The organism is Sphingomonas floccifaciens, assembly GCF_042681125.1.
Lineage (GTDB): Bacteria > Pseudomonadota > Alphaproteobacteria > Sphingomonadales > Sphingomonadaceae > Sphingomonas > Sphingomonas floccifaciens.
This window is the reverse complement of the sequence record NZ_JBHUFC010000038.1, coordinates 1-47,343: the sequence shown is the minus strand read 5'-3', so window position 1 is coordinate 47,343 and position 47,343 is coordinate 1. Positions and strand designations below refer to the sequence as shown.

General features: G+C 66.0%; 45 protein-coding genes and 1 pseudogene. 33 read left to right on the top strand and 13 right to left on the bottom strand.

Features of this window, described 5'->3' with window-relative positions; genetic code table 11:
* Positions 1–24: 24 nt before the first annotated feature.
* Positions 25–594, bottom strand: coding sequence for a COG4705 family protein (locus ACFSC3_RS20920; protein ID WP_380942290.1), 570 nt, complete (start codon positions 592–594; stop codon positions 25–27).
* A gap of 108 nt (positions 595–702) precedes the next feature.
* Here ACFSC3_RS20920 and ACFSC3_RS20915 point away from each other — a divergent pair, with 108 nt between their 5' ends.
* The 5 genes from ACFSC3_RS20915 to ACFSC3_RS20895 are packed head-to-tail and all read left to right on the top strand — an operon-like array spanning position 703 to position 8,171.
* Entirely contained in the window at positions 703–1,680 is a 978-nt protein-coding gene (locus ACFSC3_RS20915; RefSeq protein ID WP_093068224.1) for an efflux RND transporter periplasmic adaptor subunit, read from the top strand.
* Complete coding sequence (locus tag ACFSC3_RS20910; RefSeq protein ID WP_093068221.1) at positions 1,680–4,787, top strand: efflux RND transporter permease subunit; 3,108 nt, start codon at positions 1,680–1,682, stop codon at positions 4,785–4,787. The genes ACFSC3_RS20915 and ACFSC3_RS20910 overlap by 1 nt, the downstream gene beginning before the upstream one ends.
* On the top strand, positions 4,784–6,160 hold the full coding sequence (locus ACFSC3_RS20905; RefSeq protein ID WP_093068218.1) for an efflux transporter outer membrane subunit: 1,377 nt from the start codon (positions 4,784–4,786) through the stop codon (positions 6,158–6,160). The genes ACFSC3_RS20910 and ACFSC3_RS20905 overlap by 4 nt, the downstream gene beginning before the upstream one ends.
* Before the next feature lie 7 nt (positions 6,161–6,167).
* Complete coding sequence (locus tag ACFSC3_RS20900; protein WP_093068215.1) at positions 6,168–6,845, top strand: response regulator transcription factor; 678 nt, start codon at positions 6,168–6,170, stop codon at positions 6,843–6,845.
* The gene (locus tag ACFSC3_RS20895) at positions 6,846–8,171 is read left to right on the top strand and encodes a sensor histidine kinase (protein WP_093068212.1); all 1,326 of its coding nucleotides are present in this window, start codon (positions 6,846–6,848) and stop codon (positions 8,169–8,171) included.
* Positions 8,172–8,419: 248 nt separating this feature from the next.
* On the opposite strand, the gene ACFSC3_RS20890 is transcribed toward ACFSC3_RS20895, so the two are convergent.
* Together ACFSC3_RS20890 and ACFSC3_RS20885 are read right to left on the bottom strand one after the other, a co-directional pair.
* Complete coding sequence (locus tag ACFSC3_RS20890; RefSeq protein ID WP_093068209.1) at positions 8,420–9,850, bottom strand: IS1182 family transposase; 1,431 nt, start codon at positions 9,848–9,850, stop codon at positions 8,420–8,422.
* A gap of 172 nt (positions 9,851–10,022) precedes the next feature.
* Positions 10,023–10,376 carry a protealysin inhibitor emfourin gene (locus ACFSC3_RS20885; protein WP_093068206.1) on the bottom strand — a complete coding sequence of 118 codons (354 nt, stop codon included), beginning with the start codon at positions 10,374–10,376 and terminating at the stop codon, positions 10,023–10,025.
* Positions 10,377–10,548: 172 nt separating this feature from the next.
* On the opposite strand from ACFSC3_RS20885, the gene ACFSC3_RS20880 reads away from it, so the two are divergent.
* The 3 genes from ACFSC3_RS20880 to ACFSC3_RS20870 are packed head-to-tail and all read left to right on the top strand — an operon-like array spanning position 10,549 to position 12,492.
* Positions 10,549–11,196 carry a ParA family protein gene (locus ACFSC3_RS20880; protein ID WP_093068204.1) on the top strand — a complete coding sequence of 216 codons (648 nt, stop codon included), beginning with the start codon at positions 10,549–10,551 and terminating at the stop codon, positions 11,194–11,196.
* Positions 11,197–11,198: 2 nt separating this feature from the next.
* Complete coding sequence (locus ACFSC3_RS20875) at positions 11,199–11,492, top strand: ribbon-helix-helix domain-containing protein (protein ID WP_369523884.1); 294 nt, start codon at positions 11,199–11,201, stop codon at positions 11,490–11,492.
* A gap of 46 nt (positions 11,493–11,538) precedes the next feature.
* The gene (locus tag ACFSC3_RS20870; protein WP_093068201.1) at positions 11,539–12,492 is read left to right on the top strand and encodes a replication initiator protein A; all 954 of its coding nucleotides are present in this window, start codon (positions 11,539–11,541) and stop codon (positions 12,490–12,492) included.
* A gap of 650 nt (positions 12,493–13,142) precedes the next feature.
* Here ACFSC3_RS20870 and ACFSC3_RS20865 read toward each other — a convergent pair.
* Positions 13,143–13,391, bottom strand: a complete 249-nt coding sequence (locus ACFSC3_RS20865) for a helix-turn-helix domain-containing protein (RefSeq protein WP_218142216.1) — start codon at positions 13,389–13,391, stop codon at positions 13,143–13,145.
* Positions 13,392–13,466: 75 nt separating this feature from the next.
* Here ACFSC3_RS20865 and ACFSC3_RS20860 point away from each other — a divergent pair, with 75 nt between their 5' ends.
* Both ACFSC3_RS20860 and ACFSC3_RS20855 read left to right on the top strand, forming a co-directional pair.
* On the top strand, positions 13,467–13,748 hold the full coding sequence (locus tag ACFSC3_RS20860; RefSeq protein WP_093068199.1) for a hypothetical protein: 282 nt from the start codon (positions 13,467–13,469) through the stop codon (positions 13,746–13,748).
* A complete protein-coding gene (locus ACFSC3_RS20855; RefSeq protein WP_143058627.1) occupies positions 13,741–14,334 on the top strand; it encodes a hypothetical protein in 594 nt (197 codons plus the stop codon). The genes ACFSC3_RS20860 and ACFSC3_RS20855 overlap by 8 nt, the downstream gene beginning before the upstream one ends.
* A 441-nt stretch (positions 14,335–14,775) precedes the next feature.
* On the opposite strand, the gene ACFSC3_RS20850 is transcribed toward ACFSC3_RS20855, so the two are convergent.
* Together ACFSC3_RS20850 and ACFSC3_RS20845 are read right to left on the bottom strand one after the other, a co-directional pair.
* The gene (locus ACFSC3_RS20850) at positions 14,776–15,042 is read right to left on the bottom strand and encodes a hypothetical protein (protein ID WP_093068193.1); all 267 of its coding nucleotides are present in this window, start codon (positions 15,040–15,042) and stop codon (positions 14,776–14,778) included.
* 2 nt (positions 15,043–15,044) lie between these two features.
* Positions 15,045–15,470: a helix-turn-helix domain-containing protein gene (locus ACFSC3_RS20845; RefSeq protein ID WP_093068190.1), complete on the bottom strand. Its 426-nt coding sequence runs from the start codon at positions 15,468–15,470 to the stop codon at positions 15,045–15,047.
* A 65-nt stretch (positions 15,471–15,535) separates the two neighbouring features.
* Here ACFSC3_RS20845 and ACFSC3_RS20840 point away from each other — a divergent pair, with 65 nt between their 5' ends.
* Together ACFSC3_RS20840 and mobF are read left to right on the top strand one after the other, a co-directional pair.
* Positions 15,536–16,384: a hypothetical protein gene (locus tag ACFSC3_RS20840; protein WP_174195153.1), complete on the top strand. Its 849-nt coding sequence runs from the start codon at positions 15,536–15,538 to the stop codon at positions 16,382–16,384.
* Positions 16,381–19,743 (top strand): MobF family relaxase, encoded by a 3,363-nt coding sequence (gene mobF / locus ACFSC3_RS20835; RefSeq protein ID WP_221734556.1) that lies wholly within the window; start codon positions 16,381–16,383, stop codon positions 19,741–19,743. The genes ACFSC3_RS20840 and mobF overlap by 4 nt, the downstream gene beginning before the upstream one ends.
* Before the next feature lie 50 nt (positions 19,744–19,793).
* On the opposite strand, the gene ACFSC3_RS20830 is transcribed toward mobF, so the two are convergent.
* On the bottom strand, positions 19,794–19,967 hold the full coding sequence (locus ACFSC3_RS20830) for a hypothetical protein (protein ID WP_164523884.1): 174 nt from the start codon (positions 19,965–19,967) through the stop codon (positions 19,794–19,796).
* A gap of 250 nt (positions 19,968–20,217) precedes the next feature.
* Here ACFSC3_RS20830 and ACFSC3_RS20825 point away from each other — a divergent pair, with 250 nt between their 5' ends.
* The 6 genes from ACFSC3_RS20825 (at position 20,218) to ACFSC3_RS20800 (ending at position 25,673) form a co-directional block, all read left to right on the top strand.
* Positions 20,218–21,660 (top strand): SIR2 family protein, encoded by a 1,443-nt coding sequence (locus ACFSC3_RS20825; protein WP_246248801.1) that lies wholly within the window; start codon positions 20,218–20,220, stop codon positions 21,658–21,660.
* Between the two features lie 34 nt (positions 21,661–21,694).
* A complete protein-coding gene (locus ACFSC3_RS20820; RefSeq protein ID WP_042491036.1) occupies positions 21,695–22,177 on the top strand; it encodes a TIR domain-containing protein in 483 nt (160 codons plus the stop codon).
* Between the two features lie 14 nt (positions 22,178–22,191).
* Positions 22,192–22,752, top strand: a complete 561-nt coding sequence (locus ACFSC3_RS20815; protein WP_076711807.1) for a toll/interleukin-1 receptor domain-containing protein — start codon at positions 22,192–22,194, stop codon at positions 22,750–22,752.
* Between the two features lie 183 nt (positions 22,753–22,935).
* A complete protein-coding gene (locus tag ACFSC3_RS20810; RefSeq protein ID WP_093068247.1) occupies positions 22,936–23,520 on the top strand; it encodes a recombinase family protein in 585 nt (194 codons plus the stop codon).
* Positions 23,521–23,613: 93 nt separating this feature from the next.
* Complete coding sequence (locus tag ACFSC3_RS20805; RefSeq protein ID WP_093068244.1) at positions 23,614–24,618, top strand: DNA-methyltransferase; 1,005 nt, start codon at positions 23,614–23,616, stop codon at positions 24,616–24,618.
* Positions 24,615–25,673 (top strand): hypothetical protein, encoded by a 1,059-nt coding sequence (locus tag ACFSC3_RS20800; RefSeq protein WP_093068241.1) that lies wholly within the window; start codon positions 24,615–24,617, stop codon positions 25,671–25,673. The genes ACFSC3_RS20805 and ACFSC3_RS20800 overlap by 4 nt, the downstream gene beginning before the upstream one ends.
* A 93-nt stretch (positions 25,674–25,766) precedes the next feature.
* Here the strand turns inward: ACFSC3_RS20800 and ACFSC3_RS20795 are convergent, their stop codons facing one another.
* Positions 25,767–26,882: a Tn3 family transposase gene (locus tag ACFSC3_RS20795; RefSeq protein WP_380942292.1), complete on the bottom strand. Its 1,116-nt coding sequence runs from the start codon at positions 26,880–26,882 to the stop codon at positions 25,767–25,769.
* Positions 26,883–27,227: 345 nt separating this feature from the next.
* Here ACFSC3_RS20795 and ACFSC3_RS20790 point away from each other — a divergent pair, with 345 nt between their 5' ends.
* The 3 genes from ACFSC3_RS20790 to ACFSC3_RS20780 are packed head-to-tail and all read left to right on the top strand — an operon-like array spanning position 27,228 to position 30,049.
* Positions 27,228–27,848: a TetR/AcrR family transcriptional regulator gene (locus ACFSC3_RS20790; RefSeq protein WP_062623214.1), complete on the top strand. Its 621-nt coding sequence runs from the start codon at positions 27,228–27,230 to the stop codon at positions 27,846–27,848.
* A 54-nt stretch (positions 27,849–27,902) separates the two neighbouring features.
* The gene (locus ACFSC3_RS20785) at positions 27,903–29,525 is read left to right on the top strand and encodes an FAD-dependent monooxygenase (protein WP_203311542.1); all 1,623 of its coding nucleotides are present in this window, start codon (positions 27,903–27,905) and stop codon (positions 29,523–29,525) included.
* Between the two features lie 29 nt (positions 29,526–29,554).
* Positions 29,555–30,049 (top strand): hypothetical protein, encoded by a 495-nt coding sequence (locus ACFSC3_RS20780; protein ID WP_203311541.1) that lies wholly within the window; start codon positions 29,555–29,557, stop codon positions 30,047–30,049.
* Positions 30,050–30,152: 103 nt separating this feature from the next.
* Here the strand turns inward: ACFSC3_RS20780 and ACFSC3_RS20775 are convergent, their stop codons facing one another.
* Positions 30,153–31,271, bottom strand: coding sequence for a CaiB/BaiF CoA transferase family protein (locus tag ACFSC3_RS20775; protein ID WP_203311540.1), 1,119 nt, complete (start codon positions 31,269–31,271; stop codon positions 30,153–30,155).
* 237 nt (positions 31,272–31,508) lie between these two features.
* Here ACFSC3_RS20775 and ACFSC3_RS20770 point away from each other — a divergent pair, with 237 nt between their 5' ends.
* The 6 genes from ACFSC3_RS20770 to ACFSC3_RS20745 all read left to right on the top strand — a co-directional run bounded on the left by ACFSC3_RS20770 (position 31,509) and on the right by ACFSC3_RS20745 (position 39,568).
* Positions 31,509–33,056 (top strand): class I adenylate-forming enzyme family protein, encoded by a 1,548-nt coding sequence (locus tag ACFSC3_RS20770; protein ID WP_205492644.1) that lies wholly within the window; start codon positions 31,509–31,511, stop codon positions 33,054–33,056.
* A complete protein-coding gene (locus ACFSC3_RS20765; protein ID WP_238941211.1) occupies positions 33,053–33,892 on the top strand; it encodes an enoyl-CoA hydratase/isomerase family protein in 840 nt (279 codons plus the stop codon). Before ACFSC3_RS20770 ends, ACFSC3_RS20765 begins: the two co-directional genes overlap by 4 nt.
* On the top strand, positions 33,889–35,127 hold the full coding sequence (locus tag ACFSC3_RS20760) for a thiolase family protein (protein WP_203311539.1): 1,239 nt from the start codon (positions 33,889–33,891) through the stop codon (positions 35,125–35,127). Before ACFSC3_RS20765 ends, ACFSC3_RS20760 begins: the two co-directional genes overlap by 4 nt.
* Positions 35,128–35,139: 12 nt before the next feature.
* Positions 35,140–36,285: an acyl-CoA dehydrogenase family protein gene (locus ACFSC3_RS20755; RefSeq protein ID WP_203311538.1), complete on the top strand. Its 1,146-nt coding sequence runs from the start codon at positions 35,140–35,142 to the stop codon at positions 36,283–36,285.
* A gap of 13 nt (positions 36,286–36,298) precedes the next feature.
* Complete coding sequence (locus ACFSC3_RS20750; RefSeq protein WP_203311537.1) at positions 36,299–37,195, top strand: SDR family oxidoreductase; 897 nt, start codon at positions 36,299–36,301, stop codon at positions 37,193–37,195.
* Positions 37,196–37,309: 114 nt separating this feature from the next.
* Positions 37,310–39,568 (top strand): TonB-dependent receptor, encoded by a 2,259-nt coding sequence (locus ACFSC3_RS20745; protein ID WP_238941210.1) that lies wholly within the window; start codon positions 37,310–37,312, stop codon positions 39,566–39,568.
* On the opposite strand, the gene ACFSC3_RS20740 is transcribed toward ACFSC3_RS20745, so the two are convergent.
* The gene (locus ACFSC3_RS20740) at positions 39,565–40,494 is read right to left on the bottom strand and encodes a LysR substrate-binding domain-containing protein (protein ID WP_203311536.1); all 930 of its coding nucleotides are present in this window, start codon (positions 40,492–40,494) and stop codon (positions 39,565–39,567) included. The genes ACFSC3_RS20745 and ACFSC3_RS20740 overlap by 4 nt on opposite strands.
* A 154-nt stretch (positions 40,495–40,648) precedes the next feature.
* On the opposite strand from ACFSC3_RS20740, the gene ACFSC3_RS20735 reads away from it, so the two are divergent.
* From ACFSC3_RS20735 to ACFSC3_RS20720, 4 genes are all read left to right on the top strand, one after another.
* Positions 40,649–41,551, top strand: a complete 903-nt coding sequence (locus tag ACFSC3_RS20735) for a LysR family transcriptional regulator (RefSeq protein ID WP_203311535.1) — start codon at positions 40,649–40,651, stop codon at positions 41,549–41,551.
* A gap of 140 nt (positions 41,552–41,691) precedes the next feature.
* Positions 41,692–43,161 (top strand): aldehyde dehydrogenase family protein, encoded by a 1,470-nt coding sequence (locus ACFSC3_RS20730; RefSeq protein ID WP_203311534.1) that lies wholly within the window; start codon positions 41,692–41,694, stop codon positions 43,159–43,161.
* Positions 43,162–43,275: 114 nt separating this feature from the next.
* Complete coding sequence (locus ACFSC3_RS20725) at positions 43,276–43,464, top strand: hypothetical protein (protein WP_203311533.1); 189 nt, start codon at positions 43,276–43,278, stop codon at positions 43,462–43,464.
* Positions 43,465–43,489: 25 nt separating this feature from the next.
* On the top strand, positions 43,490–44,455 hold the full coding sequence (locus tag ACFSC3_RS20720; protein WP_203311532.1) for a Dyp-type peroxidase: 966 nt from the start codon (positions 43,490–43,492) through the stop codon (positions 44,453–44,455).
* Here the strand turns inward: ACFSC3_RS20720 and ACFSC3_RS20715 are convergent.
* Both ACFSC3_RS20715 and ACFSC3_RS20710 read right to left on the bottom strand, forming a co-directional pair.
* Positions 44,452–44,877 (bottom strand): hypothetical protein, encoded by a 426-nt coding sequence (locus tag ACFSC3_RS20715; RefSeq protein ID WP_203311531.1) that lies wholly within the window; start codon positions 44,875–44,877, stop codon positions 44,452–44,454. The genes ACFSC3_RS20720 and ACFSC3_RS20715 overlap by 4 nt on opposite strands.
* A 27-nt stretch (positions 44,878–44,904) precedes the next feature.
* Positions 44,905–45,402, bottom strand: coding sequence for a phospholipase D-like domain-containing protein (locus ACFSC3_RS20710; RefSeq protein WP_203311530.1), 498 nt, complete (start codon positions 45,400–45,402; stop codon positions 44,905–44,907).
* A gap of 80 nt (positions 45,403–45,482) precedes the next feature.
* Between ACFSC3_RS20710 and ACFSC3_RS20705 the strand changes: the two genes are divergently transcribed.
* On the top strand, positions 45,483–46,409 hold the full coding sequence (locus ACFSC3_RS20705) for an alpha/beta hydrolase family protein (RefSeq protein WP_465270264.1): 927 nt from the start codon (positions 45,483–45,485) through the stop codon (positions 46,407–46,409).
* Positions 46,410–46,450: 41 nt separating this feature from the next.
* Positions 46,451–46,864 (top strand): hypothetical protein, encoded by a 414-nt coding sequence (locus tag ACFSC3_RS20700; RefSeq protein ID WP_203311528.1) that lies wholly within the window; start codon positions 46,451–46,453, stop codon positions 46,862–46,864.
* Between the two features lie 121 nt (positions 46,865–46,985).
* Here ACFSC3_RS20700 and ACFSC3_RS20695 read toward each other — a convergent pair.
* Positions 46,986–47,343 (bottom strand): annotated as a pseudogene (locus ACFSC3_RS20695) (hypothetical protein); the annotation flags it as partial.

Sequence of the window (47,343 nt, the reverse complement as noted above, 5' to 3'; positions counted from 1 at the left end):
AAGGTCTTCGCAAAACCCGGTGAATCACAACTGACTGAAATCGCTCAACCTAATTTTCGGTCGGGTTCTGAGGCCGAAAACATAGACGAGTCCATCGCCGAACGCCGTGCCGAGGCTGTTCGAGAACAGAACGGCGCCCCAGAAAAACAACTCGCTCTCACGGTCGACCACCGCGCTCACGTCACAGGTGCCCCGCCTGAGATACCAAATACCGAGGGTCAGCAACATGCCGCCGAAAAGGATGGCCGACGTCACGTTATAGCCAAGGTTGAGGGTGTGGGTCGACAGGTCGGCTATTTCGGTTCCCGCCGTGGTCGTACCGACGATCGTCGCCCAGAACAGAAAAGGACGATAGCGATCGGCACGAACCTGCGCGACGAGGAACGCCGCTAGCAGGCCCAGCGTGATGGCAAGCCCGGCGACGTAGCCCAGGTTCAGCGTCTGGGCGATGGCGTCACCCGCAACCTCACCCAATGTCGTGGCGACGACCTTGGCCAGCCAAAAGCCGAGGGTGATTTCGGCGACTTTACGGGCGGGATGCTCTCTCGTCACGTCGACTCTCTCCATACGCGCACCCCCGGGGCCGACGATCATCAGGTCGAAGCATCAAATTCAAATCGAAACTCGTGAATGACCAGCTACATTGGGACTTTGTATAGTCGGCTCCAGCAGCGCCCATGCTTTCGTGACTAAGCCGTCACGATGCGCCAGACCTTCCTTCTGATCCCGATCCTGCTTGCCGGTTGCGACGAGAAGGCTGCCAAGCCGCCCGCACCGCCTGCCCATGCCGAGACGATCGCGCATGAGAGCGAGCTGTTGAAGCTGACCCTGACCCCGCAGGCGCAGCAGCGGTTGGGCATCGCGCTTGCGCGGGTGGATGGCGGATCGGCCACGGCGACGCGCGAAGTGGCAGGCGAGATTGTCGTGCCGCCGATCAGCGCCAACGGCGTGCCGGTCAATTCGACAACCAACCTCCAGCAGATCGGCAGCCAGCAGGCCGCGGCAGATGCCGAACTGGCGCGTGCCACGGCGCAGGCGCGGCTTGCGCGGATCGCTCTCGATCGCGCCGCGAGCCTGGTGCGTGAGGAAGCGGGCAGCGTGCGTGCGCGTGACGAGGCCGCGGCGGCTCTGACCGCGGCGCAGGCCGCATTGGACGCGGCGCGGCAGCAGCGCCGGCTGCTCGGGCCGGCGGTCGCCTCGCTTGGCGCGCAACCCGTGCTGTGGGTGCGCGCATCGGTGTTCGGCAGCGACATGGGCGAGGTGCGACGCGAAGCCTCCGCTACGGTCCGCCCTCTTGGCGATGGCGGTGCGCCCCGCTCGGCGCGCCCGGTGCAGGCACCGCCTTCGGCCAACACCGTCGCCGGCACCGTCGACCTCTATTACGCGGTCGACAATCGCGACCGGGCTTTCCAGGTCGGCCAGCGCGTGTCGGTCGACCTGCCGCTCGCCGGGCAGACCGAGGGCCTGTCGGTGCCGTCTGCCGCAATCCTGCGCGACATTCATGGCGGCGAGTGGGTCTATCAGAAGACCGCGCCCGACACCTTCGTCCGGCAGCGTGTCGAGGTGGTATCGGAGAGCGGCGGACGGGCGCTGTTGGCGCGCGGACTGTCCGCCGGCGCGCAGGTCGTGACCGATGGTACGGCGGAGTTGTTCGGCACCGAGTTCGGGGCGGCGCACTGATGCTCGGCCGGCTCGTCCATTTCGCGCTGGCGCAGCGCGTCCTCGTTCTCGCGCTCGCCGCGCTGCTGGTGGTGCTCGGGGTCCGTGCCGGGCGCGACGTGCCGCTCGACGTGTTCCCCGAGTTCGCACCGCCGATGGTGGAAATCCAGACCGAGGCACCGGGCCTGTCGACCGAGGAGGTCGAGAGCCTGGTGACGGTGCCGATCGAGACCGCGGTCAACGGTGTCCCCGGCCTGATGACGCTTCGCTCCAAATCGGTGCTGGGCCTGTCGTCGGTGCAGATCCTGTTCGAGCGCGGCTCCGACGTGATCCGCGCGCGCCAGATGGTCGGCGAGCGCATCGCCCAGGTGCAGCCACGCCTGCCGCTTGCGGCACGACAGCCCGTCCTCATGCCGCCACTGTCCTCGACCAGTCGCGCGATGAAGGTCGGACTGTCGTCGACGAAACTCGATCAGATGCAATTGTCCGAGCTGGTCCGCTGGACGATCCGGCCACGGCTGATGGCGGTCCCCGGCGTCGCCAACGTCGCGGTCTGGGGGCAGCGCGACCGGCAATTGCAGGTGCTGGTCGATCCCGATCGTCTGCGTGCGTCCGGCGTGACGCTGGCGGAGGTCCGCGCCGCGGCCGGCGACGCGGTTTTGGTCGGGGGCGGCGGCTTCGTCGACACACCCAACCAGCGGCTCGCGGTCCAGCAGACCGGCACCGTCCAGACCGCCGCCGACCTCGCCCGGGCGATCGTCAAGCAGGCGGGCGAGGCACCGGTTCGGATCGGCGACGTCGCGCGCGTGGTCGACGGCTTCAATGCACCGATCGGCAACGCCATCATCGACGACGGTCCCGGCATCATGCTGATCGTCGAGAAACAGCCGACCGCCAACACGCTGGAGCTGACCCGCGCGGTCGAGGCCGCGTTCGCCGAGCTGAAGCCGGGCTTGAAGGACGTGAAGGTCGACACGACCATCTTCCGGCCCGCGACCTTCATCGAACGCTCGATTGACAACCTGACACGCGCGCTGATGATCGGCTGCGCACTGGTCGCGGCGGTGCTGTTCCTGTTCACCCGCGACTGGCGGCAGGCGACGATCAGCCTCGTCGCGATCCCGCTGTCGCTGCTCGGCGCCGGGCTGATGCTGCTGTGGTCGGGCGCGACGATCAACGTGATGATCATCGCCGGCCTCGTCATCGCGCTGGGCGAGGTGGTCGACGACGCGATCATCGACGTGGAGAATATCGCGCGCCGCCTGCGGCTGAACCGCGAGTCCGCCGATCCGAAGCCGGCCTTCGCGGTGGTGCTGGCCGCGTCGCTGGAAGTGCGCTCGGCGGTGGTGTTCGCCTCGCTGATCGTGATGCTTGTGTTCGTGCCGATCTTCTTCCTCGGCGGGGTGGCCGGCACCTTCTTCCAGCCGCTCGCCATCGCCTATGTGCTGGCGATCGGCATGTCGCTGCTGGTCGCGCTGACCGTCACGCCGGCGATGTGCCTGCTGCTCCTGCCGAACGCGCCGCTTACCGAGGAGCGCGACACCCGCTTCGTCGCCGGATTCAAGCGTCGCTATGTCGGCTTCCTGCCGCGCGTGGTGGGAAGGCCGGCGCTGGCGGTCGGGATCGTTGCGGGCGGGCTGCTGCTGGCGGGGGTCGGCTATGCGACCTTCAAGGACCAGTTCCTTCCCGACTTCCGCGAAACCGACTTTCTGATGCACTTCGTCGAGAAGCCGGGCACGTCGATCGAGGCGATGGACCGGATTACGATCCGCGCGTCGAAGGAGCTGCGCAGCATCCCCGGCGTGCGCAACTTCGGCGCGCATATCGGTCGCGCCGAGCAGGCCGACGAGGTGGTCGGTCCCAACTTCACCGAACTCTGGATCAGCCTTGACGAGAATGCCGATTACGATGCGTCGGTGAAGCGGATCAAGGAGGTGGTCGAGGGCTATCCCGGCCTCTACCGCGATGTGCTGACCTATCTGCGCGAGCGGATCAAGGAGGTGCTGACTGGTGCCGGCGCGACCATCGTCGTCCGCATCTACGGCCCCGACCAGCCGGAGCTGCGCGCGGCCGGCGCGCGTGTTCGGGACGCGATCGGCGGTATTCAGGGCGTGTCCGACCTGAAGCTGGAGAGCCAGGTGCTGGTCCCGCAAATCCGCATCCGCCCGCGCGCCGGCGAACTGGCCCGGCTCGGGCTGACCGCGGGCGAGGTCCGCCGGCAGGCGCAGGTGCTGGTCGCGCAGGCCAAGGTCGGCGAAATCTACCGCGACCAGCGCGCGTTCGACGTGGCGGTGTGGGGTGAGCCAGCGGTGCGGAACAGCGTCCATGCGCTTCGCGACCTGATGATCCAGGCACCCGTCACCGGCGCGCCGGTGCGGCTCGGAGACATCGCCGGTATCGAGATCGCGCCCGCTCCCAACGAGGTGAAGCGCGAGAACGGCCAGCGCCGCCTCGACGTGACGATGAACGTCGCGGGCGCGGATCTCGGCACCGTCGCGCAGGCGGTCGACGCCGCGGTCGCGAAGGTGCCGTTCGCGACCGGCTATCACCCGCAGGTGCTGGGCGAATATGCTGCCCTCAGGGAATCGCGCAGCCGGCTGTGGGGTATCGGCGCGCTTTGCCTCGTCGGCATCCTGCTGCTGGTGTGGATGGAGTTCCGCTCGCGCCGCATCACCGCGCTGGTCGCCGTCAGCCTGCCGTTCGCGCTGGTCGGGGGCGTGGTCGCGGTCGCGCTGACCGGCGGGGTGCTGTCGCTCGGGTCGCTGGTCGGGTTCGTCACCGTCATCGGCATCGCCGCGCGCAACGGCATCATGCTCCTCTCCCACTATCAGCATCTCGAACGCCACGAGGGCATGACCTTCGGCCGCGAGCTGGTGCTGCGCGGTGCCGAGGAGCGCCTGGTGCCGATCCTAATGACCGCCGCCTGCGCCGGTCTCGCGCTGGTGCCGCTGATCGTCGCGGGCAATGCGCCGGGGCACGAGATCGAGCATCCGATGGCGATCGTGATCTTGGGCGGCCTCATCTCGTCCACTGCGCTCAACCTGCTGCTGCTGCCGGCGCTCTATGCCCGTTATGGCGAGGAGCGCGCCGTCCCGCCTGCTCCTGCATCTACGGAGGCGCTGGCATGATCCGCCGCCTAGCCCCCGCCGCAGCCCTGCTCGCATCCGCCTGCATGAGCGTGCCCAAGCCGCCGCCCACTGTGGCGCCAGACAGCGCCACCGGGGCATTCGCGTCGCTTCCGGTGGCCTCGATCGCGCCCGTGCCCGACGACTGGTGGCGGCTCTATGACGATCCTGTGCTCGACGGACTGGTACGCTCGGCCTTGACCGCCAACGCGGACCTGCGGGTCGCCTATGCCAATCTCGATGGGGCACGCGCGGCCTTACGACAGGCACGGGCGGCGCGGTTGCCGCAGACGACGATCGAGAGCGCGCTTGGCGTCGACAACCCCGCCGGACAGCCGAGTGCGTCGGGCAATGTGCCCACGACGGATTACGATATCGCCGCAACCGCGAGCTGGGACCTCGACCTGTTCGGCCGGCTTCGCTCGGCCGCGACCGCGGCGGGCGCTGATACCGAGGCGCAAGCGGCCGTCGTCGACGGACTGCGCGTTGCGGTCGTCGCCGATACCGTGCTGGCCTATGTCGACCTGTGCGGATCGACCCGCGCCATCGCCACCGCGCGCGAGGTCGCTGCGGCGCAGGACCGTTCGGTCGCTCTCGTGCGCGAGCAGTTGCGTGCCGGCGAGGTGTCGCCGCTGGAAGTCTCGCAGGTCGCGACGATCGCCGCTGCCACTCGTGCCGCCATCGCCCCGTTCGAGGCGCAGCGCGCCAATGCGCTGTACCGGCTCGCGACGCTGCAGGGGCGCCCGCCCGCCGAAGCGCGCGCCTACCGCTTCGCCTGCACCGCCGCGCCCCGTCTGCGCGGGGCGGCACCGGTCGGCGACGGCACCGCGCTGCTGCTACGCCGTCCCGACGTGCGCGAAGCGGAGCGCCGCCTTGCCGCCGCGGCCGCACGGATCGGCGTGGCACGCGCGGACCTCTATCCACGGGTCAATCTGGGCGGGGCTGTCGGGTTGCTGTCCGGCGGGATCAGTGCGGCGGTGACGCCGCTCGTCAGCTGGGCCTTTCCCAACCAGGCACCGGCACGCGCAAGGCTGGAACAAGCCCGCGCGACCGAGCGCGCGGCGCTGGCCGGGTGGGACGTAGCGGTGCTTCGGTCGCTGCGCGAGGTCGAGACGGCGCTCGCCGCCTATGACGCCGAAACCCGCCGCAACCGCGATCTGGCGACGGCTTCGCGCGAGGCACAGGCCTATGCGCGGCGGGCCGCTGCCCGGGTCCGCCTCGGCGACGCGCCCGGCCTGCTTCAGGTCGACGCGCAGCGCGCGGCTGCATCCGCGACCCTCCAACAGGTCCAATCCGACATAGCGGTTTCGCAGAACGAGGTTGCACTGTTCCGCGCGCTGGGCGGTGGTTGGCGCGTTGACGCCGCTGCGCGATAGGTAAGCGATGCGGATATTGATCGTCGAGGATGATGCCGACACCCGCGCCTTCGTGGCACAGGGCTTGGGTCAGGCCGGGCACCAGGTTGCGGTCAGCGAGGATGGTCGCGACGGGTTGTTCCAGGCGACCGGCGGTGGCTTCGACGCGATCGTGGTCGACCGGATGCTGCCCGGTCTCGACGGGCTGGCGCTGGTGAGGGCGTTGCGCGCGGCCGGCGATGCCACCCCGGTTCTGATGCTTACCGCAGTCGGTGGAATCGCCGATAGAGTGGAGGGGCTGGAGGGCGGAGCAGACGACTATCTGGTCAAGCCCTTCGCCTTCTCCGAGCTGGCCGCGCGCCTCAACGCGCTGGCGCGCCGGCCTTCCTCGCGCGGCGATGACGCGCATCTGCTGCGGGTCGGCGATATCGTCCTCGACCTGCATCGCCGCACTGTCGAGCGCGATGGTCGGCGCGTCACCCTGCAACCGCGTGAGTTTGCGTTGCTCGCGGAGCTGATGCGCAACCCGCGCCGAGTGATGACCCGCACGATGCTGCTGGAGCGGGTGTGGGATTTCGATTTCGATCCGAAGACCAACATCGTCGAGACGCATCTGAGCCGGCTGCGCTCCAAGCTCAACGCCGGCTTCGACGCCGATGCGATCGAGACGGTGCGCGGTGCCGGCTACATGATCCGGGGTGAATAGATGCTCACCCGCCTGTGGCGCTCTACCTTCGGCATCGTCGTGCTGGTCGCGCTGGCGTTCAGCATCGCGACGCTGGCGATCGGCGCCGTCGCCTATGAGGTGACGCACGAGGCGCTGGAGGAACAATTGGACCACCGCGTCGCGGTGGAGACACGCGCGCTGATGGCCGAGGTGCGCGAAGGCGGCCTGGCGGGGGTGGCGGACGCAATCCGCTTGCGCGAGGACGCCCGCAACGAAGCGAGCCTCGACTATCTGCTCGTCGACCGCGCCGGGCGGCCGGTCGCCGCGACGATCACGTCGCTGACGCCGGTCGAACCTGGCTATCAGGAGCATTTCGGCTTCCGACGCGGCAACAATACCGGCGTCGGTCAGGCGCTCGCGACGCCGCTGTCCGGCGGGATGCTCGTCGTCGTCGCTGATAGGCGCGACCTCACGGCGATCGACCGCACGCTGGCGGCGCTGTTCGCGACGGCGCTAGCGGCGATGCTGGCGCTGGGGATCGGCGCGGCCGTGCTGGTTGGATGGCTGACCCGGCGTCGCCTGTCGCGCATCGATGCCACCGCGCAGGCGATCATCGCCGGCGACCTGACGCAGCGGGTGCCGCGCGACGGGTCGGACAGCGAGTTCGATCGCCTCGCCGCCACGCTCAACCGGATGCTCGACCGCATCGCCGCGTTGATGGATAATCTGCGGCAGGTGTCGACCGACGTGGCGCACGACCTGCGCACCCCCCTTACCCGCCTGTGCAACCAGCTTGATCGCGCCGCGACCGGGGACAAAGACGCGATCAAGGCGGCACGGCGGCAGGCCGACGATCTGCTGGAGATATTCGCCGCGCTGCTGCGCATCGCCGAGGTCGAAGGGTTGGCTGAACGTCGAGCGTTGGGAGCGGTCGATCTGTCGGCGCTGCTGGAGGACATGGCCGAAACTTATCGTCCCGACTTCGAGGCTGCCGGCCATACGCTGACGATCGACGTCATGCCCGGACTGCATATCGAGGGCGACCGGCGCCTGCTCGCGCAGGCATTGTCGAACCTTCTGGAGAATACGTTGCGGCACACGCCGGCCGGCACCGCCGCGAAGCTCTCCGCCAAGGTGTCGCATGATGCGATTGAAGTGACGCTGGAGGACAATGGTCCGGGCGTTCCTCCTGCTGATGCCAAACGCCTGTTTCAGCGTTTCGCCCGCGCCGAAGCGTCACGCACCACCGATGGACATGGGCTGGGCCTTGCTCTGGTTCGCGCCATCGCCGTTGGTCATGGCGGCGATGCGCTTCTGTCCCGATCCGAGCGGGCCTTCGGTGTCACCATACGCCTTCCCAAATAGAGCGAGAGGCGCTGGCGATCGACTTCAGAGTTCTCAAAACTTGAGTGAATGAGGCTTCTGAGAAGCCGCAAGCTTTCCCGTTTCAGCATCCAGACCGTGCGAAAACTCGCGGTCATGAAGCCGCCCGTCGTTCTTTTGGTCAGAGTGGCAGATACTGCTGATATGTTCGGGTTTCCCGCTGCATCGGGGTCAGAACGGCTTCGTGGGGAAGATATCAGACGCTGCGCTGGCCCATATAGCAGCGAGGTTCAGGCTTGCACCGCCCGGATCAGCCCCTGTACGCCGACGAGGTTGATCGCCCGCCTGAGGTTGTAGGTGAGCGCCGTCAGGCTGAACTCGCCGCGGACCTTGTCGAGCCCACGCATCAGGAAGGCCCCCTGGTTCATCCACTGCTTGATAGAGCCGAAGGGGTGTTCGACCGTCTCGCGCCGGATGTTCAGGATCTCAGGCCGCACGGCAAGGCGTGTCGCCATGCGGTCGAGCACCGCCTCGCCTTCCCACCGCGTGATGCGGCGGAAGCTACCGCGGGCACACTGCGCCTTGAGTTCGCATCCGCCACAGGCGCGCGGGTTTGAATATTGCACGATGATGTGACCGCCCTGGAGCCAGCGGTACCGTGTATCGAGCCGCTGGTTGCCCGGGCAGTGATAGCAATCCGCCGCTTCATCGTAGCGGAACCGCTCTTTGGGAAAGCGGCCGTCGCCGACGGCCGTGCCGCGCTGGGGACGGGCGACATAGGGAGTGATGCCGGCCCGTTCGCACGCGGCGATGTCCTCACCCATGTAATATCCCATATCGGCGACCACATCGATCCGGTCCACGCCGAGCAGGTCCTTGGCCGCACCCGCGGTTTCGGCCAGAAAACCCAGATCGCTGCCCGCGTTGGTGACATGCTGTTCGACGATCAGCTTGTGCTTCGCATCGACCGCGACCTGGGCGTTGTAGCCGACGCCGACCTTGGGATGGGCCGCCATCGCACGCGCATCGGGGTCGGTGAGCGAGATCTGGCTCTCGCCGCTGGCCTTCAGCTGCTCAAGCATCGCCTCGCTGACCTGACGCTGCTCGCGTACCCTGGCGATCTTCGCCGCGAGCGCCTCGCTCCGTCTGGTCGTGCCTGCCTCCTCACCACGGTCGGCGTCATCCAGCTGTGCGAGGTACTTCTCGAGCCGCTCGTCAGCGGATTTTACGTACTTGTCGAGCCTGGCCTTCGTGAAGTTGCGCGTCCGGCTGTTCACCGCCTTCAGCCGCGTGCCGTCCACCGCGAGCAGCTCGCGCCCGAACAGGTCGAGCTTGCGACACAGCACCATGAACGCGCGGAACACCGCCTTGAACGCCGAGCGGTTGTCACGGCGGAAGTCGGCGATGGTCTTGAAGTCGGGCCGCAGCCCGCGCAGCAGCCAGATCAGTTCGAGATTGCGCGTCGCCTCGGTTTCCAGGCGACGGCTCGACCGCACCCGGTTGAGGTAGCCGTACAGGTACAGCTTCAGCATGTCGCGCGGGGAATAGCCCGGTCGGCCAGTGGCCTTGGGTCGCGTCCGCAGGAAGCCGGCTTCGCCCAGATCCAAGTCTTCAACGAAGGCGTCGATGAAGCGCACCGCATTGTCCGCCGACACGTAATCCTCAACCGATGCCGGCAGCAGCAGCGCCTGGTCGCGCGCGTGACCCTCGATATACGCCATGCCCGCAGCATACGCCGATCCGCGACCGGGCGGAATCACAGGCGCGGCTTTTCACACGGTCTGGATCCTTTGCGGGAATTTCGATCGTGACAACGCGCCGCCCGCCGGCCGGGTCGAAGACGGCGAAGCGTGATCGGCGCATGGCTTGTCGGTGATTTCACCGGTGAGTTGGCTAAGAGCTCTGGCTCGGGCGTTGCTTGCTCAAGCGACGTACAACCGACACAAGCTTCGCCAGCGTTGGGTCGCGGATCGGTTCGGTGACGCGGAGTTCGTGACTGCGGCCGGCGATGGTCAGCCCAACCGTATAGCTGCGCGCATCCGGCCCCGCGCTGTCGTTTGCAGGCGTGCAGTTGAAGAAGTCCGCCTGATCGACGAGACTGGCGATCTCCTGGCACTCCGGGGTGGCGAGATCATCAAACGAGACCGTCTGCTCCTTCGCCAGTCCGGGGAAATGGGCAAGACCGCCCTCTATGCACAAGCGGACCTCACCTTTTATCGTCTCGTCCAAGGCCTTGCCCTTCTGCATCAGATCACTCCAACTATGCTCCGGGCCTCGGTAGCAGCGGCGCATCGTACAGATTTATCCAGCGCATGCCCATGCGTTGCCATGCTTTAGGAGCAGAGCGCCTCACCATAGCACTTGTGCGACCTTGCCGTTCTGCATAACGTCATATCTGAATTATTGAAGGTGTGCACACGTGCATATTATCACTCTTGCAGCTCAAAAGGGTGGCGTTGGCAAAACGACGCTCGCGGTGAATTTGGCGGTCGCTGCTGAAGCGGTCGGGATCAAGACGGCTCTCTTTGATCTCGACCCGCAGGAGAGCGCGACCGCTTGGAGCGAGCGACGAACGGCCGAGCTGCCGCACGTCGAGCCAATCAGTGCGAGACGCCTCGATCAAGCGATTGATGCAGCTGAGGCCAACGGCTTTGCACTTACTATCATCGACACACCGCCAGCGGCGGGCGCGGAAGCCGCCGCAGCGGCGCAGCGTGCCGATCTGGTCGTTATCCCCTGCCGTCCGTCATTGATCGATCTCGATGCGATCAAGCGCACGGCACAGCTTATCACCAGCACGGGGCGAACGGGCGTGGTCGTGCTGAATGCCGCCCCTCCTACCGCAACCACATTGCTGGACGATGCCAGAACGCTTGCCGAGGCAACCGGCTTGCGGGTGGCGCGTGCCGTATTGCGGGAGCGCAGCGCCTACCGAGCGGCATGGCCTTACGGCTTGGGCGTCATCGAGCATGAGCCGAAAGGTAAAGCTGCCTTGGAAATTGCAGCCTTGCAGAAGCACATATTTGATGATGTGATCAATTGCACACCTGCAAATGTGAAAGCTTGATTATGGCGAAACGGACTTCCCTGTTGGGGCCGGCAGTAGCGGCACCCTCCCCTCGCGAACCCGAGCCGGAACGCCAGTCGGCTCCGACGACCTTGCCGTCGAGTGCCGCACGATCAGGTGGCAAACGACCGGGTAAGTATCACCTTGGGGCATATTTCGATCCTGCAGATCCCACGGCGGAGGCATTTCGCGTTTTGGCAGCGCGGACCCGGCGGAGTCACCAAGATCTCCTTGCTGAAGCGATCAGCGAACTGGTCGCCAAGTATGAAGCCGACAAGCAATTCGGTCGTGTGTGACGATGTGCACACCTGCAATTATGCAGGATGGCAGGATTGATGTTTCATGACCAAGCGCCAAAATCCCAACCCCGAATTTGATCTGTTCATCCCGTTGATGGGCGACCTCCCGCTGAAAGATCAGCGGGAGACGATGGAGCGGCCGTTCTTCTCGCTCCAGAAGCGCAAGCGGGTGAAGCCGATCGAATATAGCAGCCCGGACGGCGAGACGTGGGTCAAGATTGAGGCGATCCCCGCCTACGGCATGGCCACGATCTGGGACGCCGATATCTTGATATGGGCGGCGTCCACGCTCAATCGGATGCGGGAGCAGGGGGTCAACGACCTTCCCCGGACACTTAGAACTACGTCCTATGACCTGTTGCGGGCGATCAAGCGCGACACCAGCGGCCGAGCTTATCAGGAGTTGCAGGCTGCACTCCAGCGGCTTCAAACGACTTCCATATCGACCTCGATCCGCGCGCCCAAGCGGCGGACCAAGGCCGGTTTCAACTGGCTCGACAAATGGACGCTGGAGGTGGACCCGGACACCGACCAACCGCGCGGGATGACCATTACGCTGTCGGACTGGGTGTATGAGGGTATTATGGGGGAGCGGTCACTGCTCACCATGCACCAGGATTATTTCCTGCTGACCGGGGGGCTGGAACGCGCCCTGTATCGTATCGCGCGCAAGCACGCCGGCAACCAGAAGGGCGGGTGGACGTGTCGCGTCGAGGTGCTGCGCGACAAGACAGGCAGCGACAGCAAACCAAAAGAGTTCAACCGGATGCTGCGCAAAGTGGTGGAGGCCGACCAGCTCCCCGATTATGCGATGCACATGGCCGCAACAGTCGATGGCAGTCCTGCCGTGCTGTTTCGACTTCGGGGTGAAGCGGAGGCGCTGGCACTGACTGCCAAGTTGGAAGCCGAGCAAGAGCGGCGGAACCGATTCGATGCCGATCGCCGCCGCGCCGCCGAGGTGGACGACCTGATGGACAAGCTTGCCGGAGAACGCTGACTATCGTGGTATCACACACCGCAAGGCCCATCCGTATCAGAGGCGGAGGCGGGCAGCAGGCGTTGAGAGTGTGGATCGAGCAATAATCGACCCGCAAAGAGGCAAGCGATCATCGTGGGATCACACACCCGGGCGTCGTGGGATCACACACCGCACTATCGTGGGATCACACACCGAATCACGTGGGATCACACACCGGGAAGATTCTCAAGGTATTACGAAGACGCGGTTTTTTGGCCGCTTTTCGACACTTAACCTTCTTAACGATTCCTATTTAACAGAATCACTTAACCCCAAGACCCGGCTCAAAAGGAAGGAAAAGGAATTGCGGAATTGCCCCTTGGGCAATGGCCCTTCGTTGCGTGCCGGCTATCGCCGTCACAAGAGCGGCCTGACGGCCGCAGGCTTCCGGGAGAAGCCAAGCCGATCCGGCGGTGTGTACCTGTCAGCGTGACGCCCGTTGAAAGGGCAGGGTGGGGAGATACCCCGAACCGATCGTCGGGTTCGCCGGTGTGTGCGATCACGGCGGATCCTAGAGGCCATCGAACGCGCGTTCGGCATCGTAGCAGATGTCGCGCCGTTGATCGGGTGGGCGTTATCGTCGGCAGATGCGCCTGGGCATCGCCTCGATGGGCGGTCCTGAGCTGTGATTACGAGCAGTCTTGACAGAGAAGTTCGCCGAGCAAGGCCACCGGATCGACCCCGATCGCCACGGCGACCGCGACATATTCATCCACGCTCAACTGGCGCTCACCGGTTTCGTAGCGCGATACATAGGCCTGCTGCCATCCGAGCCGCTTCGCGAGGTCGACCTGACGAAGCCTGGCGTCCCGCCGTGCCACGGTCAGCGCAGCGACGATGCGGGCGTGCAGATCGGATGGGACAGGGGAGGCGGGCACACCGAAGCATCTAGACCGGCTTGAGCGATATGCGGAAAGCGTATATCATCCAGGCTTCCGATCGGGAGTGCTGACATGAGACTGTTCGAGCGCATCGCCACCTGGTTCGACGACTGGACGCTCCCAGGCCACTCGGGAATTGGCAGCGACGGAACGGATATCAATCCGACAACCGGATTGCCGACGATCGCGGGGGCGGGAACACCCGACGTCGCCGGCAATCCCTACGGTTCTACCCGTTCGCACGATTACGAGTCCGACTGGCAGCGCCACGATCGCTGGGACAGCGGCGCTCACGACCATTTCCAGCATCACGACAGCTGGTCGGCGAGCAGCCATGATCCCTGGCGTGACTAAACGCGTCCCGATAGTCGACCGGCTGATCGCGCGATGGGAAGTGAGCCAGCTGAACGTCGTCCCTTATGCGATCAGCGCCATATCCTTCCTGCCGATGCTGATCGTGACGATCGGTATCGCCAGGGCGATCGGCGCCAGACCGGTCGTCATGGGACGAGGCATGCTCGTCATCTGGGTAGCCCTGTTCGCAACCGAGATGGGGCGAGGGATCTGGACGCTGCGGCACCGTTACGCCTCGCCGCGCTGGCTGCGCGCGGTCCATGCCGCGGTCGGTGACGACTTGGCCGTTCACGCGCTCGCCGAGCTTATGCGCCAGCATCGGTACGAACCCGATTATGTCCTTCTGAGATCCGACATGACCAGCGCGGTCCAGCAGGAATACGCCCGGCGCAAGGACGCGGCCCGACGTGCCGAGGGTATCCGGGTGATGGAGGAACCGGATCCTGCCCCGGGTCCGGAGCCGGAAGGCAGCGACCCCCGGATCGGCGAAGATCAACGCGCCCGGGCACGTGAGCGTCGTGCCGCCAGGAAGATACTGGCGGCGGCAGCGCCAGTGACAGGCGATATATCCTGCGGCTCACCCTGAACCGGCTGCCGCACCGTCGAGAAGACGGTCCGGAGTTCGCTTGCTGGCCGGCTGACACGCCGGCCCGGGTGCCCCGCCGGAAGCCGCAATGAATGCCGGAGCACCACGGCATCGATACGGCAGCATCCGGATCGTGCAGGAAAGGAGCACACACCACGCTATGGATAGCGGCCATGTTCAGAGCATAAAATCGCAAATTATCAGTGATGTAGCAGGATATCGGCCGTGCTGCGGGTTCCGCGAAAGCTGCCTCCTGACGTGCTACAAGGGTGCTACGGCGCTACGGACGCCGTGATTTACCGGGCTGCGCAGCGACATGAGGGTCGCAAGCAAGCGACCCGTTCGGAGGCACGGCCCATCTCCCGAGGGGCGTCATGGACAAGACTGATGGGCCAGCACCGGCCGATGCGAACCCGGCTGCGCGCGCTTGTTTCCGTGTGGTCAGGACGTGCCGGACGGCCGTGCGCGGAAGCGGCGCGGGTCGAAGAACCAGATCAGCATGACCGCGCCGGTGACAACTGCGGCGATCCAGCAGGCAGCCGCAAGGGCAGGGGCATAGCCCAGCAGACGGATCGCCAGACCTGCCAGCAGCAGTCCTGTGCACAGCGCCGCCAGTCGGCGCACGACCGGCCAGTTGCGTCGCTTGAACCCAACGCGCCGGGTATCTGCCATCCAGGCGGCCAGTTGTTCCTTCGAAGATCCGCTCATCCTCAATCCCCCAGCGACAAGGCGAGCAGCGTACCGCGCAGCTGCTTGCGGTTGGCGGCGCCCGCGTCCGCGCCTCCGTCGTATATCACGCGCGCGAGCGCCTGGCTGCGTTCGTCAGGCAGCTCCAGCCCGACGTCCCTGCAGACGGCGTCCACGTCCGCGCGCAGGCGGTCGAGACGGTCCCAGTCGACCGGCCCGTAGTAGCTCCGGGGCACGGTGTCCTCGCCCAGGATCACCCATTCGGGATCGACATCGTAGTCGCGCCGGAGCTTCGCCATCAGGGCGACGGGCGGCTCGGCCCCGCCCAGTTCCCAGCTGACCAGCGCGCGCTTCGAATAGCCCAGCGCCTTCGCGAACGCGTCCTGTCCCAACCCGGTCCTGAGCCGTACCGCCTTGATCCGCTCACCGATGGTGGATGCACCGCTCACGTCGCCATAATCGCTTGCTTAATCCTGCTCATTGTGGCGCAATCGTGCCACTATGCAATCATGGCATGGGAGCGGTGCCGGCGACCAGCATTAGGCCGGACATGGGCAGGAACTTCATGGGCGGTCAGGTCAATGTACGGCTTGGGGACGACGACGATGCGGATCTCACCCGTTGCGCGGCCGAGCGTGGTGTCGAGCGTGCGACCTTGGCCAAGTCGTTCGTTCGGGAATGTCTCGATGCGTGGCGGGAGGGGCGGGCCGTATTCGATCGGCCCGAGCAACTGGGGCCCGGTGACGTCGTCGCCTTCGGCGCCAGGCTGGACAAGGCGGTCATGGAGATCGACCGCATCGCCCAAAGCTGGGCAGCGCACGAGAGCGACATGCACAGGCTGGAGCGCGAGGATCAGCTGGCGCTGACGCGAGCCCGGACCGAGTTCATCAAGGGCATGCCGGAGCGCATCACCGCCAGCTTCAATCCGATCAGGGCGGAGATGCGGTTGCTTGCCGAACGGATCGACAGGCAGCCCCGTCTGGATGCCATCGACGAACGGCAGCGCGACCACACCGAGGCGTTACGGGAGAACACCGCCGCTATCAGGAGCCTCGAGCAGCAGCCCCGGACAAAGGTCAGCTACACCGTCTGGGACAGGGACTGGTCGGGTCGCAAGGTGGGTGCGGCGCTGTCGGTCGTCTGGTTGCTCTGCGTCGGCAGCTATTTCTTCGCCGCGATGGCGCTGCCGCCGTCGTGGTTCGCCGTCCGCTCGGCCAACTATCTGTTGGGCGGCGGGGATCAGGCGGTCTGCGCGCTCGTGAATTACCGGCTCGCGACCGACAGCTGCCGGACGCAGTTCGAGGGCAAGGCAGGCAGGATCACCGTCCGGGCAAAGCCCGGCACCCCGCAGGGCAAACAATGATCTCGGTCGCTGCGGTCGGTTCGGCCTCCGACGCAGCCGCCTATTACGCCCGGGACAATTATTACACCGCCGATCAGGCAGAAGGGGCTAGTGTCTGGGCAGGCGAGGGGGCGGCCGAGCTGGGTCTGTCCGGACCCGTTGACGCCGAGCGGTTCAAACAGGTGCTCGCCGGCGAACTGCCCAACGGCACCGTTCTGGACGCCAAACGGGGTGAGCACCGAGCGGGCTGGGACGTCACCATGTCCGTGCCCAAGTCGGTGTCGATCCTGGCGCTGGTGGGCGGTGACGCGCGGTTGGTAGTCGCGGTGCGGGAAGCGGCTGCCGCGACCCTAGCCTGGACGGAGCGCAACGTCGCGGAAGCGCGGGTCTGGAACGGTAGGGGACAGGTGCCCGAGACGACCGGCCGCTTCGTGGCCGCGACCTTCCTCCACGACGTGAACCGCAGCGGCGAGCCTCAGCTCCACGTTCACAACGTCATCGCCAATGCGACCCGCACCGCCGACGGCAAGTGGCGGGCGCTGCACGCGGACCAGCTGTACGAGCGCCAGCATGTCATGGATGCGGTGTTCCTGTCCGCGTTGCGCAGCCGGGTCGAGACGCTCGGCTTCGCCACCATCCCCCGGCACGACGGCCGCAACGGCGCTTTCGAGATCGCCGGCGTGTCGCGTGCGGTGGTGGAAGCATTCTCCGGCCGCTCGGCCGAGATCGATGCGTACATCAAGGCGCGCGGATTGGAGAACACTCCGCAGACGCGCGAATATGCGGCGCTGGCGACCCGCGACTCCAAATCAACCGATCTCGTGCCGGAGCAGCGCGCGGAAGGGTGGCGGCGGCTGGCCGCGGAGAAGGGGCTGGATCCGGCAGCGTTGGTGAAAGGTGCGCTGGCGGAGGCGGGGCGGGGGCATGATGTGTGGACGCGCACGGTGCGGGGTGTGCGCGGGATAGGCGAGCGCGGTCTTGCTATCGCCGGCCGCATGGGGCTGACCCCGCGCGACGGCGATCCGCTGGTCCCTGAGCGACTGGGACGACTGGAGCCGCGCGCCTATGCCGCGGCGCAGGCGGTCGCATCGGCGGTGCGCGACTTGGGCGAGCAGGAGGCGGCGTTCGACCGGCTCGAGCTCATCCGCGAAGGCCTGTCGCGCGGCGGACCGGTGACGGTTGCCGATATCGAGGCCCGGCTGGCGCTGCTGCAGGCGAAAGGCCTGTTGCTCGGCGACGGCGATCGCATGGTGACGACGCAAGGTGCGGTACGGCTGGAGCAGGCGTACCTTGCCACTGTCGATGCGGGGAAGGGGCAGTCTGCCCCGATCGTTCCGCCGGTCGATGCCGCAATCCGGGTGCAGGAGGCGGCGCGCGAGTTGGGGCTTCATCGCCTCAACCCGGGTCAGGAAGCTGCGGCCGTGCTGATGCTGTCCTCGTCCGACCGGGTGGTGAACGTGCAGGGCGGGTCGGGACGCGGCAAGTCGACCGCGATGGCGCCGGTGACGGCAGTAGCGAGGGGAGAAGGACGGGCGGTAATCGGGCTCGCCATCGCCAGCGTGAAGGCGAGCGAGTTCGGGCGCGACACCGGCGCGGACGTGAGCACGGTCGCCAGCTTCCTGGCGCGCCATGCCCGCGTGATCGACGGCACCGCCCGACCGGAACAGGTCGCGCGCGTGAAGGCGGAGCTGTCGGGTGCGATCGTCATGGTCGAGGAGGCCGGACAGCTCGGTACGCGCGACATGGAGCGGATCGTGCGGCTTGCCAACATCACCGGCGTCGCGCGCGTCGTGCAAACCGGCGACACCCGCCAGCTGACCGCGATCGCGCCCGGCAAGCCGTTCGAGGCGAGCCAGAAGGCCGGCGTCGCCACGGCCCATATCACCGAGAATCTGCGTTCTCGGTCCGATCAGATGAAGGCGGTCACCGCCGCGCTCGACCGCGGCGACGTGTCGGGCACGTTCGAGATACTCAGGGCCGCCACGACCGAGGTGCCGGGGAACGCGGTGGCGATGACGGCCGCAGCGCACTGGGCAGCGCTGCCGCAAAACCAGCGGGACGCCACCCTTCTGCTGACCGCCGGCCGCGCGATGCGCAGCGAGGCCAACCAGGCGGTGCAGGCCGAGCTGAAGGCGAGCGGCGAGATCGCTGCCACAGGCACGTCGTTCACTGTGCTCGACCGGGTCAACGCCACCAGGGAAGGCGCGCGGCTGATGCGCGCCTATCGGCCCGGCCATGTGGTCGAGGTCCGCACCGACCTGCCGAGTCAGGGCCTTGTCCGCGGCGACCGTGGTGTCGTGACCCGCATCGACGGCGACCGGGTGCGGCTCGGCATGGCGGACGGGACCGAGAAGCTGTTTCAGCCCGACCGGTTGGCCAGAAACCTCGACCGCGATGCCGTGTCGATCTTCGCATTGAAGCAGGTCGAGCTGCACGTCGGCGACCGCATCCGCTGGAGCGACAACGACCGGACCCGCGGGCTCGATAACGGTGCGATGGCGCGGGTCGAGGAGGTAGGCCGCGGAAAGCTGGTCGTGTCCTCACTGATCGACGGGACCGTGCATGAGATCGCGTCCGGCGATCGCATGGCCGAACGGCTGGACCTTGCCTACGCGATCAACGTCCATGTCGCACAGGGGGTCACCACCGAGCACGGCATCGTGGCGATGCGCTCGTCGGAGCGGAAGCTGCTGACCGAACGGTCGTTCCTGGTCGCGCTCACCCGCGTGGCGGACAAGGTGGCGCTGGTGGTCGACGACGGGCAGAAGGTCGAACGGCACGTTACCCGTAACACCGGCGACAAGACCTCGGCGCTTGATGTGGTCGAGCGTGGCCAGGCAACCGACGCTATCCGGCTGCCGGATGCGGGCTCCCCGCTCGACCGGGCGCTGGAGCGTTACGCCCAGTTGTTCCTGGCGGCCGAGCGGATGCACGAGGACGGGCAGGAGCTGTCGCCGTCCAAGGTGCGCGAGCTGGACGCAGCCTCGGCCGCGCTCGACCAAGTCCGGCCCTATGCCGCCGAGGATCTGCGGATCGTGCTGGACCGCAGCGCCGACCCGGTACGCGGTCTGGAGCAGATTGCTCCGGGAGAGTTGCGGCAGGTCTGGGCGGAGGAGGGGCAGGCGCGCGCCGATCCTCGCGCCTATGCCGACCGGTTCGTGGCCGACTGGCGCTCGGCGTCAGGCGACCGGGGTGAGGCTGAAACGCCGCGGATCGAAGACCGGGCGGAGCGTCGCCTCGAGCGGCTCGAGGACCGTATGGCGCGGCAGCCCGCACTGGAGAAGGCGCTCGACGCCCGCATTCCCGAGCGGCAGCTGCGCCTCGACGGCCCCGGCATGGGTGGCGGTGGCCGCGAACGGGACTACGGTATGGAGATGTAAGCCGAGGTGGCAAGTTGTGTATCGCGCGTGTCCCGTTTGCCGGGTTTCACTCAGTCTTCCGCAGCTTCCGCCCTGTCGAGTGCGACAAGGCGCGCATACTCTTCGACCGGCACGATGGCGATCATGGGCGATCCGTCGCGTTCGACCGCAATCGCGCCTTCAGCTGCCAGTGCAAGGCATTCACGGACCTGGGCGGGTGTGCGGGGAAAGGGGACCGTGCGCATGGCCGTATCATATCACTCCGCGGGAATCGTAACTAGGGCTGCGATACGTCAAACACCCAATCAGGCGGTGCTGATGAAGGCAGCTATCTCGAATGACATAGCAGCGGTGAGGCCGGCGAGATCACCGATTGGATCGATACGCATTGCGCGCCGCGGCTGGTCATGGCTGATGGCAGACCGTACGACTTGAAACGTTCCTCAGAAGAACGTAATGTGAACGAATGATGCTGATAATCTTCGCCGGTGCCCTTTGAGCGATCGCGATGTATTTTTGAGAGAGTACACCTCAGCACTTGCTGAGGATGGTGCTTCGGTTCTTGTCGGTGCCGGCACTTCCATGGCCGCGGGGTATCCCTCGTGGAAGGGCTTGCTGCAGGAAATTGCGGGTGATCTCGGCCTCGAAATTGAGGACGTCGACGATCTTACGGCAGTTGCCCAATGGGCGATTGGTGCGGATCATTCGAACCGCACGACCGTGCTAAATGCCATACGGGAGCAGATCGAGCCGGATCATGCCATCCCCTCGGCGTTGCTGTCGCTGGCAAGGCTGCCGATCCGCGAGGTGTGGACGACGAATTACGACCGGCTGATCGAGCGTGCGTTCGGCGAGCTTGGGCGCCCGGTTGATGTTCGGGCCAACCAGGAGCAGTTGGCACTGCGCAAGCGCCGCGCGGGAGCGGTCCGCATTTACAAGATGCACGGGACCATCGATGCAGTTGATGATCTGGTAATTTCCACCGAGGATTACGAACTGTACCGGCAGCGGCGCGGTGCATTTTTGGGTCTGCTGCACGCTCATTTGACAGGAATGACCTTCCTGTTCGTGGGCATGAGCCTGACGGACCCGAACGTCCGCCACGTGCTTGCCTTGCTGCGTGAGCATTTTCCAACGACCCCGCCCCGACACTTCATGATCGCACGGCGGCCACAGCGGGCGGATTTTGGGTCTGATGATGCCCACGCCGCCCGGTTGAAGCGGCATGACTATTGGGTGCGCGACTTGCGACGCTATGGTCTTGTCGTCGTCGAGATCGATGCGTTCGCTGAAATTGATGAATTGATGGATGAACTCGAACGGCGTGTGGCACGTCGTCGGATATGGGTGTCGGGTAGCTGGCCGCTCGATGCCGGTGATTCTAGCGCGGGGTTCGTTCACGATGTAGCGCGCGCGATCGGGCGTAGGATCGGATCGACAGATCTTTTCATGCTATCCGGGGCCGGGCTGTTGGTCGGATCAGCTTCGCTGTCAGGGTTCCTCGAAACCATGCAGGGGCGCGGTGAGTGGGACTTTGATCGGCGGTTGGTTGTTCGTCCCTTTCCGCAACCGGTCGGTGACGCTGAGCCGGATCGTCAGCATTGGGCAGAGTTGCGTGGTGAGTTGGCGCGCTTGGCGGGTATCGTGGTTTTCGTTGGCGGTGCGAAGATCGAGTCCGGCGGACTGGTGTCTGCCACCGGTGTGTTCGAAGAGCGCGCCCTCGCCGATGGTAGAGGTGCATTTCTATTGCCCGTTGGAGCCACCGGAGGCGCTGCCTCGGTTATCGCCAATGAGTTGCTGACGTCAGCCCTTCCGTCGACTGGCAGTAATGCCCGGCGCCCCACGGACGATGAGTTGCGCATATTGTCAGACGCCTCGGCAACGCCAGATCAACTCGCTGATGCGGCTTTGAAAATCATTAAGCGGATCGCACGCTGAAAATCGTTTGTGATGAACATCTGGGAGAACGGCATTGGCGAGGCGGGTATTCTTCAGCTTTCACTTCGCGCGAGATGCATGGCGCGTGTCGCAGGTCCGCAATGCCTGGATGTTGCCGGGAAGCCGTGATTCCAACACTATTGTCGACCATGCGTCGTGGGAAGAAATCATGCGCAAGGGCCCGCAGGCGATTCAGAACTGGATCGATACGCAGATGAACGGCAGTAGCGTGGTAGCGGTACTGATCGGTCGCGATACGCATACGAGGCCGTGGGTGGAGTATGAGATCCGCAAGGCCCACCGCGAGGGACGCGGCATCCTTGGTGTGCACTTAGCTGGCATGAAGGATAGTAACGGCACCGTTGATCCGGCCGGGGCCGATCCGATCGCAAAGCTTGCGCTTACCGATCGGTTCGGGACCAGAGTGACTTACCCTACTTATTCCTGGTTGCAGGGTGACGGAAGAAAGAACTTTTCGTCGTGGGTTGAAGCCGCCGCCCAGCGCGCCGGTCGTTAAAGGCGAGATCGATCATGTCCTACGTTACCGAATCTGAGGTCCGGGCTGCCGCTGCTCGTGCGAAAGCAGCTACGTTCAAATCTGCGGGCATTTTGTTGCGCGAATCGCGTGACACATACCAATCTTCATTCGATGTATTCCTGTCTCATTCTTTCATGGATCAGGAACTTGTCCTTGGAGCGAAGCAACTGCTCGAGGAAAAGGGGTTGTCCGTCTATGTCGATTGGATCGACGATCCGCTGCTAGACCGTACCGCCGTAACGCGGGCGACCGCCGAGAAGATCAGAGGGCGGATGCGACAGTGCCGGACGCTGCTCTATTTGCATTCGGCGAATGCCACCAAGTCCAAGTGGTGTCCGTGGGAATTGGGCTATTTCGATGCCTTCACCCATCCGTCCCGGCGCGTTTTCATTTTCCCCGTCACCGCTGCGGATCGATCCTATACGAGCCAGGAATATCTCAATCTCTATGATACGGTCGACATGGCTTCGATCGGCGTGGCTACACGCAGGCGCGATGATATCAGGGTCAAGGGCGCGGATAGTAGCTTCAGAGCGTGGAGCGTTGCCGCCTGATCGATCATTCCTTGAGCTTTTCGGCGACCGCGAACGCGGCATCAGGAGGCGGGTAGAGTCAGCTATTTTCGCCATGGCGCACACGGGTTGCCATTATCGGAGGTAGAAAGGTCTACCTTTCTCTCGCCCGTTCAGCCACAAGCATAATCAGGCGCTTAGGAGAGAAGAAAGGTCAGGGTAGAAATGCGCTACGGCTACGCCCGCGTTTCGACCGACGAACAGAGCCTTGCCCGCCAGCGCTCCGCTCTCGCGCTCGTCGGGTGCGACCAGGTGGTCGAAGAAGTGGAGAGCGGTGTGAAGGCGCGGCGGCGCCTTGATGGTCTGCTAGAGCGGCTGCACGACGGTGACGAGCTGATCGTGTCCGAGCTGGACAGGCTTGGGCGCAGCACGGGCGAGGCGGTGCTGTTGATGGACGAGCTTATCAAGCGTGGCGTGCAGCTTCGGGTTCTCGCCCTTCCCTCCCTCGACATCGCGACGAACGACGGTCGGCTGATCGCCGACATTCTCGCCAGCCTGGCCGCACACGAGCGACGCCGACTGCGCGAGCGGCAGCGCCAGGGGATCGCCGCGGCGCGATCGTCGGGCCGACACCTTGGCCGCCCCCAGAAGATGAATGGTCAGCAGGTTAGCGAGGCACGCGCCAGGCTGGCAGCCGACGAGCCGATCCCTGTTGTGGCGCGGGCCTACGGTGTCACGCCGAAGACGCTTCGCGCGACGCTAGCAAGGCTTGATGAACGTGCCGCAGGTCCGGCGCGGCGCGGGCCGTGAGCATGCCTGCCGTCGCCGATGCTCTCCGATCACCTATTCCATTCGCGCTTATCAAATCGCGTGCATGTCAGGTCCTTTAAGGTAGAACAAAACATGGCCACTCGAATCATTCAGCCGCCCGCGGCCCGCGCTCCATCTCGCCAGCGCGTGCCGACGTGGCGACAGGCCCTGACCGAGCGCATCGACGATCAATGGGACCTAGTGCGCGAAGTCGGCGCCGATCGCCGCGAGCATCTGTCGTCCAACGCGACTTATGTGCTGGCGGATGCGGTGCAGTTCCTCGCCGAGCTGCCGCCCAACTCCATCCATGCCGTCGTGACCGATCCGCCCTACGGCGTGATTGAGTACGAGCAGAAGGACCATCAGAAGCTTCGCAGCGGCCGTGGCGGCGTATGGCGCATCCCCCCGTCGTTCGATGGCGCAAAACGTTCACCCCTCCCCCGTTTTACCGTGCTTTCAGAGGAGGAGTTGACCAAGCTCCACAGCTTCTTCTCGGCAATCGCCTACGGCATCCATCGGGCGCTTGTTCCGGGGGGACACGCCTTCGTCGCGGCCAACCCGCTGCTCTCCACCATGACGTTCCACGCCTTCCAAAGCGCGGGGCTGGAAAAGCGCGGCGAGGTGATCCGGCTGGTGACGACGCTGCGGGGTGGCGATCGACCCAAGGGTGCCGAGAAGGAGTTCAGCGACGTCTCCATGATGGCGCGGTCGGGCTGGGAACCGTGGGGCATTTTCCGCAAGCCGATGATCGGCACCGCCGCGGCCAACCTTAAGGCATGGGGCACCGGCGGGCTTCGTCGGATCAGCGCCGACGAACCGTTCCGCGACGTTATTCCATGCTCCCCTACCCGCGGGCGAGAGCGTGAGATCGCGCCCCATCCTTCTCTCAAGCCGCAGCGGTTCATGCGCCAGCTTGTCCGCGCCGCGCTGCCGCTGGGCGTAGGCATCATCTACGATCCGTTCGCCGGCAGCGGCTCTACCTTGGCGGCTGCCGAGGCGATCGGCTATCGTGCTATCGGCACCGACCGGGACGTCGAGTATTTCGGCATCGCGACACGCGCCTTCCCTGCCCTGTCGAGGCTCGCGATCGTACAATGACGCCGGACGAGCTATTCCACGAGTTTGAGGCAGGGTTTCGCCGGCGGAAATACACAGCCGGACTCCTTGTATCCTTCATCGACTTCGTTCAGGCGCTCGACGTTCCTGGCAGCGGTGTGACTACCTTTGCCGAGCTGACGGCCAAGTTTCCCCAAGTGACGACGACGAGCCGGGGCGATAGCGCCAACACGCTGATCGTGGAGAAGCCAGGAGGCGGCACCTTGTCTCTCCGCGGCTTCTACGACGCGATCGAAACCTACTACCGCGCTGAGGAGAAGCGGTTCGATTATCCGAGTGCCGCTCCATTTGCGACCGGGCGCTGGGCTGATTTCATTCCGTGGCTAGAGACGGTGCTGACAGCGACGGCCGAGGAGTTGGTGAAGCTCCGCGCCCGAGTGAACCAGTTCGTTCTCGACAATCTCAAAAGCCAGGCGTTCGACCCCAACTCCGTCGAGGTCGAGCCTCCTCTGTTCCGGCTATTGTTGGAACGTTTCGACCTGACGGCCGTGAGCCGGCGTGAACCGACCGGTGCATCCTTCCAGGGTATCACCTTTGGGTTCCTACGGGCCGATAACCCGCACCTCCAGATCGAGATCGATAAGGTTCGCACCGGATCGCGTCGCCTTCAACGCATCGGCGACGTCGACGGCTGGGAAGGCGGCCGGCTCGCGATCTCAGCCGAAGTAAAGCAGTACCACATCACGTCCGCGGGCGTGCAGCAGCTCGAAGGTTTCGCGAACGCGACGGGCATTCGCGGCGCGCTTGGGGTGGTCGCAGCGCTCGGCTTTGATGATGACGCTCGCCAAGCTGTCTCCGATATGGGTCTAATCCCTCTTGATCGTGCGACGATGTTGCAGATTGTAGAACTGTGGGACCCCATCAAGCAGCGTACGGCGGTGACGTCGTTTGTCTATTACGCTTCGCACGTTGAAAAGAACTCCAGCCTCAGTGATCGATTGTCGGCGTTTCTGACTCAAGCCGGTGCCGATTGGCAGGAGGCACGTGCGGCAGCGGTCGAGGTGGCTACCGAAGGGGAGCAGAACGAGAGTAGCTGAGACGTTGAGGGGGTGTGGGGGATGACGGAAGCAGGCGTCACCTCAAGGTTTGTGCGCCAGACAACGATTTGGCGGACATAATGAGAACACTGGCTATGCCACGAGTTTGAGGCGGGCCATGGGATCGTTGAGGGTGCGGAACTCGCCAGGGGAGAGCCGGTTTGCCCTTTGCCACAGATAGTCGCCGGTCAAACTGATATGCACCCAGCCCATCGGCGAGAGATGGGCAAGCAGCGCATCATCGAAGGTGCCGCCGGATGATTGGAGATGCTGGGCGGCCCTGTCCATATAGACGGTGTTCCAGTAAGAAATCGCCGCGATCAGCAGATTGAGGCCCGATGCCCGATATTCCTGATTCTCGATCGAGCGATCGGTGAACCGCCCCTGTCGGTTGGTGTAGATCGCGGCGGCAAGGGTATGACGTGCTTCGCCTTTATTGAGGCCGGCCTGGCAGGCGCGACGCAAGTCGGGCTGTTCAAGCCAGTCGAGCGCAAATAGCGTCCGCTCGATGCGGCCGAGTTCGGCCAGCGCAAAATCCAGCCTGTTCTGGCGCTTGTAGGCGGCCAGCTTGCGCAGGATCGCGGAGGGCGCAACGGCTCCTTCCTTAATGGAGGCGACGATCCTGACGATGTCATCCCAATCGGCTTCGATCGCCGCCGTCTTGATCGTGCGGCCCATGAGGCTTTCGATGCCTTTGTAGGTCGAAGGCGCGGCGATCGAGCCGAGTTTCCGGTCGGCGATGTCGCGCAGACGGGGCACGAACCGGAAGCCGAGAAGATGGCAAAGGGCAAAGACATGGTCCGTCGCGCCGCCGGTATCAGTGTAATGCTCATGCAGCGGTAGCGCGCCGGCGCCGAGCATCAGGCCATCCAGCACGTAGGGGGCCTCGCCGGCGGTGGCCGACATGATCCGCGATCCGAACGAGGCAAAATGATCGGACAGGTGGGAGTAGATCTTCAGGCCCGGCTCGCTGCCATATTTCGCATTGATGTCGGCCGCCGCCGATCGGTTGCGGCCCGAGCGGAAGAACTGCCCATCGGAGGATGAACTAGTGCCGGCTCCCCAATGGCGCGTGAAAGGAAGATCATGGTGCGCGGCAACGATCATCCCCAACGCGGCCTGATAGTTGTAGGCGCTTGCAATCGTAGCGGCGTCTGCTCGCAAACAGCCGGTTTTCTGCTCACGCTCTCTGCCACTGGCGGGTGGCATCCTGCTCGAATTATCTGCCAGCGTGCTCGCCATCATCCGGGGCTGCTCGCAATCGGACATGGCTGCTCACATTATCCGCTCCGGGCGGATGCTAAAGGCGGGTTCATTGCACGGGCGGGATCGTCCCATTTCTCCGTCTCCAACCGGCCATTTCGGGAAGGAGCAATCGGGAACATATTTTGGGAAAACGGCTATTTCCCTACCGTCCGGTGCGCCTTGCGACCGTCAGCCGTCTCCCTGAACCTTCCTTTGCGGGAAGGCAGCCACGTACGGCCGGAGTTCCGTGGGTAGGTAAGAAGGTTGTGAGCTTTCGACGGGGGAAGCGGGATCGTGTAAGCCTAGCGTATGGACGAGGAGCAACCACCTTCAAAGGAACCCCGTCGCCGTGATCGCGCCAGGAGCGAGGCGGCCCTGCTGGATGCCGCGCAGGCGGAGTTCAGCATCCACGGCTTCAAGGCCACGACCACCCGCGCCATCGCGGCGCGGGCGGGCTGTTCGGAAGGGCTGATCCAGAACTATTTCGGCGGCAAGGAAGGGCTGCTGATGGCGGTGATGCGCGCCGGGGCGGACGAGCAGGCTGCCATGCGCGACACCGGCTTCTTCGATCGGCCCCGTGCGTCCAGCGCCGAGGCGGAAGTGCGCGAACTCCTCGACTTCATCACCGGCGCCATGCGCCGGCTCGCGCCTCGCCTACGCATCCTGTTCGATCGGGTGCTGCTGGATGCGGGGTTCGCCCGCCGCTTCGCCGACATGACGCCGCGGCGCACCCTCGTTGCGTCGGTCGCGGACCGGCTGCGCCGCGAGTGGCCGGCCACGTCCGATCCGGACCGGACCGCCGACGCAATCGTCTCGTTCGGCTTCGAGCTGGGATTCGTTCACCCGGAACTGCTTGGTCGCGACGAGCAGCAGGTCACCGCGTTCGCGGCCCATTACGCCTCCTTGATCGCGCCGGCACTAAGGATGTAACTTTACTGACTGATTGATCAGTTATATGGTCAGCCGTCTTCGAAAGGGCTGATCGTGACGGCAGACGTGATCTCGTGCGACGTGCTGGTGATCGGCGCCGGGCCGACCGGCCTGATGGCGAGCTACCTACTGCGCCGCTGCGGCGTCGATGTCCGGGTGATCGACAAGCGCGCTGAGCCTTCGGCCGAGTCGCGGGCTGGCGTCATGTCGTCGCGCTCGGTCGAGCTGTTCGCCTCGCTGGGGCTCGCGGACCGGGTGTTCGCGCACGGCGTGCCCAACAGCGACTTTGACATCTTCGTCGGCGGCAAGCGCGCCGGGGGCTTCCACTTCGATCACGCCCATGCCGACGACACGCCATACCGCTTCATCACCATGATCCCGCAGGCCGGGACGGAAGCGGTGCTGATCGAGGCGCTGACCGATGCCGGCCTGGTGGTGGACCGCAGTGTAGAGGCCAAGAGCTTCCGCGATGACGGCGATGCGGTCGTCGTGGAGGCGGCCGGGGCGGACGGCTCGCCTCTGACGTTCCGGGCGCGCTACCTGCTCGGCGCGGATGGCGCGCACAGCTTGGTCCGCCACCAGCTCGGCCTGTCATTCGAGGGGGCGAAATACCCGCAGGCGTTCCTGCTCGGTGACGTGCAGGTCGACTGGGACCTGCCGGAAAAGCGCTTCCGCGTCTTCCTCAACGGCGATCGGCTCGGGCTGTACGTGCCGTTCCAGGGGCAGGGCGCGGCGCGGGTGATGACCACCGACCTCGACCCGCAGCCGACGCAGGATCAGGCCTGGTCGCATCTCGACCTCGCCGACCTCCAGGCCGGGTTCGCGGAGGCGGCGGTGCGGCCGGTGCGGCTGCACGATCCGGTGTGGCTGACCCGCTTCTCGTCGCAGCACCGGGTTGTGGACCGCTACCGCGTCGGTCGCGTGTTCGTCGCGGGCGATGCCGCGCACATCCATTCGCCGGCCGGCGGTCAGGGCATGAACACCGGGCTCCAGGACGCGGCCAACCTCGCCTGGAAGCTGGCGGCGGTGCTGAAGGGCGATGCCGGCGACGCGCTGCTCGACAGCTACGAGGCCGAGCGGCTGCCCGTCGCGCACCACGTCCTCGAACTGTCCGACCGCATGTTCGACATCAGCGCCTCGCAGACCGGCTGGCGCGCGAAGCTGCGCGATGCGCTCGCGCCGCTGGTGATCGGTCCCGCCTCGCAGCTCGACCGGGTGCAGACGCTCGCCTTCCGCGCGCTGTCGCAGATCGACGTCGGCTATGCCGAGCCCGGCGCGGCCAGGGACGGCAAGGCCGGTCCGCAGGCTGGCGAGCGTGCGCCCGATGCGCCGCTACGCCGGGGCCGAGACCTGTTTGATCTGATCGCGGGCTACGGTTTCACCGCGCTCGCTTTGTCGCGCAAGCGGCTCGATGCGGAGACGGCCGACCGGCTCGCGGCCGGGCTCGATGCGATGCCCGGCGTAACGCCCCGCATCGCCGCGCGGCTCGACATGCCGGCGCACCCGCGGGTGGAGCGAGTCGAGCGCGCCGAGCTGTTCGCGGCCTACGGCCTTCATGCCGACGACGCGCAGGCGCTGCTGCTCGTGCGGCCGGACGGCTTCGTCGCCTGGCGAGGCGACGGCCTCGACACGACCGCCTGCCAGGCTGCGCTTCACCAGCTGCTGCACGCCGCCTGACCTCTTCCGACCGCCAACGGAGTTCCACCATGCCCACCGTTCCGTTCACGACCCAGGCGCGCGTCCAACGCTTCAAGGATCAGCGCTGGCTGATCGACAAGATCGTAGAGCTGGCCGGTCCCGAGTTCGACCAGACGCGCCTCCACTACTACGCCGCGCCGATGAGTTCCGATTGGGCCGGCGGCGTGATGGGGCTCGCCGGCCAGATCAAGCGCTATGACGACATGACCCGCGAGTTCGCGCGCCTCGCCCGGCGCTACGAGCTTCAGGCGATGGCCGCCGACAGCCAAGGGCACCACGTCACCGCCAGCGACGGCTTCTTCGCCGCTTCGGTGATGTACGGCGCGGCGCAATGGCCGATCTTCGAGAACACCGACCTCAACTACGCGCTCGAGCGCAAGAAGACCGAGTGCTACCAGGCCGCGCCCACCGAACGCTCGGGCGGGATCGGCGCGCATGGCCCCGACGCCGCGCCCGCCACATCGGGCGCGCCACCGCCGTGTCCCGTTCATCGCAGAACCTGACGAGGTTCCGGACACGCGAGAATCGCGCCTCGCTCCCCCCCCCAAGCGCGCTTTCCGCAACGCGGGACCATAGGCAGCCAGCAGCCGGCCGCCCTCGAAGCCGTCAGGGTCGGCTCCGCAGATCCCGCCATTCACGTATGATTGCACCCGGCCGGGACTCGCTGACGGAACGTGTGCTTGACATGGCAGATGTCGTCACCGAAAACCGTGGCGCGGGCACTGCCTGGAGCACGCCGTCGATGCTCCGGTAGATCTGCCGACCGGCCATATGGGCATGAGATGCGGCCTCGTCCGGGTCGAGCACGGGCGCGAAGCAGGCGTCGGTTCCTTCCAGCAGCGCCGACCATTCATCACGGGTGCGTTGCCGGAACAGCGCCTCGAAACGCCGCCTGAGATCGGGCCAGCGCGCCGGATCGTAACCATCGGCGAAATCGGCATCGTCGGCGAGTCCCAGCTTCTCACGGAGCAGCGCATGGAATTTCGGTTCGAGCGAGCCGACCGAGACGAACCGGTCGTCCGCGCAGCGATAGGTCGCGTACCAGTGCGGCCCGTCGAGGATGCTGCGGCCCCGCTCGCTGACGAAATGGCCCGCCGCCTTCAGGCTGAGCAGCAGGTTCATCAGATGGGCGCTGCCGTCGACGATCGCGGCATCGACCACCTGTCCCCGGCCGGTCGAACGCGCGCTCAGGATCGCGGCGAGCAGGCCGACCGCGAGATAGAGCGCGCCGCCACCGAGATCGCCGACCAGGCTGGGAGGGGCCACCGGCGGCGTGCCGGGCTGGCCGGCGTACCAGAGCGCGCCTGACAGCGCGATATAGTTGATGTCGTGCCCGGCGGCCTGCGCCAGCGGACCGTCCTGTCCCCAGCCCGTCATCCGCCCGAACACCAGCGCCGGATTGCGGGCGAGGCAGACGTCGGGACCGAGGCCCAGCCGTTCCATCACCCCGGGCCGCATCCCCTCGATCAGGGCGTCGCCATGCTCGATGAGGTCGAGGACCGCTGCCACGCCGTCGGGCTGTTTCAGGTCGAGCTGGATGAACCGCTTGCCGCGGTCGAGAATCGACGCGCTGCCGAGATCGAGTGCGTCGGGATCGGGCGCGGGCCGGCCCACGACGACGACGTCGGCACCAAGATCGGCAAGCAGCATGCCGCAGAACGGCGCGGGACCGATCCCGGCAATCTCGACGATCCGCACGCCCGCGAGCGGCCCGTGATCCCTCATGCGCCATCCTCTCCCTTGATAGGCTCCAGGCCGGATCGTGGCACGATTCCGTGTCGGCCGAACATGAAGAACAGGAATATCGCGCGACCGAAATGCATTGGACAAGTCGGCCGCGCTTTCCGATCTACGCTCAATAAAATGCCGGTTACGGCGTGCGTGGAGAGGCCCGATGGCGCATATCCTGACCTGCCCGATCTGCCGTGTGCAACCCCGCGCCGCTGCCGCTCGGGAGCATGGATGATGGAGCTGCGCACCCAGCTTCGACGCGCGGCCGCCTATTTCGCGAACCGCGAGGCGCTGGTCCACGGCGATCGTCGCTTCACCTTCGCCGAAGCGTGGTCGCGCGGGGTGCGGCTGGCGAACGCGCTGGCCGATGCCGGCCTCCAGCCCGGCGACAGGGTCGCGACGCTCGAGAAGAATTCGGTCGAGGCGGTCGATATCTTTCTTGCCGCGGCGATCGGCAACTTCGTTCGTGTGCCGCTTTATGCGCGAAACCGGCGCGAGTCCCACGATCACATGATGCGTCACACCGGATGCCGCGTGGCGCTGGTCGACGAGGCGCTGTTGCCTGAGATCGCCGGGCTGGACTCGGAGGTGCCGGGCCTCGACCGCCTGATCGTGCGTGATGCGCGCTACGAAAACTGGCTCGCGCAGGCATCGGACATCGATCCCGATCCGGCGATCGCGCCCGACGACATCCTTGTCATCCGTCACACCGGCGGCACCACTGGCGCGCCGAAGGGCGTAGCCTATACCCATCGTTCCTGGATGACGATCTGCGGCGGATTCCAGGCGGTCGGCCCACGACCGGAACCGGGCGCGACGGTATTGCACGTAGGCCCGCTGTCGCACGCCTCGGGCTTCATGTTCTCGCCCTATTGGGCGATCGGCGGGCGCAACGTCATGATGGAGGCGTTCGACCCTGAAGGCTTCCTCGATATTCTACAGCGGGAGGAGGTCGGTTACGCATTCGTCGCCCCGACGATGCTCAACGCCGTCGTCCATCACGGCAACCCGCATGGGCATGCCTTTCCGAAGCTGAAGTGCCTGCTCAGCGCCTCAGCCCCGATCTCGGAGGCGACGCTACGCAAGTCTTGCGAGATCTTCGGCGACGAGGTGCTACACTCGGCGTACGGACAGACCGAGATATTGCCCGTCACGTCACTCGGGCCGAGAGAATGGTTCGGCCGGACCGAAGGGTCGACACCGCTTCAGTCGGTGGGTCGGGCGATGCCGTTCGTCGATCTGGAGATCCGCGATGCGGACGGGCGCGTGCTCGGACCCGACGAGCCGGGAGAGATCGTCGCAAGGTTCGAGAACGGCCAGATGCAGGGCTTCTGGAACGATCCCGAGGAGACCGCGCAGCGCATGGTCGACGGCTGGGTGAAGACCGGCGACGTCGGCCGGATCGACGCCAACGGCTTCCTCTATCTGCTCGATCGCGCCAACGACCTGATCGTGTCGGGCGGGTACAATATCTACCCCGCCGAGATCGAGAACGTGATCGCCGATCACCCGCTGGTGATCGCCGCCGCCGTGTTCGGCATCCCGCACGAGAAATGGGGGGAGACGCCGCTCGCGCGGGTCGTCGTCGCGCCGGGCACGGTGATCTCCGAACAGGAGATCACCGATCTCGTCAGCCGGCGGCTGGGGTCGTTCAAGAAGCCCGGGCAGGTCGTCTTCACCACCGATCCTCTGCCGCTGAGCAACGTCGGCAAGGTGCTGAGGTCGAAGCTGCGCGAGCCCTATTGGGCCGGCCATGCCAGCCGGATTTCGGGCGCATGACCGCCGACCGTCCCGCCGCATCCCCCGTCACCCCCATGGAACATGCCATCCCGTTCGAGACCATTGTCGTCGAAAAGCGCGGCCCCGCCTGCTGGGTGTGGCTCAACCGCCCGGCGGCGCTGAACAGCCTGACGCTCGAAATGGCGCATGAGCTGGAGGCGGCGATCACGGCCGCCGAGGCCGACCCGGCGGTGCGATCGGTAGTGGTCACCGGGGCAGGACGCGCATTCTGCGCGGGTGCCGATCTTGCGGCGCTCCATGCGCATGGCGGATCGATCGCCGCGCCGCTGGGCGACTTTCTCGCCGAGCTGGGCCGTGTCTTCACGCGGATCGAAGCCTCGCCCCTGCCGACGATCGCATTGGTCAACGGGCTGGCGCTGGCCGGCGGACTGGAACTCGTCCTGTGCTGCGATCTCGTGGTCGCCGCCGACAGCGCGCGATTTGGCGATGCTCACGCGAACTACGGACTGCTGCCCGGCGGCGGCGGCTCGATCCGCCTGCCGCGCAAGATCGGCCCGGCGCGCGCGGCCTGGTTGATGATGACGGGGGAGTTCTTGCCCGCGGCGGACATGGAGCGCGCGGGGCTGGTGAGCCGGATCGTGCCGGGCGACGCGCTGGTCGAGACGGCGCAATCCTTGGTCGAGACGCTCGCCACCAAGAGCTCGCTCGGGCTGGCACGCATGAAGGAACTGGCCGCGATCGCCGACGGCTGTTCGCTGGAGGAAGGCCTGCGCCGCGAACTGGAGATCGTCGCCGACTACGCCACCTCGCACGACCTGCAGGAGGGGCTGACGGCCTTCGCTGAAAAGCGCCAACCGGAGTTCACGGGACAATGAGCGACATCTTCATCGCCGGCGTCGGCATGACGCAGTTCGGCAAGCAGCTCGATCGCAGCCTGAAAGGTCTGTCGGGCGATGCCGTGGCGCAGGCGTTCGCCGATGCCGGCTGCGGGCCGGCGGATATCGACGCGGTGTTCTTCGGCAATTGCGTCCAGGGCCATATGGAAGGGCAGGACATGATCCGCGGCGAGCTGGTGGCGCGCGCGGTCGGCATCCAGGGCGTGCCCGTCGTCAACGTCGAGAACGCCTGCGCCACCGCCTCGACCGCGGTGCACATGGCGAGTGCCTATGTCCGCTCGGGCGCGGTCGATGTCGTGCTGGCGCTGGGCGCGGAAAAGATGTGCTCGCCCGACAAGGCGCTGATGTTCAGCGCGTTCGACGGCGCGTGGGACGTGCATGAGACGGCGCGCAACCGCGATATCCTGCTGGCGATGGGAGAAGGCGTCGCCGTGCCGGAGGGATCGGTATCGACGCAGCCCTACAGCGTCTTCATGGACATCTATGCCGCGATGTCGCGCGCGCACATGAAGACCTACGGCTCGACGCAGGCGCAGATCGCGGCGGTCTCCGCGAAGAACCACATGCATTCGGTCAGCAACCCGCTGGCGCAGTACCGGATACCCTACACCGTGGAGGCGGTGCTGGCGGCGCCGCCGATCGTCTTTCCGCTGACGCTGCCGATGTGCTCGCCGATCAGCGACGGGGCGGCGGCCGCGGTGATCTGCAACGCCGCCGGGCTGCGCAAGCTGACCGCTTCCGGCGGGCGGGCGATCCGCATCCTCGCCTCGGTGTTGCAGACGAGCTCGGAACGCAGCCCGTATGATTACGACCGGCACGTCACCCGGCTCGCCGCCACGCGCGCCTATGCGGCGGCGGGGGTCGATCCGGCGGATGTCGATGTCGCGGAAGTGCACGACGCGACCGCGATGGGCGAGATCATCGAGATCGAGGCGCTGGGCCTCGTGCCACCCGGCGAGGGCGGCGTCGCGGCGGAGCGCGGCGATACCGTCATCGGCGGCCGCATTCCGGTGAACCCGTCGGGTGGCCTCGAATGCAAGGGCCACCCGATCGGCGCGACCGGCCTCGGCCAGATCTACGAACTGGTCGCGCAATTGCGCGGCGAGGCGGGCGCGCGGCAGGTGGACGGCGCCCGGATCGCGGTCGCGCAGAACGGCGGCGGGGTGCTGGGGGTGGAGGAGGCCGTGGTCGCGGTCACCGTCCTCGGCCGATAGGGAGCGAAGAGCATGGATTTCCTGCCCGGTGACGAACAGCGGATGGCCGTCGAGAGCGTCCGCCGCTTCCTCGACGACAAGCTCGAACCCGAGATCCGCGCGCATGGCCCCGGCTTCATCCCGCGCGACCTGATGCGGCGATGGACCGGCGAGCTGACCCGGTTCGGCCACATCGCGGCGCCGCACGACGAGGAATGGGGCGGCCTCGACATGGGGTGGCTGACGCATCTCATGATCTTCGAGGAAATCGTCTATTCCTCGCTCGACGTCGCCATTCCGGGCTTCATCAACGCGGTCGGTGCCGAGCTGATCCGGCGCAGCGCCTCGCCCGAACTCCAGCGGCGCTACCTGCCCGGCCTGATCGCGGGCGAGCTGTTCGTCTCGATGGGCATTTCCGAACCCGATGTCGGCTCGGACGTGGCGGCCGTGAAGACGCGCGCGGTGCGCGACGGCGACCATTGGGTCATCAACGGCGAGAAGACGTGGATCACCAACGGCGCCTATTCGGACGTGCTCGTCTGCACCTGCCGCACCGGCGAAAACGAGATCAGCCATATCCTGATCGACCGCGCCGAAAGCCCGTACGAGGTGCGCGACATCGAGAAGATGGCGCTGAACGGCCAGTCGACCGCGCAGATCTTCCTCACCGACTGCCGCGTGCCGGTCGGCAACATGCTGGGCCAGCCCGGCGACGGGCTGCGCAACACGCTGAAGGTGTTCGAGATCGCGCGCTGCCACATGGCGATGTGGAGCATCGGCATCGCCCGTCGCGCGCTGGACGAGGCGATCGCCTACGCGAAGGAGCGCACGCAGCATGGCCGCAAGATCGCCGGGCATCAGCTCATCGCCGAGAAGCTCGCCACCATGGCGACGCAGATCGACGCCGCGCGGCTGCTGACGCACCGCGCGATCTCGCTGGTCGATGCCGGCGTCCGTGCGGAAACCGAATGCGCCATGGCCAAATGGTATGCGACCGAAATGGCGATCGGCGTGACCCGCGACGCGCTCCAGATCCACGGCGGCAACGGCGTGACGCGCGAGTTCATCGTCGAGCGGCTGGTGCGGGAGGCGATCATCTGCCCGATCCCCGACGGCACGACCGAGATCCAGAAGCTCATCATCTCGCGCGCGCTGACCGGCGTCGGCGCGTTCCGCTGACGGGAGCACGATCATGACCGAAGAACTTCGCTACGACGGCCGCGTCGTGATCGTCACCGGGGCGGGCGGCGGGCTGGGGCGCCAGCATGCGCTGATGTTCGGCGCGCGGGGTGCGCGCGTCGTCGTCAACGATCTGGGCGGGGGACAAACCGGCGGCGGAGGTTCGTCCGCCGCCGCCGACAAGGTGGTGGAGGAAATCCGCGCCGCCGGGGGAGAGGCGGTCGCGAACCACGATTCCGTCACCGATGGCGCGCGTGTCGTCGCGACCGCGCTCGACGCGTTCGGCACGGTCGATGTCGTCGTCAACAACGCCGGCATCCTGCGCGACGTCAGCTTCCACAAGATGACCGATCAGGACTGGGAGCTGCTGCAGGACATCCACCTGAACGGCACGTGCGCCGTCACCCGGGCGGCGTGGCCGGTGCTGCGCGAGAAGGGCTATGGCCGGATCGTGATGACCACCTCGGCGGCGGGCATCTACGGCAATTTCGGCCAGGCGAACTATGCGGCGGCGAAGCTCGGCATCGTCGGCCTCGCCAACGCGCTGGCGGAGGAGGGGCGAGCCAAAAACATCCATGTCAACACGATCGCGCCGATCGCGGCGTCGCGGATGACCGAGACGGTGTTCCCGAAGGAACTGCTCGATCGTCTGCGACCCGAAGCGATCAGCCCGCTGGTCGGCTGGCTGGCACATGAGGCCTGCGCGGAAACCAAGGGCCTGTTCGAGGTCGGTGCCGGCTATATCGCGAAGCTGCGCTGGGAGCGTTCGCACGGCCATCGTTTCGGTGGCACGACCGATTTCACACCCGACGATGTGGCGCGTCACTGGGCCGGGATCACCGACTTTACCGACGCCGAGCACCCAACCACGATGAACGAAAGCCTGACCGCCGTTCAGCGGACGGCATGACGACGATCCAGGACATGAGCCGAGGGAATAGATCGCCCGCGCATTGAATTGGACGGCGCGCACGAGGCAGGTGATCCTGCCTCGACAAAAATACAGACAATATGGAGAGGGGCTATGAAATACTGGCTGCTGACGTCTGCCGCCTTGGTTTCGGCAGGGCCGGCACATGCGCAAGAGGCGCCGGCACCGACTGCCGCCGAAGCCGGACCACAGGGGCAAGCGCCTGCGCAGACCGGGGCCGATGCTCCCGCGCCACCGGCGGCCCGGACGCCTGCACCGGCGGGAACCGCAGCGCCTGCATCGAGCGCCACCGAAGCACTGTCCGAAGACATCGTCGTGACCGCCACCAAGAAGGGTTATGGGGAGAGCGTGCAGAACGTGCCGGTCGCGGTGACGGCGTTCGGCGAGGCTCAGCTCGACGCGAAGTTCGTCCAGAACCTTCAGAGCCTCAGCTACGACGTGCCCAACGTGCAGCTCGACGGCGTTGGGACCGCGCCGGGATATGCCAATTTCACCATTCGCGGTCTCGGCATCAACAGCACCATCCCGTCTATTGATCCCACCGTCGGCGTCTTCGTCGACGGCATCTATCTGGGCATCAACGCGGGCGTCGTGCTCGATAACTTCGACCTCGAGGGGGTGGAGGTGTTGCGCGGACCGCAGGGGCTGCTGTTCGGCCGCAACGTGACGGGCGGCGCGGTGGTGATGCGTACGACACGTCCGAGCTTCACGTTCCGCGCCAACGCCAAGGCTTCGGTCGAGACCGGCCTGAAGAAGACCGTCAGCGGTATGGTGACGGGGCCGCTGATCGACGACGTGCTGGCGGCCAAGCTGGCGGTCTATTACAGCGACGACGACGGCTGGTTCCGTAATCGCTTCGACGGTCGGAGTTTTGGCAGGTCGCGCGACATCATTGTCCGCCCCGCGCTCTCCGTCAAAGGCGGGGACGATTTCCGCATGGACATCCGCTACGAACACGGCGACGTCGATGGAGACGGGGCGCCGGTCCAGAGTCACGCGGTACTCCCGCGTGACACGTTCGCGCTGTCGATTGATTTTCCGGGCTTCTACAAGGCGATCTGGAACCAGGCGATCGTCGAAACCAATGTCGATGTCGGCTTTGGCGACGGTGTCATCACGAACATCTCGGGCTACCGCCAGTTCCGCTCGAGAACCGCGACCGACATCGATGGCACGCCGCAGTCATTCTTCAACGGTTTCTTCAACATCGCTCAGAAACAGCTCAGTAACGAGCTGCGCTATGCCGGTAAGTTCGGCTCTGTGGAAGTGACGACCGGCCTGTATTATTTTACACAGGATCTGGCCTATGCCGAGCGGCGCAACCTTCTCGGCAACAGCCGCATCGTTTCGGGGGGCGGGACTCAGGACCAGACGACATGGGGCATCTTTGCGTCCGCCGACTGGCATTTCGCGGACACGCTGACGTTCAATCTCGGTGGTCGCTATAGCTGGGAGCGCAAGGCCGTGCGCATCTCGACCCTGCGTGCCGACGGCTGCGACCTCGACACGCTGCGCTGCGCGACGAACTTCGTCGACAGCAACGACTGGAAGAGCTTCACACCGAAGGTCGGGCTGCAATGGAAGCCCGATGACCAGACGCAGGTCTATGGCTTGTATACGCGTGGCTTCCGCAGCGGTGGCTATAACCTGCGCAACACCGATCTTGGCGTGCCGCCCGGCCCCTTCGATCAGGAGGTCCAGGACAGTTTCGAGATCGGGACGAAGAAGCAGTTCGGACGCAGCCGGCTGAACCTGGCAGCCTTTCATAACCGGATGAAGGACCTCCAGCGCGAGATCAACCTGCCCGGCCCGCTGGGCGTCAGCCAGGTGATCCGCAACACCGCCGACGCGACGATCCAGGGCGTGGAGGCGGAGGGTCAGTTCTTCATCCTGCCCAACCTCGTCCTGTCCGGGCAGCTCGGCTATGTTCACGGCCAGTATCGCAACGTCCGCTTCGACATCAGCGGCGACGGCGTCATCAACGGCATCGATCGCGACCTGAAGCTGCCGCGGCTGTCACCCTGGACTTATGGCGCCGGGCTGACCTACGATCAGGCGCTGGGCGCGCTGGGGAGCGCGACCGCACGCGTGGATTTCACCCATCGCGACACCGCCCGGTTCACCGACAACAATGTCGGCTTTCTGCCTGCTGCGGACATGCTCGATGCGAGCCTCACCTATAACGCCGCGAGCCGCAAATGGCGCCTCTCGGCCTACGCCCGCAACTTGCTGAACGAAGTGACTTATGGTGGCGATACGCCGCTCACCGTCGCGTTCGGCGGACCGGGCGCCAGCCTGTCGCCGCTTAACAAGGGGAGGGTCATCGGCGGCGAGTTCGCGCTGAACTTCTAGCCGTTCGTCGCCGGCGCCTCGCTCCGCGGCGCCGGCGTCCAGGCCTCGCGGACGCGGGCGATCAGATCCCGCGCTGCCGGCTTGATCGGCCAGCGCGCGCGGGCGGCATAGGCCAGCACCAGCGGCTCCAGCAGTCCGGTATCGGGCAGCGCGACGAACCCATCGCGGAACCAGCGGCCGGCGGTGAAGGCTTTGGCCACCAGCCCGACGGTGTCGGTCGCGGCGACGATCTGCCGCGCCAGCGGGAAATAGTCGGTCATGTGCACCCGATCCTCCGGGCGCTGACCGTCCTGCTCGTAGAGTTGCTGGATGATCGGCGTATAGGGTTCGGACGACGACGGCACGACGAAATCGAACTGCGTCAGCGCCCGCTTGTCGATCGAATGCCTTGTCAGGATCGGGTGCTCCCTGCGCACGAACGGAAGGATCTCGATCGTCGCGATGCGATCGCACTTGAACTGCGGCCAGCCGGAAAACGCGGCCTCCAGCCCGAATGCGACGTCGATGTCACCGCGCGACAGCAACTGCACCGCCCGCTCGCTGTTACCGGAGACGGTTTCGAAGCGCACGCCGGCATGTCGTTTCAGGAGCGCGATCGCCGGCCCCGTCATCAGCCAGTCGATCGATCCGGGGAAAAGGCCGATGCGAAGCTGCCCCGCGAACGGGTCGGCGCCCCGGTCGCGCTCGCCGAACAGGTCTGCGGCATCCGCCAGCAGCCGTGCCGCCCGGTCGATGAAATCGCGACCCTCCGGCGTCATCGCCACGCCGCGCGACGTCCGGTTGAAGATCGCGAAGCCGAGTTGCTGCTCCAGATCGGCGACGCTCTTGGTGATCGCCGACTGCGTAACCCCGACCGCCTTGGACGCACCCGAGAAAGACCCGACGCGGGCCACGGCCACCGCATATCTCAGACGGGAATCCAGCACGGACGGATTCTACGCCGGCCCCGTCTCGTCGCGCAACAGGTCGACACCGTGGCCGGCGCCCCGAAGCGTCGTCGCCGTGCAACGCCGCGCCCCAGGCCGGTGCCCGGGATGATCGGAACATGGCCACGCCGCGGGATTGCCTTAGACTGGCGTGATGCGCGATCTGACCCCGCTCATCATCTTCGCCCGCGTCGCCGATATGGCGAGCTTCACCAGGGCCGCCGAAAGCCTCGGAATGCACAAGGGGCGTGTGTCCACCGCGGTGCGTGACCTGGAAGCGACGGTCGGCGTCCGGTTGCTCCATCGCACCACGCGTGCGGTTCATCTGACCGACGACGGTCGCGCTTTCCATGCGCGTGCCATGGAATTGCTCGCCGAGGCGGAAGGTCTGGACGCCATGTTCACGCAGCACGGCGGCACGGTGCGCGGCCGGTTGCGCGTCGATGTGCCGACCGAACTGGCCCGCGCGATGCTGATCCCGGCGCTGCCGGCGCTGCTCGCCGCCCATCCCGGACTGGAACTTGAAATATCCAGCACCGATCGGCGCGTCGATATCGTGCAGGAAGGGTTCGATGGCGTGTTGCGGGTCGGGACGATCGGCGACGACAATCTGATCGCACGGCCGCTCGGCGCGCTGCGCATGGTGAACGCCGCCAGTCCCGCCTATCTCGCGCGATATGGCACACCCCTGACGCCGGACGATCTCGTCCGTCAGGGCCATCGGATCGTGCATTATGCACCAGCTCTGGGGACGAGGAGCTTCGGTTGGGAATATCCCGACGGCGACGGCTATGCGACCCTCGGCCTGCCGGGTGACGTCAGCGTCAACAATGTCCAGACGTATCATGCCGCCGGGCTGGCGGGCATCGGGCTGATCCAGGCGGGTCTCGCAGCGATGCAGCCGCTCTTCGACAGTGGCGAGATGGTCGAAATCCTGTCTGCCTATCCGCCGGAACCGTTGCCGGTCTGGTTCGTGGTGGCCCACCGCCGCAATCTGTCGGCCAAGATGCGCGCGTTTCTGGTCTGGGTCGAAACCACGATGCAGCCCTACCTCTGACCGGATTGTTTCTGGCATCAATAACAGTGCGTTTTTCGTCCGCCGGTTTATCGCGAAGGCGGGGAACAGTATTTCCTTCGTCACGGCAGGATCCGATCGGTTCGATCGACGGCGTCCGCCAGACGGAAGGAAACGGTTTCATGGCCATCAACCACCAACAGCTGCTGATCGCTGGCGCATGGACGCCGGCGTCGGACGGCGCGACCTATGAATCGCTTGACCCCTATTCGGGCGAACCGGCGACCCGTGCCGCCGCCGCGACCGTCGCGGATGTCGATCGCGCCGCCGACGCCGCGCACAAGGCGTTCGCCGGCTGGGCCGCGCTGCCGCCCAGCCGGCGCCGCGCCTATCTGCTCGCCGCCGCCGACGCGCTGGAAGCGCGCAAGGACGAGATCAGCGCCGCCGTCACCGCCGAGATGGGCGGCCCGGCCGCCTGGGGCGAATACAATGCCCGGATCATGGAGGAGAAGCTGCGCTACGCCGCCGGCGCCGCCTATGAGGGGCTGACCGGCGAGGTGATCCCGTCGGAAAATACGAACCGCACCAGCGTCGCGATCCGCAAGCCGGCCGGCGTCGTGGTCAGCATCGTGCCGTGGAACGCGCCGGTTCTCCTGATGGCCGCCTCGGTCCCCGCCGCACTGATCCTCGGCAACACCGTCGTCATCAAGGCGTCGGAGCAGACCCCGCGCACCCACGGCCTGGTCGCCCAGTGCTTCGAGGATGCGGGCTTCCCGGCCGGCGTCGTCAATTTCATCACCAACGCGCCCAAGGACGGGCCGGCGATCGTCGATGCGCTGATCGCGCACCCGGCCGTGCGGCGCATCCACTTCACGGGATCGACCAGGGTCGGCAAGATCATCGCGGAGAAAGCGGCGAAATATCTGAAGCGGGTGGTGCTGGAACTGGGCGGCAAGGCGCCGTTCATCGTCCTGAAGGACGCCGACCTCGATCGCGCGGTCAATGCCGCGGTGTTCGGCTCGTTCGCCAATTCGGGCCAGGGCTGCATGTCGACCGAGCGGATCATCGTCGAGCGTCCCATCGCCGAGGAGTTCACCCGCCGGCTGGCGGCCGCGGCAAAGAAGCTCAAGGTCGGCGACCCGCGCGCGAGCGACACCATCCTCGGCCCCGTCATCAACGATGCGTCGGTCGGGCACCTGACCGGGCTGGTCGACGACGCGGTGGCCAAGGGTGCCGGGCTGCTCGCCGGCGGCACCGTGCAGGGCCGCTGCTTCGCCGCCACCGTGCTGGCCGGCGTGACCGCGGACATGCGCGTCTTCCGCGAGGAATCGTTCGGTCCGTTCGCCTCGATCGTCACGGTCGATAGCGCGGAGGAGGCGCTGCGCGTCGCCAACGACAACGATTACGGCCTGACCGGCGCGATCTTCAGCCGCGACGTGACGTTGGCACTCGACATGGCGAAGCGGCTCGACACCGGCATGGCGCACATCAACGCGGTGACGCTCGACGACGAAGCGCAGGCGCCGTTCGGCGGCGTGAAGGACAGCGGCTACGGTCGATCGGGTGCGATGGTCGGGCTGGAGGAACTGACCGAGATCCAGTGGATCACGATCGAAGGAACGCAGGCACCGCGCTATCCGTTCGGGGAATAGCTCGAACGCTTGCGACCCCTTCCGCGCCGGCGCATCTCTTGCCAACGCGCATGGCGGGATCGATACCGGCCCTCAAGGCAATGGCGCACGCGCGGCATATTCGGGAGACGTCACATGGCGAAACCGGCAATCGTTCCCGCTCACGGCTTCCGGGGCGAAGCGGCGCCTTGGGCCAACCCGGAAATGTCGGGCCGGATGGACGCGCGCAAGACCATCCGCCTCGACGCGAGCCATGCTTCGCTGGCCTTTCGGCGCGACGCGGTGACGGGCCTGATCGACGATGCCGCCAGCGCCTTGTCCTGACACACAAGCGACGAATGGACGAACGATGACCGGACAGACCTGGGAGCGTGTGCCGATCGACGCGCAGAGCGTCGAGGCGCCGCTGTCGCAGGCGGCAGTGTTCCTCGTGGTGGCGGTCGAGCCGGACGATCGGGCGCTGGCGCACGTGCGCGAGACGCTGGCGACGGTCGACGACCTCATCAAGACGGTGGGCTTTCGCGATCTGGCCGGCCGGTTGTCGTGCGTGGTCGGCGTGGGCCATGACATCTGGAGGCGACTTGCGAAGACCGCACAGATGCCGGCGGAGCTGCATCCGTTCAAACCGATCGTGGGCGCCAAGCATCAGGCTCCCGCCACGCCGGGCGATCTGTTGTTCCATATCCGCGCTGAGCGGGTCGATCTGTGTTTCGAGTTCGAACGGCTGCTGCTGGCGGCGCTCGGTGAGGCGGTGCGGGTCGTGGATGCTGTGTCCGGGTTCCGCTATTTCGACGCACGCGACCTGCTCGGTTTCGTCGATGGCACCGCCAATCCCGCCGGTCACGACATTCCGGCCGCCGCGCTGGTAGGCGAGGAAGACCCGGATTTCGCCGGCGGCAGCTATGTCGTGGTGCAGAAATACCTGCACGACATGACGGGCTGGAACGCGGCGGGAGCAAGCGCACAGGAAGAGATCATCGGCCGGACCAAGGTCGATAACGTCGAGCTCCCCGATGCCGGCGCGGACGCGCAGAAATCGCACAAGACCCTCAGCACGATCGTCGATGAGGATGGCACCGAGCACGACATCCTGCGCGACAACATGCCGTACGGCGATCCCGCGCGCGGCGAGTTCGGCACCTATTTCATCGGCTATTCGCGACGCCTTTGGGTGATCGAGAAGATGCTCGAGCGGATGTTCGTCGGCGATCCGCCCGGCCGCCATGACCGGCTGCTGGACTTTTCCACGCCGAAGACGGGGACGACATTCTTCGCGCCGTCGCGGCGTGTCCTCACCGGGCTGTGCGGCGGCTAACCGCGATGGTCGGCGACGATCGCCTCGCCTAGCGTCAGGGTTTCGGCGATCAGTGCTGGCGCGACGGGCGGCGCACCTGTCGTGTCCGCCATCCCGATGATGGTCTTGCACAGCGTGTGAAAGCGCACGATCCGCTCGGCATCCTGTTCGTCGAGACTGCCCAGATGCGCGCTCAGCGCGTCGTAAACCGCCGCCAGTTCGCCGTGATAGGTGAGCGGAAAGATCGCGATGGGGCCGTCCGCTGTGCCGGCCTTGCCGAACTGCAGGTCGAGCAGATGGCGAAGCACGGCGACCTCGGCGACCAGGCCGGTCATCATCGCGCGCCGCGTTTGACGCGACGAGCGCCGGGCGAGCAGGTAATGCCCCACGCCGCCCGCCAGCGATCCCACCAGCGCCGCGACGATCGCCGTTACGTTCACCATCGACCGGTCTCTCTTGCACCCGCCACGTCAGAACACCGCCGCGATCATCGTCAGCAGATTATCGACGAACCGTCGCGGCAGCGAACGCGCCGCGATGCCGCCGTGGTCGATCTCGATCGCATCCGCGAGCCACGCGCGCTGATGCGCGGCGACCCGTTCGGCGAGGTCGGTTGAATCGAACAGGATGTTGTTCTCGAAATTGAGGTCGAGGCTGCGGCGGTCCATGTTGGCGGAACCGACCAGCCCGAGCGATCCGTCGGCGATCAGCGTCTTGGCGTGGAGCAGGCCGCCGCGATATTCGAAGATGCGCACGCCGGCCTTCGCCAGCACCGGGTAATAGGCTCGGCTGATCGCGCCGACGATGCGGTTGTCGTTGCGGCGGGGGAAGATGATACGCAGCGCGACCCCCCGCCGCGCCGCCGCCACGATTGCGCCGATCAGCGGCGGATCGGGGGCGAAATAGGGCGTGGTGATCGTCACCGTCTCGCGCGCAGCCGCCAGCACGGCGACGAACAGATCGGTCATGGTCCCGCGCGACGACAGAGGCCCCGTCCCGACCGCGATGGCCGGAAAGCCGTCGGGCAGCGGCGACGGCGGCGGCTTACATTCCGCACGCCGACCACCGGGTCGAGGCGGTCGAGGTGCGGTTCGGCGATACCACCGTGCCCGGCTGGTTCCACCTGCCCCCCGGCTATGCCGAGGGCACTAAGCTGCCCTGCCTCGTCATGGTCAGCGGCATGGACGCGTTCAAGGAGTTGCAGATCGGCGGCTCGGCCGACCGCTTCCTGCGCCGCGGCTTTGCGATTCTGATGCTCGACGGCCCCGGCCAGGGCACGTGCCTCACCCGCGGCATCTGGTACGATCCCGACCGTCAGGGCGCGCTGGGCACGAGCGCGTTCGACGCCGCGGCGGCTCGGCCGGAGGTGGACCCCGAGCGGATCATGATGTGGGGCCTGTCGTTCGGTAGTTTCTGGGCGACGCAGATGGCGGCGGCGGAGCCGCGCTTCGCGGCACTGGCGGTGATGTACACCAACTTCCAGCCGCGCAACTGGGCGATCTTCCAGATGGCGGCGCCCACGTTCCGGCAGCGCTTCATGTACATGACGGGCTCCGCCGACGAGGAGGCGCTGGAGCGGATCATGGACCGGATGGACGTGTTCCGGATCAGCCGCGAGCTCAAGATGCCGTGTTTCGTCATGTCGGGCGAGGACGACTCGCTGACCGATGCGGCCTGCACGATCGAGCATCTGAACAACGTCCCGGGGCCCAAGACGCTGGTGATGTATGCTGGCGAGGAGCACGGCATGGGCGGCTCGCGCTCATCGCAGCTCGGCACGCCGTTCTTCCCGCTGATCGCCGACTGGCTCGCCGACCGCGCCGCGGGCAAGCCGCTGGAGTCGACCTACAACGTCGTCGATACGCTGGGGCAGATGCACTCAGAGCCTTGGGGCGAAGCCCGCGTCCACCAGCATGGCGCGCCGCTCGGCGTCGACCAGCTCTGGTCCGACGAGCCGCCGGTCGGACTGGCCTAAGCTAGCGCTTTCCGTACCGCCAGCATCGGGAGAGAACCGCCATGACCATTCGCGTCCTGCAAACCGGCCTTCATCCGGAGCGCGTCGATTTCGATACGCCCGAGTTCAAGCGATTCGAGGGGTTGACTGAGGACAAGCTGCGGCAGGCGAACGACGGCAACGTCGCCATGCTGCGCCAGGCGGGCTTCGAGGTCGTCAACGTCCTCATCAGGAACGGCGATACGCCCGAGGATGTCGTCGGCAGGGCCGTGGAACAGGGACCGTTCGACGCCCTGCTGATCGGCGCGGGGGTGCGGCTCGTCGCCGACAACACGCTGCTGTTCGAGGGGCTGGTGAACCTACTCCACGCCGCTTACCCGAACGCACGTTTCGTGTTCAACCAGGCGGCGGTCACATCGCCCGACGATATAAACCGCTGGTTCGAAGGCCCCGAAGCCAAAGCGCCGTTGCGTTAGCCGTTCCCACAACAGCGTGTTTGGGTGAGTTTCGGGAACGGGTTCTCTTTCCCGATCAACCATCCCAATCGAGAAATGGGATCAGTTAGGAGGTACGCTGGCGGCCTCTCCGCTTAGTTGTTCAGGCTGGGCTGCGGCCACGTCCATCAACAAGGTGCTGCCGGCGTTCGAAACACACGACAATGCCAGCAAGCAGCAGGACGCAGACCAAGGCAGTCGCAAACGTGTTGAGGCCAAAACCGCCCTTGGCGGCTTCCTTCGTGAGCAAATTCCCGAAGTCGGCGCCGAACGGCCTGGTGAAGACGAATGCCGCCCAGAATATAAATGCCGCGTTGATCCGGGCAACATAGTGCAAAAGCAAAACCGCGCCGATCACAGCCATGCAGACCAGCGATCCCGTGGTATATGTGAGAGCCCGACTCATAATTCGAGTTTTGCGATACGGCGTGTCATGCGCCTGATGGAAGCGATGATGAGCC

Bases quoted from the DNA above. Each gene is read 5' to 3' on its own strand.
- ACFSC3_RS20920 (WP_380942290.1), bottom strand. From the start codon at position 594: ATGATCGTCGGCCCCGGGGGTGCGCGTATGGAGAGAGTCGACGTGACG.
- ACFSC3_RS20915 (WP_093068224.1), top strand. From the start codon at position 703: ATGCGCCAGACCTTCCTTCTGATCCCGATCCTGCTTGCCGGTTGCGAC.
- ACFSC3_RS20910 (WP_093068221.1), top strand. From the start codon at position 1,680: ATGCTCGGCCGGCTCGTCCATTTCGCGCTGGCGCAGCGCGTCCTCGTT.
- ACFSC3_RS20905 (WP_093068218.1), top strand. From the start codon at position 4,784: ATGATCCGCCGCCTAGCCCCCGCCGCAGCCCTGCTCGCATCCGCCTGC.
- ACFSC3_RS20900 (WP_093068215.1), top strand. From the start codon at position 6,168: ATGCGGATATTGATCGTCGAGGATGATGCCGACACCCGCGCCTTCGTG.
- ACFSC3_RS20895 (WP_093068212.1), top strand. From the start codon at position 6,846: ATGCTCACCCGCCTGTGGCGCTCTACCTTCGGCATCGTCGTGCTGGTC.
- ACFSC3_RS20890 (WP_093068209.1), bottom strand. From the start codon at position 9,850: ATGGCGTATATCGAGGGTCACGCGCGCGACCAGGCGCTGCTGCTGCCG.
- ACFSC3_RS20885 (WP_093068206.1), bottom strand. From the start codon at position 10,376: ATGCAGAAGGGCAAGGCCTTGGACGAGACGATAAAAGGTGAGGTCCGC.
- ACFSC3_RS20875 (WP_369523884.1), top strand. From the start codon at position 11,199: ATGGCGAAACGGACTTCCCTGTTGGGGCCGGCAGTAGCGGCACCCTCC.
- ACFSC3_RS20870 (WP_093068201.1), top strand. From the start codon at position 11,539: ATGACCAAGCGCCAAAATCCCAACCCCGAATTTGATCTGTTCATCCCG.
- ACFSC3_RS20860 (WP_093068199.1), top strand. From the start codon at position 13,467: ATGAGACTGTTCGAGCGCATCGCCACCTGGTTCGACGACTGGACGCTC.
- ACFSC3_RS20850 (WP_093068193.1), bottom strand. From the start codon at position 15,042: ATGAGCGGATCTTCGAAGGAACAACTGGCCGCCTGGATGGCAGATACC.
- ACFSC3_RS20840 (WP_174195153.1), top strand. From the start codon at position 15,536: ATGGGAGCGGTGCCGGCGACCAGCATTAGGCCGGACATGGGCAGGAAC.
- mobF (WP_221734556.1), top strand. From the start codon at position 16,381: ATGATCTCGGTCGCTGCGGTCGGTTCGGCCTCCGACGCAGCCGCCTAT.
- ACFSC3_RS20830 (WP_164523884.1), bottom strand. From the start codon at position 19,967: ATGCGCACGGTCCCCTTTCCCCGCACACCCGCCCAGGTCCGTGAATGC.
- ACFSC3_RS20815 (WP_076711807.1), top strand. From the start codon at position 22,192: ATGTCCTACGTTACCGAATCTGAGGTCCGGGCTGCCGCTGCTCGTGCG.
- ACFSC3_RS20810 (WP_093068247.1), top strand. From the start codon at position 22,936: ATGCGCTACGGCTACGCCCGCGTTTCGACCGACGAACAGAGCCTTGCC.
- ACFSC3_RS20805 (WP_093068244.1), top strand. From the start codon at position 23,614: ATGGCCACTCGAATCATTCAGCCGCCCGCGGCCCGCGCTCCATCTCGC.
- ACFSC3_RS20800 (WP_093068241.1), top strand. From the start codon at position 24,615: ATGACGCCGGACGAGCTATTCCACGAGTTTGAGGCAGGGTTTCGCCGG.
- ACFSC3_RS20795 (WP_380942292.1), bottom strand. From the start codon at position 26,882: ATGCCACCCGCCAGTGGCAGAGAGCGTGAGCAGAAAACCGGCTGTTTG.
- ACFSC3_RS20790 (WP_062623214.1), top strand. From the start codon at position 27,228: ATGGACGAGGAGCAACCACCTTCAAAGGAACCCCGTCGCCGTGATCGC.
- ACFSC3_RS20780 (WP_203311541.1), top strand. From the start codon at position 29,555: ATGCCCACCGTTCCGTTCACGACCCAGGCGCGCGTCCAACGCTTCAAG.
- ACFSC3_RS20775 (WP_203311540.1), bottom strand. From the start codon at position 31,271: ATGAGGGATCACGGGCCGCTCGCGGGCGTGCGGATCGTCGAGATTGCC.
- ACFSC3_RS20770 (WP_205492644.1), top strand. From the start codon at position 31,509: ATGATGGAGCTGCGCACCCAGCTTCGACGCGCGGCCGCCTATTTCGCG.
- ACFSC3_RS20765 (WP_238941211.1), top strand. From the start codon at position 33,053: ATGACCGCCGACCGTCCCGCCGCATCCCCCGTCACCCCCATGGAACAT.
- ACFSC3_RS20760 (WP_203311539.1), top strand. From the start codon at position 33,889: ATGAGCGACATCTTCATCGCCGGCGTCGGCATGACGCAGTTCGGCAAG.
- ACFSC3_RS20755 (WP_203311538.1), top strand. From the start codon at position 35,140: ATGGATTTCCTGCCCGGTGACGAACAGCGGATGGCCGTCGAGAGCGTC.
- ACFSC3_RS20750 (WP_203311537.1), top strand. From the start codon at position 36,299: ATGACCGAAGAACTTCGCTACGACGGCCGCGTCGTGATCGTCACCGGG.
- ACFSC3_RS20745 (WP_238941210.1), top strand. From the start codon at position 37,310: ATGAAATACTGGCTGCTGACGTCTGCCGCCTTGGTTTCGGCAGGGCCG.
- ACFSC3_RS20735 (WP_203311535.1), top strand. From the start codon at position 40,649: ATGCGCGATCTGACCCCGCTCATCATCTTCGCCCGCGTCGCCGATATG.
- ACFSC3_RS20730 (WP_203311534.1), top strand. From the start codon at position 41,692: ATGGCCATCAACCACCAACAGCTGCTGATCGCTGGCGCATGGACGCCG.
- ACFSC3_RS20725 (WP_203311533.1), top strand. From the start codon at position 43,276: ATGGCGAAACCGGCAATCGTTCCCGCTCACGGCTTCCGGGGCGAAGCG.
- ACFSC3_RS20720 (WP_203311532.1), top strand. From the start codon at position 43,490: ATGACCGGACAGACCTGGGAGCGTGTGCCGATCGACGCGCAGAGCGTC.
- ACFSC3_RS20715 (WP_203311531.1), bottom strand. From the start codon at position 44,877: ATGGTGAACGTAACGGCGATCGTCGCGGCGCTGGTGGGATCGCTGGCG.
- ACFSC3_RS20710 (WP_203311530.1), bottom strand. From the start codon at position 45,402: ATGACCGATCTGTTCGTCGCCGTGCTGGCGGCTGCGCGCGAGACGGTG.
- ACFSC3_RS20700 (WP_203311528.1), top strand. From the start codon at position 46,451: ATGACCATTCGCGTCCTGCAAACCGGCCTTCATCCGGAGCGCGTCGAT.